The organism is Gilvimarinus agarilyticus (assembly GCF_000832015.1).
Lineage (GTDB): Bacteria > Pseudomonadota > Gammaproteobacteria > Pseudomonadales > Cellvibrionaceae > Gilvimarinus > Gilvimarinus agarilyticus.
On the sequence record NZ_JXCJ01000001.1, the window covers coordinates 1576584 to 1634254 of the forward strand.

The following is a 57671-nucleotide window of genomic DNA, read 5'->3' on the forward strand; positions in this document are numbered from 1 at the left end:
GCTCGGCAGGCAAACCGCGGGTTTCGGGGCCAAATAGCAGGTAGTCATTGGGTTTAAACCGGGCATCACTGTGGTGGCGTGTGCCCTTGGTGCTCAGGGCAAAAAGCCGCTCGGGCTGCGCCGTGGCTAAAAAGTCCTCCCAGTTGCGATAGGTGAGCAGGTCTTTCCACTCGCCGTAGTCTAACCCAGCGCGGCGCAGGCGCTTATCGTCGAGGACAAACCCCAGCGGCTCAATCAGGTGTAGCTGGCACCCGGTATTGGCCGCCAGGCGGATAATATTGCCGGTATTAGGCGGAATTTCCGGTTCGAATAAAACGATATTGAGCATGGCGTTGCAGGGTTCCAAAAAGCTGTTGTCAGAATGCGGGTTAATTATAAACTGGCTTCATAAAGAATACTGTTATTCCTTGGCGGCAACGACCGGAGCACCTACTGGCGTAAGGCGTTGGATTAGAGCTGGCCTATTGGCCTGGCTTTTGCTTTTTCTCTGTTAAATCTGTTTATTCCCCCTGTTTATGGATCAATCGGCACAAAAAAGGTGCGCTAGAGCCAATACTGCCTCACTTGCAGTGCATATTGCTCAAGTGGGTTTGCGCGGGATTGGTGCGGACGCGGGGTAGGGCTTGGTGCGTACAGCACCAAAAGGTGGCGAGTTTTGAGTAAAAGCAAACAAACACTACTGATTGTGGGCAATGGCATGGCCGCTGGCCGGTTGTTGGACGAGCTGATCAAACGTGATATCTCGGGCTTTGAGATCACAGTGATTGGTGATGAGCGCCAGGGCAGCTACAACCGTATTATGCTCTCGCCGGTTTTGGCGGGCGAAACCGATGTGCCAGCGATTATTGGCAAGCCATCGGCGTGGTATCGCGACCGCGGTATCCGCTTTGTCAGTGGCGTGCAGGTTAAGGCCATCGAGCGGGAACAAAAGTGCGTGTTAACCACCGAGGGCAATCGCCTGCGCTACGATCACCTGGTACTGGCCACGGGCTCGCGTCCGGCAAAAATCCCCGCTAAAAATCAACAGTTGGAGAATATTTACAGCTTTCGCACTTTACGCGATGTCGATCGACTGTTAAACGTGGCCCGCTTTCACGATAAGCACGGGCGCAAAACCGATACCGATGCATTGGTGATTGGCGGTGGCTTACTTGGGCTTGAAGCCGCTTACGGTTTGGCGCTAAAAGGCTTGCGGGTAACCTTGGTGCATCGCTCGGGCTGGCTGCTAAACCGCCAATTAGATAAAGCCGCCGGCACCTATTTACAGCGAGTTTTGGAAAGCAAAAACATCCACTTTATGCTGAGCGATGAGGTGGAGCGTTTTACCGGCTCCCACGAGTTAAAAGCGGCCGAGTTTAAATCTGGTCGGAGCGTTAGCTGCAAGCTTTGCGTTATTGCTACCGGTATTACCCCCAATAAAGAGTTGGGTTTAACGGCCGGCTTACAGGGCGATCGCGGTGTCTCGGTCGATGCCTATATGGCCACATCGGACACCAGCATTAGCGCTATAGGCGAATGTGTCGAATTTAAAGGCGCGACGTTTGGTTTGGTCGAGCCGATTTGGCATCAATGTACAACGCTAGCTGAGCGCTTGTGCAATAACATCAAACGGCCTTTTGAAAATAGCCCGGTACCCACCAAGCTTAAAGTATCCGGTGTTAATTTATTTTCGGCCGGCGAGTTTATAACCACCGATGAGCACCGAGAATTACTCTATTGCGACGATCAGGCGGGTATTTACCGAAAAATATTACTGCGTGACAACCGCATTGTTGGGGCCGTGTTATTTGGCGATGCCCGCGACGGTCAGGATTATTTTTCTATGCTGCAAGAAAAGCGTGATGTCTCGGACATTGCACAGTATTTATTAATGGGGCGGGCGTTTTACGCTGCCAGCTCTGACGAACCAGCGGCTGCGTAAACTCTATGACTTCTAGTGCACAACTTATTACTTCCGATCGGCCGCAAGAGGTCGGCACCACTATTCAGACGACCTGCTGTTATTGTGGGGTGGGCTGCGGTGTGGACGCCCAGGTGCAAGATAATCAGGTGGTCTCGGTGTCGGGAACCCAAGCGCACCCGGCCAACCTCGGACGCTTATGTGTAAAAGGCTCGTCGTTGCACGAAACCCAGCGCTCGCCCGATCGTTTGCTTACGCCTATGCTTCAGGGCGAGCCCACCAGCTGGGACACGGCGCTGGATTATGCCGCGCAAAAATTTCAGGCAATTATCGCCGAACATGGGCCGGATTCAGTCGCCTTTTATTTGTCCGGACAGCTCCTGACCGAAGACTATTACATTGCCAACAAACTTATGAAAGGGTTTGTGGGTACCGCCAATATCGACACTAACTCGCGCCTTTGTATGGCCTCAGCGGTGGTGGCTCACAAGCGCGCCTTTGGCGGCGACACTGTGCCCGGCTGCTACGAGGATTTAGAGCAAACCGACGTGTTAATCTTGGTAGGCTCGAACACCGCGTACGCCCATCCGGTGGTGTACCAGCGCATTGCCCGGGCCAAAGAGTTGCGCCCCGAGATGAAGATCGTGGTGATCGATCCAAGGCGCACCGCCACCTGTGAAATTGCGGACATTCATTTGCCCATTAAACCCGGCTCGGACGCCTTCTTTTTTAATGGTTTATTGCAGTACTTGGCTCAGCACGGTCATACCGATGTCGATTATATCGCCGCGCACTGTAATGGTTTTGATGAAGCCTTAGCGGTGGCAGCAGAGCAGGTGCCGACCCCTGAGGCAGCCGCCGAGGTGTGCGAAGTTCCAAGCGGGGATATCGAACACGTTTATCGATTATTTGCCGCTCACGAAAAAGTGGTAACGGTATTTTCTCAGGGAGTTAATCAGTCGTCCTCGGGTGTGGATAAAGGCAATGCGTTAATCAACTGCCACTTGGCTACCGGCAAAATCGGCAAGCCTGGGGCAACGCCGTTTTCGATTACCGGCCAACCCAACGCAATGGGCGGGCGCGAAGTGGGCGGCCTGGCCAATCAGCTGGCGGCGCACATGGGGTACGACAACCCCGCGAGCATCGAGCGCGTGGCGCAGTTTTGGCAAGCGCCCAACATGGCCCGCGACGAAGGCTTAAAAGCAGTGGATATGTTTGATGCGATTCACGAAGGCAAAATTAAAGCGGTTTGGGTTATGGCTACCAACCCGGCTGTTACCATGCCCGATGCCGGCAAGGTACGCGAGGCGTTGCAAAAATGTGATCTGGTGATAGTGAGCGACTGTATTGGCAATACCGATACCGCCAAACTGGCGGATGTCGTATTGCCGGCCTCCACCTGGAGTGAAAAGCACGGCACCGTGACCAACTCCGAGCGTTGTATCTCTCTTCAAAAAGGCTTTTTGTCGCCCCCTGGCGAAGCGCTGCACGACTGGCAAATTATTATGCGCTTTGCCGAGAAGCTCGGCTTTGGCGAACAGTTTAATTACCGACATCAGGTTGAGATATTCCGTGAGCACGCGGCGTTATCGGCGCTCGATAATAACGCCGAGGTGGCGCTACGCGGTTTTAATATTTCGGCGCTGGCCGATATTAGCGAGCAGGATTATGAAAACTTATCACCCATTCAGTGGCCGGTAACCCCTGAGTCGCCTGAAGGTACCCCACGCTTATTTGCCGATGGGCAGTTTTACACTGCCGATGGTCGTGCGCGGCTAGTGCCCATCACCGCACGGCTACCGGTAAAAACACCACTGCCCAATCAGGTGATTATGAATACCGGGCGTATTCGCGATCAGTGGCATACGATGTCGCGCACGGGCACAGCGTCCAAATTGCTCGGTCATGTGGACGAGCCTTATATCGACGTTCACCCGGATGATGTGGCCCGCTTTGGCTTGCTTGAAGGCGATTTGGCGATGCTGAAAAATCGCGGCAGCGTCTATTACGGTCGGGTAAAACCATCGGCATCGCAGCGCGTAGGTGAGGTGTTTGTGCCAATGCACTGGAACGGCAAATACGCTGCGTCCAGTTGTGCCGACGCGTTAGTAAATCCTTATGTCGACCCGATTTGTGGACAGCCGGAATTTAAACATTCACCGGTAATGATTAAACCCTTCCGACAAGCGTGGAATGGTTTTTTAATTTGCAGCCAAGATATCCGCCCCGAGTGTGAATACTGGGCAAAGATCACCCTGGATACGGGCTATAAGTTTCGCTTGGCCGGGGGCGAGTCGCTGCCCTGTTGGCGCACCTGGGCGCACGCGCAGTTTCCCGAAATTTCTGACTGGGTAACGGTAGAGGATTCTGATCATCAGTTTTTTCGCACCGCAGGTTTTGTCGGCGGCGTATTGCAGGTGATGTTTAGCGCGGCAACCGATAAAAAAAGCGCCCCCGAAATGCGCTGGTTAGAGCAGCAGTTGGGGCAGGCGACCGATGCCTCCGGACGCTTTGCTATACTGGCAGGTATACCCGATGCTGGCGTCGAAGACGAAGGTGCGATGGTGTGCTCATGCTTTCAGGTGGGCGAAAAAACCATTCGCAAAGCCATTAGTGACGGATGCGATAGCGTTGAGGCGCTGGGCAACAAAATTAAGTGTGGCACCAACTGCGGCTCCTGTATCCCCGAGCTCAAGGCGATGCTGCGATAAGCCCAGCGTAATTGCTCTAGGATTTTGGCTATGCCGTTCTCAATTACCCCCACCGAGCGCGAGCGGCTAATCGCTCGTCACGCGCCGGCCAAGATTGCTAAACGACTAGAGCAGGGGCCGGCGCAAAATTATTTACGCGATTTCATCTATGGCGCCATTGATGGCGCTATTACCACCTTTGCCATTGTTGCCGGGGTAGCCGGCGCTGGGCTGTCGGCTACTGTTGTTATCGTGTTGGGCCTGGCAAACCTGCTTGCCGATGGTTTTAGCATGGCGGTGAGCAACTACTTAGGGGTGCGTGCCGAAAATCAATTGCGCGAGCAAACTCGCCGCCAAGAGCAGCGTGAAATTGCCCTTTACCCAGAGGGGGAGCGCGAAGAAGTACGGCAGATATTTGCGGCCAAGGGTTTTTCCGGCGATGCTTTGGAGTCTATCGTCGACACCATTACCGGCGATGAGCGGCTTTGGATTGACACCATGCTGCAGGACGAGCACGGGCTAACGCTGGATTCAGCCAACCCGTACAAAGCGGCCTCGGTGACTTTTGTGGCGTTTATCAGTTTGGGGGCCATGCCGCTGCTGCCATTTTTTCTTAACGCCATTGGTGGTGGGGTTATTTCCCAGCCTTACTTGTACAGCAGCGTGTTAACCGCTGTTAGTTTTGTGTTGGTGGGGGCGGCCAAAGGTGCTCAGGTGGGCAGTTCACGCTGGGTCGCGGCGCTCGAGACGTTGCTAATGGGCGGCGCCGCTGCGCTTTTGGCCTACGGCGTTGGCTACGCGCTAAATGGTTTGATCGTGTAGCCTGTGGGTAGGTCTTGTCTCAGGTTAATGGGTTAATTCGGTCCCGGGCTCTGGTTGCTCTACCCGGATATCCACCGCTAGTTCATCGGCAATCACATCCAGCTGATCGTAGAGGTCATCCATATCTACCTCGGCGGGTACCCGGATAAACCCCGTGGCCTCAAACATGGGTTCGCCCGACCAGGGCATACTGGAGCAGTCGGTTTCCAGCTCTTCCACGCTGATACCGCGCCCGGCGAAGGCCTCGGCTATTTCGGCGACAATACCGGTGCGATCGGGCCCGACCACACTAAAGGAAAAGTGGTTGTCGCTACTTACGCTGTTGCTATCGGCAAGCTCGGCCACTACCTGTAAACCCTCGCTCGACAACGCTTTTAGCGCCGTCAGTAACTCTGAGTGATTTTCATCCGGTACGGCGACCTGTAGAATGCCGGCAAACTTGCCCGCCAAGTGCGCCATTCGGCTCTCGAGCCAGCTGCCGTGATGGGCGTGAATGGTTTTGGCCAACAGTTGCACAACCCCGGGGCGGTCGGCGCTGATTACAGTAAGTACAAGATGCTGGTTCACGTGATGTCCTTTATTTATTGTCATAACTCGGATATTGGTGGCGTAGCCACATTAGCCCTAAGATAACACAGGCAAACATGATTATTCCCCATCAGCAGCTAGCGCCCGAGACTCTCGATGCGCTGATCGAAGAGTTTGTGACCCGAGAGGGCACAGAATATGGCGAGACCGATGTCCCGCTGGCCACCAAGGTTGAGCAAGTGCGCCAACAATTGGCTAGGCGCACCGTGGTGATTGTGTTCGATCCAGCCATCGAGACGACCTCGCTGGTGCCGGCCGATCAGTTGCCGCCGGGTATCTAGCGCGTGGAGTTACTGATTAATCGGGCCGCTGCCGGTGCGCCCACCCTGGTGTTGGCCCACGGCGCCGGCGCCCCCATGGACAGCGACTTTTTGCAGCAATTAAGCGAGCTGTTGTGCGAGCGGGGCGTTAATGTCTGCCGCTTCGAGTTTCCCTATATGGCGGAGCGCCGCGACGGGGGCAAAAAGCGCCCACCCAATCGTCAGCCCGAGCTTATCGCCACTTGGCAAATGGCGCTCGAGCAGGCTCGACAGGCGTTTTCGGGCCCTGTGTTTATCGGTGGCAAATCAATGGGCGGGCGTATGGCGGCGGTATTAGCAGCAGCAAACCCTGTGCCGGGGGTGGTGTGCTTTGGTTATCCGTTTCATCCGCCAGCGAAACCCGAAAAGCTGCGCGTGGATACCCTCAAGCAGCTGCCGTGTGATGCATTGGTCGTGCAGGGGACGCGGGATAAGCTGGGCAATAAGCAAGAAGTATCAGGCTATAACCTGCCCGGGACTATTGCTCTGCACTGGTTGGAAGACGGCGATCACGATTTAAAGCCCCGGGTGCGCTCGGGGTATACTCACCAGCAACATATCGTCATGGCCGCACAGGCAGCGGCGGATTTTATGGCTCGGGTGAGCCCGCTTTAGGAGATTAACGTGAACCACCTGTATCTGCATTGTCGCAGTGGTTTTGAAAAAGAGTGCGCGGCCGAACTAAACGACTTGGCTGCGGGGCGGGGCATTTACGGTTACAGTAAAACCAACCCAGCTAGTGCGTTGGTGGAGTTTGTCACCCACGAGCTAGACGGGGCCGAGCGCTTAATTAAACAGCTGGAGTTTAAGCGTTTGATGTTTGTCCGGCAGTGGTTTGTGGGGGCTGAAATACTGCAAAATTTGCCGGTGGATGATCGCCTAACGCCGCTACTGGCGAGCGCTCAAGAGCTGCCGGTGGCTTGCGAGGTGTGGCCAGAAACCACTGACACCAACGATGGCAAGTCGCTCTCGGCACTGGCGCGCAAGTTTAGCAAGCCGTTTATTCAGGCGCTAAAGCGCCATCAACGCCTGGCCCCCTCGGCTAAATGGCGTTTGCATTTACTGTTTTTGTCTGGCAATAGCGCCGTGGTGGGTGTCGCTCCGGTCAATAATAGCGCCGCCTGCGTCATGGGCATTCCGCGTTTGCGTCAGCCCTCGGCCGCCCCCAGCCGTGCTACCTTAAAGCTCGAAGAGGCCTGGCATCATTTTGTGCCAGCTGAAGAGTGGGATGAGCGTTTGGCCGGTGGTATGCGTGGCGTCGATTTAGGGGCGGCGCCAGGTGGTTGGACTTGGCAGCTGGTTAATCGCGGTATGTTTGTAGATGCGGTAGACAACGGCCCCATGGCCGAGTCGCTCATGGAAACCGGTCAGGTAACGCATCACCAAATGGACGGTTTTGTCTATGAACCGAAAAAGCCGGTGGATTGGTTGGTGTGCGATATTGCCGATAAACCGTCCCGTACGGCGAGCTTAATGGGTCGCTGGGCCGAGCGACGCTTGTTTCGCGAGGCGGTGTTTAATTTAAAGCTGCCGATGAAGCAGCGCTACGCCGAGGTGACTAAGCTGGCTGACCGGCTGGCCGAAACGCTGGCGGATGCCGGTATTAATGCCGATATTGCTTTTAAACAGTTGTATCACGATCGCGAAGAGGTGACGGGACACATCCGTTTGCTCGGGCGCTAACGCTCAAGCAGGGTGATTTTTTCAAAATCGGCCAAGGTCGGGTTAAGCTGGTTCATAGCTTCGTGACGTTCATCACTGTAGTACCACTGTTTCCAGTCGTGCAGCGAGCGCCACTTAGACAGCAAGTAACGGTGGTTGTGACGTTGCAGATCGCTGAGAGTTTCACCCGAAATAAACCCCGGCGCACGGTGCGCCGCTTCGAGTGCTAACCTGGCCGCTACATCGTAAGTGCTTTCCATAGAGTCGGCGATGTGCCTTTCGACTAAAACGTAAATCATGGCGTACCTTTTAACGGTGTTGCTATTTTACGGCGTGGCTGTCGCTAACGGCGACCTTGTTTGTCACGGGCGACAGCGTTGCTATTGTTGGTGACGATCCAATATGGAGTCTTAATTTTATTGTAACGTAAAATGCAACTAATGTACGGCCGCGGTGCGAACGAGCCAGTCGCCCAGTTCGATCCACTCATCCAGCAGTTGTTTTAATGATGTGGCGCTGGCTTGCGATGGCGGTGGTTGCTTAAGCCATTGGCTGCCGAGCGCAGTAAGGTTGGCAATGATGCTGGAGACAGACTGCGCGCCCAGCTCATTAATTAACGGGTAAAATCCGATTTGGCAATGGTCGGGGGGTATTTCGGAGTTAATGTGTTGCTCGGTTTGGCGCAGTAGCTGATGTAGTTGGTTGGCCAGCGCAGGCTCTTGCTCACGCAATAAATCGTGCGTTAATTGCAAATTGCGACAGCTAAACATCGGGTGCGATTCGGGAATGAGGCCCTCGGTGTTGGGCTCACAACCGTACAAAAACGCCATAGCAACAAACTCCCGCGTCATGTGACGCACAGGGGGCGCAGGTAAAACACGCTTTGCGTAGTAGCCTGCAAGTTTCGGTACGATGTAGCTTTACTGTGGTTGCGCGACAACGGCCAAAAGCTACATACAAAGAGTTGGCTGGGTAGGTTTTTCGGGTACTGTTACTAGCGCCGCCAAAGCCACTGCTTACTAACGCTAAGTTTAGCAACAGCGCCAGCGGCTGCTGACGATTTTAAGATGATATGACGCTATGAATGAGCAAGTTGATAATGTTTTGGATACAAAGGGGCTGCTTTGCCCAGAACCGGTAATGATGTTGCATCAAGCGGTAAAGAAATACGCGGCAGGTGATGTTATTAAAGTCGAAGCAACTGACCCTTCGACTACGCGGGATATTCCAAAGTTCTGTTTGTTTTTAGGCCATGAGTTAGTGGCCGAAACGCAAACGGATGGTGTGTATTACTACACCATCCGTTTGGCAAATGGGTAACTCTAGGGGGTACGAGTTACGGGGTTTCTTCCACCAGCATTGAGATCGCCGCCAGTGCTTCTGGGTCCTCGGCTTTGATCTTGTTGGCAATTTGATGCTGAAAAAAGTAACGAAACTCAATGTGCTTTTGGGCCGGGTAAAGGCAGTCGTCCCCCGGCAGCACCGGTGTACTACTGACTTTGTCCGCATCGGTGAGCATGCCGTAAATACTGCCGTCGTGCAGCAGACGCCAGCTAACCACCTCCACCAGCGTTAACTGGTGGTTGGCCTGATTGGCCAATACCGCGTGAGTACCAATGGTGTCTGGTAGCTCTTGTACGACATCGTCATCGTTTTCGCACTCGAGCTCGTAGTACTCGGCGGCGGTTTCCAGCTCGATGATTTTGTGCATGGGCGCGTCAAAAAAGACCTCGTCAATGCCGGCATCATAGTAGCCTTCCCACTGCCCGTTGAGCGGGTCGATAACATCGGTACAGGCGACGATGTCATTGAGCCAGGGCACCAGGCCCACGACTTCGCCATTGGCCCTAAGGCCCCAACATAAAACCTTTAAGCTAAACAGTTTGTCTGGGTTGCTTTCGTTGGAGTAGAGCATTTCCAGTCCGTCGAGCTCGGCGGACAAGCGAATAAAGCGCTGATCGTGGAGTTCGCTGAAGGATTTGCCAGAAAAGAAATCAACGACATTATCTGAGTTGTCGCTTTTGACGGGGGTCTTCATAATACACACCTCCTGGATGAGGCCGGGGACCGGACGAGACTCTGAGTAGCTGTATAAACCACAGTAGGCTTGCGTCTTACTTCGGCGCAATAACAGGGCCATCACTACATAAGGTATATGCTTATTTGCGTTTGCACAATACCTTGCCCAGCAAAAATTAATGCGGGGTGTAGCCCCGCTGTTTGCCGGATTACCCGCAAACTAAGATGTTAAAAACGAGTTGACGACATTGACCGCAGTTGCCCCACATATCCCGCCAGATTGCCAGCATTTGGTGGCAATCTTTGACCGCTGTTTCCGCCGGTCTGAGCGCACTTGCCTAGTCGGTGGCGCCGACGAGCCGTTCTACCGGGCGGCAACTGGCGACAGCGGGTTTCATCAAATCGAGTTCAGTCACGATTATTTTGCCAGCGCACTGCACGAAATTGCTCACTGGAGCGTCGCGGGCCCAGCGCGGCGGCGGCAGGATGATTATGGCTATTGGTACGCCCCTGACGGGCGAACCGCCTCCCAGCAAGCGGAGTTTGAACGGGTTGAAGTGAAGCCCCAGGCTTTAGAGTGGCTGTTCTCGGAGGCTGCCGGTGTGCAGTTTAGGGTCAGTGCCGATAATCTGGCCCAGGGCCTCGGCCCCTCAGAGACCTTTAAAGATGCCATCCATAACGAGGTGATGCGCCTGTGCCGTGAAGGAGTGAGCGACCGGGTGGCGACCTTCTGCCGCGCGCTTTTGGCGTTTTATCGCCCTGGCACAGAGCTGGCGTCACTGCTGCAAAGCGAGCGATTTGCGAGGTCGTCTCTTTGAGCTCGCCCGCGGTTTGCCTGATCGACGCGTCTATCTATATATTTCGCTACTACTTCTCGCTGCCCGAGAGCCGCTTTAGTGTGCCCGAGCACTATGCGACGGATACCGTGTACGGTTTTACCGGGTTTTTGTTGCAGCTGCTCGAACGCCATAGCCCGGTGCAGGTGGCGGTGTGTTTTGATGGGAGCTTAACCACGGGCTTTCGCCACGAACTTTATCCGCTTTATAAAAGCTCTCGCGCACTGCCAGACGCAGCGCTGGCGTTTCAGCTTAACGCGTGCGCCGAGGCGGCGCGACTGCTGGGGTTAACCTGCTTTGCCAGTGAGCGATATGAGGCCGACGACTTAATTGGCAGCCTTTACGCTCAATGTAGCCGCCAGCCTGACTCCATTGGCATTGTCAGCCGCGATAAAGACCTGGCGCAGCTGTTAGCTCGCCCGCAGGATTGCTTATGGGATTACAGCGCCAGCGTGATGCTGGGGCAAGATGACATTGCGGTTAAATTCGGCGTCGCGCCGGAGCAAATAGTGGATTATCTCGCGCTGGTGGGTGATGCCGGGGACGATATTCCGGGCGTGCCCGGAGTGGGGGCAAAAACCGCTACGGCGCTTTTGCGGCATTTTGGCTCGTTGAGCGAGCTGCTCGGCCGGCTCGATGAGGTGGGTCAGGTGCCCGTGCGGGGCGCCCGGAGCCTGGCCGCCAAACTTGAGGCGGCGCGCGAGCAAATTGCACTGGCACAACAGCTCGCCACCATTGTGCGCGATATCCCGCTCATCGAGTCGCCCCTACAATTGCAACCGCAAGCCCCCGATATCAATGCTTTTACCGAGTTCAGCCGCGCTATGGGCTGGACCGACACGCTCGTTAACCGAGCGCGTAGACTAATACAGGATTAACTTCTATGAAGATTGTGATCGACGAAAACATCCCTCTGGCCGATGCTTTTTTTAGTGCCCACGGCGAGATTGTGCGCCTGCCCGGACGCAACATGAGTGCGGCTGATGTGGCGGATGCCGATGCGCTGTTGGTGCGCTCGGTCACCCAGGTGAACGAAACCCTGCTGGCTGGCAGCAAAGTTAAGTTCGTCGGCACTTGCACGATTGGCATGGATCACCTCGATCAGCGCTGGCTGGATCATCAGGGTATTGCCTATACCAATGCCCCCGGCTGCAACGCCAACTCGGTGGTGGAGTACGTTTATGCGGCGCTGGCTCACCTTAATATTGATTGGCGTGATAAAACAGTGGGCATTATTGGCTGTGGCAATGTGGGTGGTGCCTTACACAAGGCCTTGCTGGCGCAAGGGGTCACATGCCGCTGTTACGACCCGCTGTTGTCGATTGAACAAAACCCAGATCTCTGTGAGCTGGAGGATGTGCTGCAAAGCGATATCGTCAGTATGCATACTCCGCTCACCACCGAGGGGTCGCATCCCAGCCGCCACTTGTTGGCTAAAGAGCAATTATTGCAGTTGCCGCCACAGAGTATTTTGCTTAACTGCGGGCGCGGCGCGGTGATCGATAACAAGGCATTGTTACAGGTGATGCGCGCGCGCAATGACTTGCAGCTGGTGCTGGATGTGTGGGAGTGGGAGCCGGATATTGACCTGAACCTGCTGGAGCATGTCGAGCTGGGCTCGCCGCACATTGCCGGCTATAGCTTTGATGGCAAGCTTAAAGGCACAGCGATGATCTATGATGCTTTTTGCGAAGTATTTGAGCTTGCGCCAAGCACTGCGCTGGCCGATGTCGTGCCCGCCGTGGCGGATAACCTGTTGAACGCCGCCAGTATTCAGGGCGGTGATTGGGACGTCGTGCGCCAACTCATTGCTCAAGTATATGACATCGCCGCCGACGATAGCCGTTTGCGCGCGATGGCGGCTGAGGCTGGGGAGCAGGGAAGTGCGCTATCTAAAGGGTTTGATCAGCTGCGCAAGCACTATCCGGTGCGCCGTGAATTTAATAATTATCAGGTGACGGGAGTAGAAAAAAAGACGCCGCTGGCGAATACGCTAGCGGCGCTGGGTTTTACTGTTACGTAAATCCTAAAAGAACCAAAAGGTTTGACTGACAAAGACACGGGCACATAAGGCCCTGTGGTTGTCTGCCGCGCAGGTTAACAACCCCATATGACAATCTGGTGACAAATGCTCAGGCTTGGAATCATTATTAACCCCTTCGCTGGTATTGGTGGCAGTGTGGCGCTCAAGGGTAGCGACGGCGCTGCCACCCGCGAGCTCGCATTAAAGCGCGGCGCACCGCTGCGCGCTGCGGTGCGAATGCGCCGTGCGCTTAGCGTGCTTGAGCCCGCCGAGGCAATATTGTTCGGTTTTGATGGCGCCATGGGCGGCGAAACTGCGCAGCAATTGGGGTTAAGGTTTGAATCGGTTGGCGCAGCCGCCGCGGCGGTGAGTGAAGAGAGTGATACCCGGCGCGCCGCGCAGCAGCTGCTGAGTATCGGTGTGGATGTGATTGTGTTTGCCGGTGGCGATGGTACCGCGCGCAATATCGCCGACGTGGTGGGTGTCAGTGTGCCGGTTATCGGCGTGCCCGCGGGCGTTAAGATTCACTCCGGGGTGTACGCCAACTCGCCCGAAGCGGCCGGCTGCATCTTGCAGCGTTTGGCGCAGCGCCAGTGGGCGCCTCTGGTGGAGCGCGAGGTGCGAGATATCGACGAGCACGCGTTTCGCTCAGGGCAGGTGCGCGCCAGGCACTACAGCGAGTTATTGGTGCCCGAAGAGCCCCAGTGGCTGCAAGAGGTGAAAAACGCCGGCGCCGCGGTAGATGAACTGCTGCAACTGGATGTAGCGGCAAGCCTTGTTGAGCAGCTAGAGCCAGACGTGTTGTACCTGGTGGGGCCGGGCTCCACCACCAGGGTGTTGCTGGAGCAGTTGAGCTTAAGCGGTACGCTGCTGGGGGTGGATATGCTGCTGAACTGCGAGCTGCTTGCGGTGGATGTCGGTGCCCACGAGATTCGCCGTGCGCTCGATGCGCACGGTGGCGAGGCGCGTATTATCGTCACCGCCATCGGCGGGCAGGGGCATATTTTTGGCCGGGGTAATCAACAGTTGGCGCCGGATATTATTCGCCGGGTAGGGCGCGACAACATCATACTGATTGCCACCACCGAAAAGTTGCAAGCTCTTAATGGTCGGCCATTGCAATTGGATACGAACGATCCCGAGCTCGATCAGCAATTGGCTGGCGCCTGGCCGGTGATCACGGGCTACCAGCAACAAATACTCTATCCCGTGGGTAATACCCGCAAAAACGAAACGGACAGCCGATGAGCGAATTACCCCCCAAGATAGATTTGCAGCCGCTTCAGGCACTGGCACAGCAATGCGCCAGCCGGCCCCTCGAAGTACTTGATAGCCGGCGCCTGTTTCACGGTCGCGGCCAGTGTTATCCGGGCCTTGAATTTGTCTGCATCGACTTTTTTCAGCCGGCCTTGTTAGTTACCTTGTTTGACGCGCCGCCCCAACATTGGCTGGATGAACTATTGTCCGGGATTACACCGTTGGCGCTCAGCGCTAACTGGACGTTGGTCGTACAGCGGCGCTATCTGGAGGGGGCGCCCTCGGAGGTCGTGCTGGGCGAGATGCCCGAGCGTTGGTTCGCGGCCCGTGGCCCGCTGCGCTTTTTGCTTAACCCGCTAACTCAACAAAACGTCGGCTACTTTTTGGATATGGAGCCCGGGCGGCGGTGGTTGGAGGCGAATGCAGCGGGTAAGCGGGTGCTAAACCTGTTTGCCTATACCTGTGCGTTTTCGGTGGTGGCGGTGGCGGCCGGCGCGGCGCAGGTGGTAAATGTCGATATGAGTAAAACGGCGTTGTCCCGGGGGCGGGAAAACCACCAGCTGAATGGGCACGATAAGCAGCGCAGCGCGTTTTTACCTGAGCAGATTTTAAAATCCTGGAGCCGTATCCGGCGTCAGGGGCCATACGATATTGTCATTCTTGATCCGCCAAGCTTTCAGCGCGGTAGCTTTGTGGCCAGTAAAGATTACGCCAAGTTAGTGCGCCGTTTGCCCGAGTTGCTGCCCCAGGGCGGCCGCGTATTGGCCTGCCTTAACGCGCCAGAGCTGGCTACGGATTTTTTACATCAGTGCTTTACTGAATACTGCCCCAACGCAAGATTTGTGCGGCGGTTGGCAAATGCTCCGGAGTTTCCCGACGCCAATCCCGAGCAGTGTTTAAAACTGCTCGAGTTTGAGGTTGCCCCCGCTACTGATCCAGCAGGATCTGCATAATGCTGTCAACCGCGCTAGAGGCTCGGGTGCGCAGTGCAGCCCGCAGTAAATCGATGGCTGGCGAGAAGTCTCCCACCAGCTCACATTGAGTGGTTTGGTCAGAAAGCTGACGGTTGATGTGGGTGACTTTGTCGGCCGCAGCCGAGCGACAGCTAAGCTGCGCACTCAATAACGTAAAACCCTTGTGGGTAAGGGTAACCTGGTCTATCGCCTCTTGGCGGATGGTGTCTTGATAGCGGATGTAGCCCTCGGAGGCCAGCCACAATAACGTAGCAAAGCAGGCTTGGTGCCGAGGGCTGTGTAGGCCAAACTCATCGGGCGTGTCGGGGCCGCTAATGTCCTCGACAAACACTGTAATCAAGCGCGGAAAACTGCCGTAAATTTGGTTCAGCGCTTTTGCCGCGTCGCGGTAAAAGTCGGTAATGTGTATATCAGCCATAACGCGCTAAGGTTACTGTCGGTAGCGTTGGATAAAGTGACCAAAGCGCTCGATGGCACGGCTAAGCTCGTCTTCGCGGGGTAAAAATACAATCCGCAAATGGTCGCGCTCGGGCCAGTTAAACGCCGTACCTTGCACCAACAACACCTTTTCCTGAATCAAAAAGTCCAACACCATTTGCTGGTCGTCTTTGATTTTGTGCATGTCCAAATCGATTTTGGGGAAGAGATAAAGCGCGCCTTTTGGTTTGACGCAACTGATACCCGGTATATCCGCCAGTGCTTTTAATGCCGCGTCGCGCTGATCGCGCAATCGGCCACCGGGTAAAATCAGCTCGTTAATACTCTGATAGCCGCCCAGCGCTGTCTGCACCGCGTACATGGCCGGCACATTGGCACACAGGCGCATCGACGCAAGCATCTCAATGCCCTCTAGATAATTTTTGGCTTTGTGTTTGGCGCCGCTGACGATCATCCAGCCCGAGCGAAAACCCGCTAGCCGGTAAGACTTGGATAAGCCGTTAAAACTGATGCATAGAGTGTCTTGTACCAGTCGCCCGAGGGGTACAAATTCGGCGTCATCGTACAAAATCTTACTGTAAATTTCGTCGGCGTAGATAATCAGGCCTTTTTCCTCAGCCAGCTTGACGATTTTCTCCAGTATGTCTTGGTTGTAGACCGCACCGGTGGGGTTATTGGGGTTAATTACGACAATGCCCCGGGTTTTATCGGTAATCTTGCTGGCGATATCCTCAATGTCCGGAAACCAATCCGATTGTTCATCGCAGCGGTAGTGCACCGCTTTGCCGCCGGCCAGGTTCACAGCGGCCGTCCACAGCGGGTAGTCAGGCGCCGGGATCAGCATCTCATCGCCGTTATTGAGCAGCGCCTGCATCGACATCACAATGAGTTCGCTAACACCATTGCCCAGGTAGATATCGTCAATGTCGACGTTGGGAATGCGCAGCTTTTGGCACTCTTGCATAATGGCTTTGCGCGCGGCAAACAGACCGCGCGAGGCTACGTAACCCTCGGCATTGGGTAGGTTGTAAATCACATCCTGAATAATCTCATCGGGTGCGGCAAAACCAAACGGCGCCGGGTTGCCGATGTTAAGTTTCATAATGCGGTGGCCTTCTTCCTCAAGCCGGTAAGCGTGCTCAAGGACCGGGCCGCGAATGTCGTAGCAAACGCCATTTAGTTTGGCGGATTTTTGAATCGTATCCATTTGCGTTAAGATGCCTTAGGTCTTTTTGTGTGCCGATCAGCAATGATCCGGTCTCGCCACCCCAAGTGTCAAGGGTGCCGCTTAATAATACTGAATGTCTTGGTCGCACGTTTTCCGCGTCGGCTGCTGCTGTTTGCTACTAACGGCGTTCACAGGAGTTTTATATGTCTGACAAGCCTACCTTTACCGAGGAGCATTGGCGTGAGGTGCTCACCCCCGAGCAGTACTACGTGTGCCGCGAAAAAGGCACCGAGGCGCCGTTTACCGGCGAGTATTGGGATGTTTTTGCCGATGGCCGTTACCACTGCCGTGGTTGCGGGGCGCTATTGTTTGAATCGGAGACTAAATTTGATGCCGGCTGCGGCTGGCCGAGCTTTTCGACCCCGGCCGATGGCAGTGCGATTGACGAAGAGTTTGATGCAAGCCACGGCATGCGCCGCACAGAGGTGCTGTGTCATAACTGTGGTAGTCATCTGGGCCATGTGTTTCCCGATGGCCCGGCACCGACCGGGTTGCGCTACTGCATTAACTCGGCCTCGATAAAGCTGGACGAATCTTAGCGCGGGCCTCGTTTCCGTTAATTGCTCAGTCGTACAGCTGTTTCTTTTTCCAGTCGCCGTCTTCTTCAAACTCGTCCCACGCTTTATTGCTGTCGGCTTCTTCCGCGCTGACACTGGCGGGTTTGTTTAAGGTGGCATCTTCTTGCTCTAGCTTGGTAATAACCGCACTTAGTTGCGCTACCTGCTTAGTAACGTCTTGCTGCCCGGCCTCTTTTAACAAAAGTTTGCGCGCCGTGCTGTAGTGGTGAATAGCGAGACGCAGTTTTTTATCGCTGCGTGCTTGTTTGGCTTGACTAATATAGCCCTCGATAGTGCTCTGCAGTAATAGCCTGCGGCATTGCCCCAGCAGCTTACTGGCCTGCGCCTTGGAGAGCCGTCCGCTCTCGGTTTGGGCACCGATATAGCGGGCCAGCTCTTTCAGTAGCGGTTGTACCTGAGTGGCTTGCTCGGGGTTTAGACGGGTTCGCTCGGCGGCCTCTTTGCTAGCTTTAAATTGCTTTTGGTACTCGCTTGCCTCGGCGGCGTAATTTTCTTTAGGGGCAATTTTAGCCAATTGTTCTAGTGTATTAACAAGCACTTGATAAACCAGTGCGTTAAGCTCGCTGGGTAAGTAACCCGCTGGCATACCGCTGACGACTTGTTTAAATAGGTCGAGCCTTTGCTTCAGAGCGTTTAACAGGCGCAGGCGCTGCTTGCGTTTTTTGGCCAGCTGCTGGCTAATGAAGGCATAACAGACCAACGCTGTAACGAGCGCGACGATGGCGATTATTATATAGACGGACGACATAGGGGTACCTTTAGGTGCGCTGGTGTGTCCTTAGTTGATTTTGGGCCAAAGCTATTTGGGTGAATGTCGCTTAGTATAGCATTTTCTGTTCTCTGGCGGCCTGTTTGGTCGCTTTATAGGCAGCTTTTGCCTGGCGCTAAGTTGTTGTTTAGCTTCATTAAAAAAATCCTATATTAAGTGTTGACAGGTGGGCACGCTCTACTTAGAATGCGCCCCTCTTTTACGAGACGTGTGTCCCCTTCGTCTAGAGGCCTAGGACACCGCCCTTTCACGGCGGTAACAGGGGTTCGACTCCCCTAGGGGACGCCATGCGGGAATAGCTCAGTGGTAGAGCACAACCTTGCCAAGGTTGGGGTCGCGAGTTCGAGCCTCGTTTCCCGCTCCATTTCCCCCTTATTGGGGGTGGCGGATGCACGTAAAGTAAGAGAGATGTCCTGTCCCCTTCGTCTAGAGGCCTAGGACACCGCCCTTTCACGGCGGTAACAGGGGTTCGACTCCCCTAGGGGACGCCATGCGGGAATAGCTCAGTGGTAGAGCACAACCTTGCCAAGGTTGGGGTCGCGAGTTCGAGCCTCGTTTCCCGCTCCATATTCTACAAAAGAAGTCAGCTCCGGCTGGCTTTTTTTGTGCCTGAAAGTTTTGTGCCGTTAGATGGGCGGCAACCGAGGCTACGCCTCGTTACACTCAGGCCATCCGTGGCCTTCGCCCTGCGGGCAGCGCTCGCTGTGCAAATACGCTCCCGGCGTATTGGTCCCGCTCCATATTCTACAAAAGAAGTCAGCCCCGGCTGGCTTTTTTTGTGCCTGTAAGTTTTGTGCCGTTAGATGGGTGGCAACCGAGGCTACGCCTCGTTACACTCAGTCCATCCGTGGCCTTCGCCCTGCGGGCAGCGTTCGCTGTGCAAATACGCTCCCGGCGTATTGGTCCTGCTCCATATTCTACAAAAGAAGTCAGCTCCGGCTGGCTTTTTTGTTTCGGTTAGGTTTTGTGCCGTTAAGTGGGCGGGAGGGGAGGTTTTTCTGCAGGGCCTTGCTTGAGTCTCGTCACCCCCGCGAATGCGGGGGTCTAGTGTCTTCGGTTGCCAAGGCCTCTGCCTTTGCGGGATTGGCTGGCAACCTGGCCTTAGCGCTGCGTCGCAGGCGCTTCACGCGGTCTTTAAGGGGCGGGCGGTTACCTGGCTTAAGCTCGCTCTGTTACAATGCCGCTCGTTAATGGAGCCCGAGCGCTCTTGCTCGTTCGCGCTCGTAGTCGAAGTCTTGTCCCGTCTGCTCGGCCTCGTGGCGCTGCTCATCCAGTCGCTGAAAGCGATCGATCTCTTCATCGGGCATAAAGTGCAGGCAATCGCCGCCAAAGTGCCAAAGCAGATCGCGCGGCAGCAGCGGCGTTAAGTGCGGGTAGGCGGCAATGCTCTGGCACATGAGTGTTTGCCCCTCTTCGGCGTACTCGCTTCCGCGCTGTTGCGGCAGCGCCTCTAAACGTTGCAAAAACGCCAGATGCTGTTCGTCGCAGTCGTCTTCGATAAACGGCGGTTGCTGTTGCACGCTTTGAGTAAATTGGGTGACCAGTTTACGCATATACGCAAGGTACTGTGCTTCGGCGCCGGTTTGGCTCATGGCGTATTCCTCAATACATTGATCAGGCGGAGCAGGGCTCCGGTGATAAAAGTAGGCAATTATGACAGCTGCTCTTTCGATTAAAAATCTTCGCAAAGTATACGGCAACCAATTTGAGGCGCTCAAAGGCATCTCACTGGAGGTGCAGGCCGGTGATTTCTTTGCGGTACTTGGCCCCAATGGTGCGGGCAAATCGACCACCATTGGTATTATCAGCTCGCTGGTGCGCAAAAGCGCGGGCGAGGTGAGCGTGTTTGGCCACAATATCGATACCCATTTTTCTGAGGCCAAGCAGGAGTTGGGCATCGTACCCCAGGAATTTAATTTCAGCCAATTTGAAAAGGTGCGGGATATCGTCTTGCAGCAGGCGGGCTACTATGGCCTGCCTCGCGCTAAGGCCGAGGTCCAGGCCGATAAATACCTAGAGAAGCTGGGCCTGTGGGATAAGCGTCATACGCCGGCCCGGATGCTCTCCGGCGGCATGAAGCGCCGGTTAATGATTGCCCGGGCGCTGGTGCATGAGCCGCGTGTACTTATTTTGGATGAGCCTACCGCGGGGGTGGATATTGAGCTGCGCCGCTCCATGTGGGAGTTTTTGCGCGAGATAAACGCCCAGGGCACCACCATTATTTTAACTACCCACTATTTGGAAGAGGCCGAAAGCCTGTGCCGCAATGTGGCGATTATCGACCGCGGCGAGATTGTGCAAAACACCAGCATGCGCTCGCTGCTTCAGCGGTTAAACAAAGAGGTGTTTGTGTTTGACTGCTCGGGTGCGTTAACGGCTGCTCCGGTTATTGCCGGCCATGGCGTGGAGTTGGTAGACGAGCACTGCTTTGAGGTGGAGGTTGAGAAAGGGCAGTCGCTCAATCAGTTGTTTGATCAGCTCTCGGCGCAGGGGGTTCAGGTGGTAAGTATGCGCAACAAAGCCAACCGTTTAGAGGAGTTGTTTGTTTCATTAATTAACGGTCAGTTGGACGAGCAGGGGGCAGAATAATGCAGTTGGCACAGCAGTGGGTGGCTCTGTCCACCATCGTCCGCAAAGAGGTTAAGCGCTTTTCCCGTATCTGGGTGCAGACTTTGCTGCCACCGGTTATCACCATGTCACTGTATTTTGTGATTTTTGGTAAGTTGATTGGCAGCCGTATTGGTACCATGGATGGCATCCCTTATATGCAGTTTGTGGTGCCGGGTTTAATAATGATGGCGGTGCTGACGAATTCTTACTCCAATGTTACCTCTTCATTTTTTAGTGCTAAGTTTCAGCGCTCGATAGAAGAGATTTTGGTCAGCCCGACCCCCAATGTGATTATTTTATTGGGTTATTGTATGGGCGGCATGGCGCGCGGCTTGAGCGTTGGTGTCTTGGTGACAGTAGTGTCTTTGTTGTTCACTGATATTCAGGTACACAGCTGGCCACTGACGATTACGATTGTGGTGTTAACGTCTTTGTTTTTCTCGCTGGCGGGGTTTATTAATGCCGTTTACGCCAACACGTTTGACGATATCTCCATTGTGCCCACCTTTGTCTTAACACCGCTTACCTATTTGGGTGGTGTTTTTTATTCGGTGAGTGTCTTGCCCGAGTTTTGGCAATGGGTGTCGCAGCTTAATCCGATCTTACACATGGTGGGTGCCTTTCGTTACGGCTTGCTCGGCACCGGCGGCGAGAATATCGGCTACGCCTTTGCCGGATTGTTGCTGTTTACCGCAGTGTTGTTTGCGGTGAGCTTGTACCTGTTAAAGAACGGCTCGCGCCTGCGCGCTTAAGGCTTAGGAGTTGATTATGAGTCACACCATAGGTGATAGCCCGCTGGGTAAAACATCGGCCTACATAAGCCAGTACGATCCGAGCTTGTTGTATCCTATTGCGCGGGCCGAGTCGCGTCGAGCGCTGGGTGTCGTGGATAGTGCGCTACCGTTTCACGGGGTAGATGTGTGGACCGGGTATGAGCTGTCCTGGCTTAACGATAAGGGCCTGCCGCAAGTGGCGCTGATCGAGTTCACCTTGCCTTGCGATAGCCCCAATATTGTCGAATCAAAGTCCATTAAGCTTTACCTTAACTCGTTTAACCAAACATCCGTGGCTAATGTAGGGCAGCTGCAGAACCAAATTGCGCAAGACCTAACCGCGGCTGCGGGCGCTGAGGTAAAAGTTACCGTGGCGCCTCTGGCCGCTGGTGGTAACGTGCAAGCTGATTTTTCGGTGGCGCCTTTTAACGCTCAGTGCCTTGATCAGCAGGATATCGCCATCGAGCACTATCACCCGCACCCGGATTATTTGTGTGCCTCGGGCGATGCGCTTGTATCGCGCGCCTGGTACAGCGATTTGCTAAAAACTAACTGTCCGGTGACCGGTCAGCCCGATTGGGCCAGTGTGTGGATTGCGTACGAGGGTGACGAGATAGATCCGGCTGGGTTGCTGCGTTATATCGTCTCGTTTCGTGAGCATCAGGATTTTCATGAGCACTGCGTCGAGCGGATGTTTTGCGATATCACCGAGCGTTGTGCACCGCGTAAACTTGAGGTGTACGCGCGATATACCCGCCGCGGTGGCTTGGATATTAATCCGTTTCGCAGCAGCGAGCCGGGTACGGCGCCGGGTGCGATACGCTTAATACGGCAGTAGCTGAAGCTTAAACAATCACCTTGTCTTTGAGTTTTTCGGCGGCTTTTTTCAGCGCCGTTAACACTTGCTCTTTATCGTAATTGCGCACCTTCTCGAGATCGAGGTACATCGAGAAGCCCTCGGCGCGATCTTCAAAGTAGGTTTGGTTTCGGCCCATATCTTTGCGCAGTCCTGCTACCTGATACACCTTAACCGGGGCGCTAAAGCCTTTAACGGTGATGTCGCCTTTGTCGCGGCACAAAACGGAATCTTTAACCAGAGACCAGGTTTCGTGAGAGATTAAAATTTCGTCCGGCTCGGCGGCCGACTCCAGGCGGCTGGCCAGGTTCACATGGGTGCCGAGTACAGTGTAATCAAGGTGGCTTGAGGTGCCAAAGGTGCCCACGGTGCAGTAACCGGTGTTGATGCCCATACGAATTTGCAAGGGTTTTTTAATGCCTTGGTTGTGCCATTCCTGCTGTAGAGATTTCATGCGTTTTTTCATGGCAATGGCCATGCTTACGCAGCGGAGGCAGTCATCTTTTACGCCTTTACTGCCGCTGTCACCGTACAGCACCATCACCGCGTCACCCATAAACTTATCGATGGTACCGCCAAAGTGGGTCACGATTTTGGTCATTTCGGTGAGGTACTGGTTAAGTAACTCTGTGAGCGCCTCGGCTTCCATCTCTTCTGACAACTGACTAAAGTTTTTAATGTCAGAAAAGAAAACAGTGACCTTTTTGCGCTCTGCTTGCAGTGTTTCGTCTCGCCCTTGGTTCACTGCCTGCCATACCGCGGGGGCCAGATAACGCGATAATTTGTACGCGCGGATTTTGTGCCACTTTTGTTCGTTTAGTAGCTTGGTATTACTGAGTTTTAGTTTGTGAAATTTTTGGTGCATATAAAGCGCGTAGGCGAGAAAGTAGGTAATGATACCGATAAGGCTCACGGCGCTGATTTGAATGTTGCTGTGAAAAATCCACTGAGGACGGTGTATCAACATGCTGATCACCACGCCGGTTGCCATGGCGGCGTTATCCTCTAACCAGCGTCGCAGGCCGCCAGTCAGCAAGGCATTAAATTGAATCATTGCCAAAAATAAAATACACGGCAGCAACGAAAAATTAATAAGATTGAGTACAACCCCAATCAGAGCGGCATCTGCGTAAGAGAGGATACGGGTCGCTTTGGGGACCGCCTCGGGGGGGAGCTGCTTTGTATAAGTAAAGCTGGCGTAGGCATAAATCAGCATATAAATAATAGCGCCGACGTACACCCAGTTAATATTGTTCCAGTCCATCATGGCGGCTAACGTACCGCCAGCGGCAAAACAGATGAGGGTGCGAAAGTAATACTGTTGCAGTATCGATTCTGAGTTTTCAGCGTCCGGTAGTGCAGCTTTTGTCATTGTATTGTTTGCCTAGCTAGCATGCTTATGGAGTAAAGCGACGGCCAACATCTTATACGCGAAGCCTTGTGGTCGTCTATGGCTGCAGCGGGTTGGCACATTTTGCTAAGTATAGTTGATATGCGACAGGCGCGGAGTGGGTAGGTTTATAAGGTGGTCTGGTTGATTTTGGCGACAATCCTAAGCAGCGCTTTTTTTGCATCGTGCTACAATACCGCCCCTTTTAACAGTAAGAGCGAAGCAAATATGGATGCGATAGCCGCCCTGACTCAGCGCGCCTCGGTTGCCAAGCTGGATGCCCCGGCCCCTACCGCCGGGCAGCTTGATACTTTGCTGCAGTGCGCCGCCCGCGCTGCCGATCATGGGCTATTGCGCCCCTGGCGATTTTTGACGATTGAGGGTGAGGCTCGCGAGGCGCTGGGCGAGTTATTTTGCCGCTCGGCGCTGCGTGAAGAGCCCAGCTTAAGCGAAACCCTGCAAACCAAGCTGCGTAATATGCCATTGCGGGCACCGCTGTTGTTGGTTGTCATTGCGCAACTGCAAGATCACCCCAAGGTCCCCGAAGTAGAGCAGTTACTGTGCGCCGGCGCTGCTGCGCAGAATATCGTCAATGGCGCTTACGCTCAGGGGTTAGGGGTTATCTGGCGCACTGGCGATATGGCCTATAATGAGCATGTACTATCTGGGCTGGGTCTACAGGCTAATGAACGGCTGATCGGTTATATGTATCTGGGCACACCGGTTAAAGCATTGCCCCAGGCTGCTACCCCCGATTTATCGGGCCGCTGCCAGAGCTGGCCGCAATCCTAGACTTGCCGTTGCGTTTAGCGTGCGATTTGTGTAGGATTCGCGCCTCGCAAAAAGGTCTCTTTGAGAGCTGTTTGCAGTTGTATGGTGAGGTGGCCGAGTGGCTGAAGGCGCACGCCTGGAAAGCGTGTAACGGGCAACCGTTCGAGGGTTCGAATCCCTCCCTCACCGCCATATAAAAAAGCCGCGCCGAGACGAGGCTTTGCTTATAAAGGTGCGGGAGGGTGAGAGCCCTCGCCGGGTTCGACAAACCGCCGGGAGCGGTTTGAACCGACCGAAGGGAGCCCCTAGGGCAAAACACATGACGTGTTTTGGTTAATCCCTCCCTCACCGCCATATAAAAAGCCGCGCTCAGGCGGGGCTTTTTATAAATATGTAGGAGGGTGAGACTTTTCTGCATGTTAGCCTGCGATGGTCAAAGGGATTAAGGTCAGGTGTTCGCAAGCGATTGATCGGTTTTTTGTGTTGCCGTTGAGTTTGCCGCTTAGCTGTAGAGAATTTCATCAGGTTGGCTGCACAACAATCAATAACGGATTAAATCGCAAAAAACACAAAAAATACAGCGCGTATCGCTTGACGATGACAAGTTGAATCACTAATATACGCGCCTCTTAACAACGCACTCGTAGCTCAGCTGGATAGAGTACTCGGCTACGAACCGAGCGGTCGGAGGTTCGAATCCTCCCGAGTGCGCCATATTGAAGTCTGATTCAGTCCTGAATCGTCCAAAAGCCCGCAGCAATGCGGGCTTTTTCGTTTATACTATATCCCTTAAAGTCCAACCAAGTACCCCCTTATCCAGAGTGTCCTGGGGGTATTTCTGGGGGTATGTCATATCACCTCCGGATTCTTGTACCCCCAAACGGGGTGGAGGCGATACTGTATGGCACTGACGGACAAAAAGATCAAAGCGGCGGCGCCACAATCCAAAGCCTACAAGCTCTCAGATGCGGGCGGTTTATATCTGGATATTCGCCCGAACGGTTCAAAGTACTGGCGACTCAAATACCGCTTTTCGGGAAAGGAGAAGCTCTTGGCATTGGGCGTGTACCCGAAAGTCACACTCAAGGACGCCCGTGAGAAAGCCCAGGACGCCAAGTCGATCCTTGCTGCGGGAAGCGACCCCATCGAGCAGAGAAAGGCCGCCAAAACGCACCAGAGAGCCAATCTGGATGCCACCTTCGAATCGCTGGCTTGGGCGTGGTTTGAGGTGGCTCGGCTCGATTGGTCTGAATCTCACACAGAGCGCACACAAAACCTGTTGAAGAATCACCTCTTCCCGTGGCTGGCGCAGCGCCCGGTTGGCGATATAACTCCGCCGGAGTTATTGCAGGTACTCTACCGCGCCCAGGATCGGGGGTTGCTAGAAACTGCCAAGCGCGCCAAACAAACCGCCAGCCAAGTATTCCGTTACGCGATTCGCCACGGCAAATTGCTCAGCGATCCAAGCCGGGACCTCGCCGGTGCGCTTAGGGCACCTAAAGCCAAGCACTTTGCCTCGATTACAGACCCGAAAGGTGTCCGTCAGCTGTTACAGGCTATTGATGTCTATCAAGGCACTCCGGCGGTTAAGGCCGCTTTGCAGCTCTCGGCTTTGCTATTTCAGCGTCCAGGCGAGATGCGGCAAATGAAATGGGAACAGGTCGACTGGGAAGCCAGTGAGTGGCGCTATACAGTCACCAAAACCAATGTGGAGCATATTGTTCCACTCCCTGCCCAGGCAGTCGACATCCTCCGGTCGCTGGAGCCCTATACCCAGCGCAGCCCTTATGTTTTCCCGTCAGCCAGAACCGCAGCCAGGCCAATGTCTGAGAATGCTGTGCGGGTGGCTCTCAGAAGCATGGGGTACACCAATGACCAAATGACTGCCCATGGATTCCGGGCTATGGCCAGGACTTTGCTGGATGAGGCGCTGGGGTTTCCGCCGGAGTGGATAGAGCACCAGCTAGCCCATGCGGTAAAGGATCCTTTGGGCCGTGCATACAACCGAACCAAACATTTGCCGCAGAGAAAGGAGATGATGCAAAAGTGGGCTGGCTATCTGGATGAATTGAGGGAGTGCTCATGAAAAATCCCATCTATGCTAGTTTCACGAACTTTGACATCGAACAATCCTTCTCATCAGACGGTATCGGTTTTCGATCCAGAAAGTTGGTGAATCGGGATGGAATTTTTCTTGCCAATAGTGAAAACGCTTGGCTTATTGGTATGACCGCCTACTCGGCCAACGAAATTCCCTCAGAAATAAAGGAGACATGCGATTCAGGTTTGAATTCTTCGGCTGTTCACGACGTGACTCTTTCTGTTGCTTTGGGTTATATCGAGGAGCTGATTACTATCACAGGTATAATTGCAGAGCTGCTTCAAAAGAAATCGTCAACTGAAGGTATTGAGGATATTAGAGGTAACATTCTTGATTATGACCAAGTAAGGGACTTAGTGGGGGTGGAAAAGGTGCTTTTTGCTGAGTCGCTAATTATTCGACGAGGAATGCTCGATGAAGCCTATCTTCCAAAGTTTATCCGGACATACAGCCTTTTTTGGTCAATCAACTCATATATTGAAATGCGAATGACAGATGAAATATTGGCAAGGAATCATTTAGAAAACGCTGATTTTTTACGGATGTCTATTAACAGGTTGGCTGCTTTTGAAAAGCATGCAAAAAAATCTGCAAAAAATGCTGCAAAAGCCAGGCATAAAGAGAATGCTGCTATAAAAGCAGACTTTCTGGCTTGGTATGAGGCGAATCACACAACCTTTTCAAGCTATCAAAGTGCCGCCAAGGCTGGAACAAAAATAGTCAACATGACCCAGAGGACGCTTGCTGATTGGATCAGCAAATACGAAAAATCTCGAACACAGGAATAGAAACGTACAGTCTGCGCGTAGACTGTACACTACGCTAGCAAGAGGAATTCCGCTCCTCCTGTTTTTGTTGATAATGGGTATCTCTTATCAAGTGTGAGGAGATACCAAAATGTCTAATGCAACAAACGCATTTCCATCGATCAGCTTTTATCGCCTTCCCCAAGTGCTCGAAATTATCCCTGTAGGCAAGTCCACGTGGTGGGCTGGAGTCAAATCCGGCAGGTTTCCAAAGCCAGTTAAACTTGGTCCGCGTACAACGGCATGGAAAGCAACGGATATTGCTGCTCTAGCCCAGAGCTTTTCATATCACAACGAAAACTGAACGGTTTTTCCACAATGGTAGCCTTTCAGTCCGTTCTGCAGCGAGCAGACCATGTAGAGATTAGGGATGGAAAGTTATCTATCACACCACGAAATGGGGCCATAGTGCCGCCGGATTGGTTCAAAAAACATGTTGATAGCCTTGTGCTGCAAATAGCCAATAGGCTCAACTTGGAGCCAATGAAGTATGTGGATTACTCCACTGGCATTTATGGCAAACGATTCTCGGGGTTGACGTTGCAGTTCGAGTTGCTGGAGGGCATTGAACAACGCTATGTTATTTTTAACGTCGAGCTAAATCGCCAGCGGAAGGGACCAAATGGAACAGGGGGAGAGAGGTATCCGGGCAAGCAATTTGCGGTTGGAAGAAGAAGCCTGTTTTATCGGTTCTGGAGTCATACCAAACTGAAACATCCCCAAAGCGTAACTGTTTACCACGATTATATGGGGAATCTGAAAAAGCTGTATTTTGTTGCCGAAAATCGTAGTGATGGCCGACTCGAGGCTGGTACTCTGCGCCCGCTCAATGCTTCATTTAATACGATTCTGCGAGCGTTTTACCCAGATAACATACGGACATTACCCGAATTACACCCGGATAAGTCCCAGATAAGTAATCCGGACAAGAGTTTCCCGCAAGCCCAGGTGTCACAAGGCGCAGAGCCACAATCAACTACGTGTAAATATAACTACGAAACAAGTAATCAAGGAAGCGCGGGTACAAGGGGAATGAATACATCCCCTATTGCTACCCATTGCCCTCAGAATCAACAGGTGGAGGAATGGCTAGAAAATTATGAAGGTTAGTGTTGACGACATGTCTGTTGGCATTCAGAGATGTAATCGCAAAAAAACATTTTTCCCTAATGATTTCGATAGTGCGGAGGATGCTATGAGCAGAGGACATACTTTGAATGGACGCAACAGTATTGATATTCGCTATCTGAGACGTGAAGGCTTATTGCGACCGGGGGCTGTTGGCACACTACGCTGGAGTATTGGTGGTCGAGAGTGTGGCTCAGTTAGCTACAAAATAGATGACAAACAGATATTGGTATCTTATCGGTATAACCATCCTGATAAAGGTTGGGTGGCTAGAATCCTTCCTATTATGTTTGAGGCCACTTCCTGTCACTATGGAGGCGAAAGGCTGTGGTTTAGCTGCCCAAGCTGTAACCGTCGAGTGGGTATTCTGTTTGATTGCGGCTCCCTGTTTATATGTAGGCATTGTTGTCGACTTCCTTATGTCACACAAAACGAAAATCAGGCATATCGGCTAATACGAAAAAAGCACAAATTAGGGCAACGGATATTCGCCGATTATCATCGAGGAAGTGGCTCTATTAAAACCAAAGGCATGCACTGGAAAACTTTTGAGCGCCTACATCGACAATATCAGAATTTGGAACAGTGTTGGCTGCAGAGCTTAGATGACTTTCTACAAAAGCATAAGTGGCTTGATTAAACGTTTATCTAAACCGGACAAATCAGGACATTTTGGAGCAATAGAATCAGTAATGATGGTTGAGATTTCGGGAGCAGTATTATTGAGTCCGTATGAGTTGTTGATTTTCAATACCGATAATGTATCAAAGGGGGCCATGATAATACTTTATGACGCTTCCCTCAGGAACTACTTCTGGCGTTGGTAGGCGGGGGTTCTTTCCTGTACGCGACTACTCTCTAAGGCGATCCGGGTTCGCTCTATGTGCCGGCCTCCGAGCGCTCTCCTTGCTCTGCCGCCAGGCTCGGTCAATATAAATATTCCAGCCCTCAATATGCTCATGGTCTACAAACGTCATGCCTGACCAATCTCTTTCGCTGACCAATATCTTGGCTAGATATGGTAGGCGCTGCTCTTTTTCGCAAGCGTCGGCGCAAAGGGTTTTCCATGCTGGGATTACCATCAGCTCAGTTTGCACGCCGTTATTGATTTCCCCGCCCACATGACTGGCATTGTAAGGCGGCTTTGGTGAATCACACCCGCAGCGCAACTCCATATTGGGAGCGCCTACCGCAAGCTGGCGCTTGAGCATTTCATACCAAAATACATAACCGCCCTCTTCAGCGCAGACTGATCTAACCTGGTAAGTATCAACAAGGGCAACCAATCTCTCGACAAGCACAGGTGGCATTTTTATATAGGGTTTTGGCGCATGTAAGTAGACCCTGCGTTCAATATGCCGTTCAAGTTGTTGGGGGTGCCGGTTTTCATTCATCAACCTGATAGCAGCCTGAATCAAAGGGTCGGGGTTTTGTAGTGTTCGGTTTTGTACGGATTTCAACCGAGTAAATAAGCCATTCAGGTATTCCATCCAAAAAGAAGAATAATCGCGAGAAAGCTGCCACGACCCGTGCAGGTTGGTATCAGGGCTGGGCTCCAGTGGATACATTCGCTCGAAACTTGAAAAAACGATTCTTTTTATTGGCTTTTTATCGGCTATCCCTAATTCCCAGCGACGACTCCCGAAACGATCCAATCTACTCTGCAGCTCTTGCTGAAGCGCAGTATCTGCAGGGTCAAATTCAAGGTAGACATACGCCAACAGCTCGCCGGGCCGGGTAATGGACAACAACTCATACACACGCATTCCCAAGGACACATCGTTTACTAGTCGCGCAAGCGCATCAGCCTGAACTTCAATTTTCCAAGGCATTAGCGCACTGCCCGAGGTATGGCTGAAAGTAGATACCCAATGCCGCCGGGCAAATACCTCATAGTCCTCTCTTTCTAACAGCTTGTTCTCGTTCATGCTTGGCCCTGCAGTTGGTCTGTATTAATTTCAGGGCTCGAAGTTGCGTCACCCATCTCCAATAGATCAATTGCCTTTTCAAGCGCAAGTAGCCCTCTCAGGGCAGTCATAGGCAAACCGATATGAGGCGGCGTTATAGCGTGATCCTGCGGGTTAATACGCACAATCGGAAGCTCCAGGCTTGCGGCATAGCGGCGCACACTGGGGATGGTAATACCTGCCCCTAGCTCAATCACTACCGGATTGCTTACACCAGTCAACCAGCTTTCAAACGCTTCGTACTTCTTCTCGGTCCGATCGTTAATACAACCCCAGTCGTTAAACATCAACACATTGGGCCGAGCCAATTCGCCACAATGCGGGCATAGCGGTGTGGCGAATTGATCAAGTGCGCCTTCCAGCGGCCATACAGCCTGCTGGCAGGGCACAACGCACTGCAAGTAGGAGAGCGAGCCATGGCACTCGTTAATGCGCTCCTCGGCGAAGCCAGCGCGCTGGAAGTGACTATCGACATTGCTGGTGTACACAAAGCACCCATGCGCTTTGCTTTCGCACCATCGCTTAAGGATGTTAAAGCCAGCATGGGGTTTGGTTTGACGGTAGAGACTGATGCGATGGCTGTAAAACTGCCATGCCAAGGCCGGGCTCTCCATAAAAGCAGATGGATTGGCAATATCCTCAAACCGGATGCCCTCGGATCGTAAGGCAGGGTAAGCCTTCCAAAAGCCGGCAGCACCACGGAAATCCGGCAGGCCTGAGTCAACACCCATCCCTGCACCAGCACAGATCACCAGGCTGTCTGCATCTACGATGCGCTGGGCCGCTAGGGTGATTAGCCGATCAGACATGGTCGGATGCCTCTACTGGTTGGCGTTTTATCCTACATCAGCTTCGGAAATCCACCAAGGCCATATCAGGATTTGGCTAAAACTTAAACGACAATTGCAAGTGGGCAGTAGGTTTTAGCAAATCAATACAATGAATATCCAGTTTTGCGCTATGACTACCCAATAGCTGTAACGCATAAATTTCACTGAGACCTGCTTGACTGGGATAGGCGAGTGCTACCTGATGGATATGGTAGCGATTCGCGTAGGAGGAAAGCTGATACAAGTCTGCCTGGCTGACACCCAGTTTGGCATCTGGGCCATTCAGTAATTTCCATTTGGCATCAATAATCAGGTGGACCTTGCCATTACGGTCGATGAGGCTGATGTCTGGCCTTGTCTGGAATACCTTGCGGTCTACGTCTTCCCGATATGCCAGATAGCGCCTGGGGGCTTGCTCCCTCAAGGACAGTCCCGCTTTTCGAGCCAATGGGCGCAAGCTGGCCGCCAGCCAGCGCTCAAATAACAGGTTCATGTCAAATAGTATAGATAGCAGGCTATGCTTCCCCGCCGTTACATCCGGGTTTTCGGCATCAATAAACAATCTGCACCAAGCCAGAATATCGGCATAGCGTTGGTTGGCTCGATCGAGTGTTAGGCGATCCAATGACTGGCGGTCTATGCGCTGATCACTGATGTCATCATGCTGCATTAGTAACTCAGTCACGGCCTTTTTACTGCGATCCGAACGGCATTTGGGGAGCAAAAGGCGCAGCGTGAACTTGACCGCTTGATTAAGTAAAATATCGTCGGTTAGTTCATCAAACTGGCAATAAAGTCGCTCTTGGTGATTGAGGTTTTGGCGCAATTGCTGGTTAATTAGCAGCTTGCCCTTGATCACACCCAGGTTCTCTTCCCGCTGTTGGTAGTCTCTAGGTTTGCCCATCAGTACTTGCTCGCGCACTAGTAGGCAGAATTCCTGAATAAAAATATCCAATAAGGTGTGCTTCTGGGTCTGGATTCCGGCACCGGCGCCTCGGTGAACTTTCATCAGGCCGGCTTTGCGCAGCATTTTTACCAGCACTTCTCGACAGGCCCCGGGATCAGACTCTTTGCCATGAATTTTGGGTAGAATCTCCAAGGTCAAGCCGCCAAGCTGAACGACGCCACAGAACTGTCGCCACCTGACACATTGATGCCCCCAGCGAAAAGCATCAGCGGGAACTCCATCGGCTGCATCGAGCAATTTAGCTTGAGCATGTGTTAGCGCAAATTCACCCGGCGCGCGTGTAGCACGAACGGGAATACGTTGATGTTCAATACAAGTGAGCACTTCCATGAGTTGACCTAATCCAGACTTTCGTAAATTTTTCGGATCGCTTCAGGAGTAATGCTCGCAGGTTCCGCTACGCGATAATCAATCAAATCCTCAAAATCGTCATGCTCAAAGCCCAGCACCTCAGCCCCGCTGATGATGGTGTGCTCAATAATTTGGGGTTCCACCGGCTCGTTGCCCTGATCCACATCGCGTAATACCAACTGAATCCGGTGCCAGTCGTTGTAAAAGTACTCCTGTAACAGGGGGATAAACTGATTCAGCATGACATCACGCAGGCTGCGGAAGTCATTGACTTTGCTCAGGTAGGCATGGCCCAGCATAAGATCCCGATTCAGCAAAAAGCGAATACGTTGGTTCATGGCAACTAGCAGGGCGCGAAGATCAATTAACCCACCTTCACCGTCTTCGATGTAGCCATCCCCGCGAGAGCCAGTGATTACTTTGGCGTTGGGCATCAGCTCTTCAAACAGAAAGCGCCGACGTAAAGCGGTGTCCAGCAGGGCAATCGAGCGGTCAGCGGTATTCATGGTGCCATAGATGTCCAGGTTTTTAGGCACACCAAAACGCTCGCGGGAGTAGGGCAGGGTCAGCTCCATACCGGCGGTCAATCGGCCGTCTGGGTCATAGACGGCACGTTTATCGGTTTCGATCAGGGTTATCAGCTCACCAAAAATTTTGGCAATATTGCCTCGGTTGATTTCGTCGATAAACAGCGCAAAACGGGTGTCAGGCGCAATCTGGGCATCTTGGCAAATCTGTCGAAACACTCCCGGCTCTACCCGGTACACCAATTGATCGGTTTCCGTGTCTTGCACCGGACGTATGCCCTCCACAAAATCCTCATAGCTGTAGGCCTGGTGAAAGGTGACAAAGGCATAGTGGAGCTGGTCGGCTTGAGAAGGCGCCCCAGCTTTTAGGGTTTTGGTTTGGGCAATCAGGTCTTCGCCATCCTCCTGCCAGTTGCCCACCAGCTGCCAGCGACTATCAGCGTCCTTGTCAAAGACCAGGGGTGCCACCCGGTTTTTGTACTTCACAGTGGTTGACGATTCTACCGTATGGGTTTGCAAGGTGGCCCATATCTGCGCCTTAAGGTGTTGGCGGCGACCGACCGATTTGGCTTTTTGGATGAAAAACGCATGGGATTCAATCTCTTTGACTTTGGCAGTGCCGCCCAAGTCATACAGGCACATAAATACCACGTCGAACCAGTTGATGCCCTTCAAATGCTCGGAAAGCCACTGTTCGTAAGAGATCGACGCCTGTTTCACCACATAGTGCTGTTTAAGCTTATTGAGTTTATAGGTTTTACCGGTGCCGGGCGGCCCATACAAAATTTTGTTGATGGGTTCGGCAATCAGTAGTGTCTTCTCCTTGGGTTTGGGCGCATCGGAGGGCGCGGCTAACTTGGCCCAGAGTTTGTCGAGTAGCGCTGCGCTGCGGGGTTTGATTTCAATGCCGGAACTCTGGGGCGACCAGTTTTGGTTGTCGATGGTAATCCGCCCCAAGTCCGTCATGCTGATTAGCGAATCTTTGAACACATCCCGAATTTCGGTGAATTCAATGTCCACCTTCATCATGGTTTTCCCCTCCGCGGCAGCTTCCGTGTCGTAATGCTCGGCTTCGTAGGGCTCGGATACGACGTTGCCACTGGCCATAATGCCTTTGGGTTCCTGCCCCAGGCGAATCAACCAGGCCCGGTCACCAGGGGATGCGTCCTGATTGGCACAGCGCCAACTGAGAATAACGGGTTTGCCAGCCTTGGTTTGCGCAATATGCGCGGGCAAGTCCTTCCACGCCCAATTGGCGGGGTTCCAGGAAAACAGCCAACTGCAGGAAGATTGCGCCTTCCACAGCTCCCGCAGTGGTGTCACGTAAAAGCACAGGTCTTTAGTGCCGAACACCTCTTCCTGTGCCTTGCGGATACTGAGCAGCAGTTGATCCATCTCTGCCGAGGTCAGTTTTTTCAAGGCTTTTTGGGGCTTGCCAGTAAATTTTAGCGCGATTTTCATACGGTCTCCGTTGCTGAAAATCCGCTCGGCAGAATCAGGGTGGAGCATGTAAAGCAGCATGTGCCGAAATTGTCGCCGCTCATTGTCAGGCACTTTGGTGAGGTACTCGCCCAGAGCCGTAAAATCAGAAAAAATGGCCTTGCGTTCTGCCAGCGGCATTGCCAGTGCCTGTTTGGCTGCCTCTACGCAATAAGCCAGCTCGCGCCAGCGGTTGGTATTAAAACTGGTACCACCACTGCCGACCCCGGCCAGGGTGTCATCGGACAGCAGGGGGTGGTCCTCGGGCAGTACTTCGCCTGACCAAGCCCATACCCGCAGCACCGATTCGCGTTTTTTGGCAGCCCCTATATTGCTGACGCACAAGAGCATTAACCATAGCATTTCTGCCGCCAGTTGCTTGACGGCCGGGCCGCAGGGCTCCAGCTGGGTTTCCAGCTTGTCAAAAAAATCGCCGGTGCCAGTATCCGGGTTGTTGGAGAAGTAAGTTTCCAAGTCTGTAACATGTTCCAGCGTCCACAGAGTCTTATCTGAAAAAACCGAATTTTGGTGATAGAGTGCTTTATCCAGCCAAATAGCGCCGGTATCAATAAGTGGCTTAGAATTACGTTCGTTGCAAAAACGAGACATCAGAGATTCCTTTATATTATTTAGCACCAATCATCCACAAACTCTTCCCGCATCTGGCTGAGCGGTGAGGGCAACTTCCCATCACTGGTTAAGCCTAGGTAAGTCGCAGCTCGAGTAAAGCCCACATACAAGAATTTGTGAAATAGCTCGGGCATGGTTTCGGCTAACTTATCCACTCCCACAAAGAACACGGCCTCAAACTCTAGCCCTTTAATATGCTCAACCGAAAATATTCTCACGTTATTACCTTCACCTAGAGTGCGGCCGCCTTCGCAGGGATCGGCGCGCAGGTTATAGGGTTCCAGTTCTTCATTGAGTGCGTCCGCAAGGGGTTTGATCTGACTGTCATCCTGCACGAGCACGGCGGTGGTGGGCAGAGGTGAAGTCATGCTTTCAATTTCTACGATGCGAGTCGCGAGCCATTGGCTGATTGCGCGAGTATCCTGGCATTCCTCGATGAAAACCGGTTTGAGGCCTTCATGAGCGCTGCTGTCGGGCAATTCGCCTTTAGCGCTTAGGTCGCCATTGCTGGCTTGCAGCAGCTTCACGGCTAGTTCATTTAAAATCCGGCTTTGTCGATAAACAGCGGTAATGTGCTGCGTACGCAGGTCGTTTGCTATCCAGGCAAGTTGCTTTGGGTCACGTATGCCAACGCCCGTAATTCTCTGGTTAAAGTCACCGCACGCAAAAAAAGACTCGCTTGATAGTGTCGAAAGGTTCTTCATGGCCGCAAGCTGTATTACGGAAAAATCAGTCGCTTCATCGACCAGTACTTGATTATAAAAATGACTGGATACAGTTTTCAGTAGTGATGGCAGGCCGCCGTTGTTAGCCCGGCTAATAGCTCGGTTGGACATCATGGCCCGAGCGGCCTCAAGTCCCATTAGCAAGATGGTATCCAGCTCGTAAGAAGAGACGTGAATCGTTTTTTCGGGGAGCTTCTCATAATAAAGGCGCTCGCCGAAAGCCTTCGTTCGGAACGCTTTGTAGCTTGCTGGAATGTCAGAAACGTAGCGTCGGTATGTGTTCCTAAAGCGATTAAGGGCATTCCTTACGGACGCCAATTTTCCGAGGGTTAGCAATTCATCTTTGTCGGGGACCCGGTTTTCTCCAAGCCACTGTATAACGGCATAGCTCACGCCCTTTTTAGGCAGAGATCGCTTATTGTAGCGGTATCGTGCGAGTGATCGTATGGCCTTTTTGTACTGGATAAACGCTTCATTGTTAGTCGTTTTTCGAGAGGTCGCTGTTACCTGATCCTCGGCTTCATCATCACCGTCGAACGTCGACTCGTCATCGTCATCGTCTTCTAGTTCCAGTAGATCAATGTGCGCTGCCAAATCGGGGAAAAGTGTACGATTGTTCTTGAATTCTCGGTTAGCAAAGGTTTTTAACAGTTCTTCGATGTCTCTGTTTAGCTGTTCAAGGGATTTCTTAATATCGTTCTCTATCAATGTGATGCGCCCGACAACATCAATTATGTTCGCGGGTTTAGTGTTCGTCAGAATTTCGGACAGGTGTTCAGCTAAACTTTTCTCGATCTGGGAATCCAGCCGGGAAATTACGTCCTTTCCCTGCATCAACTGATTGAAAAATCGCTCTTGGTGATGATGTTTGATGGCCTCATACCAGGATATTGGGTCAATAATAGCCGATTGACTGATGAAATCCGCTTTCTGTTTGAGTATAAATTTACCTTTGTTGTTGGCCCTCTGTAGGTAGCCGAAAACATTGCGCGCTAAACGGAGCTGCTCTGAATTCCAGGTGGATATGTCTTCGTTCCGAGCGGGCACATCTTCTCGGGCAAAGGCTTCGCTTAGATAGTGTTTTAGCAACTCGGTGGGTGTGAACATCTTCCAGCTTCTGGCATGCTCGCGCCCAGCCGTGTCTGAAGTGGCGTAACGTTTTTCTTCAGCTGCCAGATTTTGTGTGTCAATCTTCTGGCTTAGACGTTTGATCAAGGTCGTCGTTTTACCGGTGCCCGGAGGCCCCATCATTATCAGCTTGCTGTTGATAGGGAGCCGGAATATCTCATCCTGGAATTTGTCCAGTATGGGCTGATCGCGCAAGCTCATGGTGCGCCGGATTTCGTGTATCAAGCCTTGGCGGATGACATCGTCTGGCTCAGCCCCAGTTAGCATAGCGTCAAAGCTAGAAGCCGCGTCGACATCGACTAGGCTTAGAAGCTGGCGGAGCGAGCTGATGCTCTGGCTACCCAATTCTTCGTTATCGAATCGATTGTCTTTAGAATCCCAAAGCTTGTCTGAGGATTGTGTCGGCTTGAGTAAACATTTTTCAATAACAGTAAATTCTGTATTGTTAATCGTGTCAGCATCGCCGGTTGGCAGTGATGCTAAACGCCCCATAGAGGACTGGTAACTTGCTAATGTGACCTCATCAACGGCTACTTGATACTTCCTGGCTACATACAGGACTTTTTGGTTTCCTTCTGGGTCTTCAATGACAAGACGTGCGATAGCGGGTTCTCGAGCAAGTTGGGAATAACCTTCCTGTGTTTCTCGATTGATTCGATGAAGGTTTCTTTCTGCTTCAACCCCAGTGAAGGTATTGCCTTGTGCAAAGCCTTGGGCGCTTACACCGTGCACGGATGTCAGCGTTTCCTGTGCGGTCGATGCGATAGCAGAAAAAGTGGATAGCGTATCTTCGGCCAGATCAATAATGTGCTTGTTCAGATCGGTCATATTAAGTTCCAGTACTTCTACGTTTGATTATTTTGAGATAGATAGCCCAATGGATGGCTTCAACCCGTTGTAGTTCTCTGCTCTTCTACCACTAGCTTTTGACGGAAAAGGAGCTCTTTATCCACTTCTGGGTGGAGTTTTAGTACAACCTTTTCGCTGTCGGATAAGGCTTCTGGTGGAGGTGTTGTTGTAGTGATAATGTACTGAAACGGCACCTCGTTCCCCAATTTTTCGCAGTGGCGTTCAGCGGCGGCGACAAGGGTTACATATTCCTCGTAAAGCTTCGGTCCCATATCGGCCTCCCTTGGGCAGTCATGAATCAGGATGCCGGGGAATGCCGATGTATTACCCACTGAATAGAATAGACAGGATAAATCCCCCAGAAGTATTTCCAACACACGGTAGGCTTCACCCCCGTGTGCAGATATACCGAAGGGGCGCTCATCTGACTGAGGCTCCAGACTCCCAAAAAAATCATCGCCAAGCAGACACTCGGTTAAGCATTGCATGATGCTTTCCAGTTTTTTTTCATGACTGTTCAGCGATTGCCTTATTTTCTGGAGTGGGAGTTCGAGACGGGCTATGTCGTTTCTATGCTGTTGTTCATGTTGAGCAGCAGTTTGGACTAACTGTCGACGATACTCCGAACCTTGGGTAGATTCCCAGCGTTCCAGTTCGGCCCGTAAATTCATAAACCGAGCAGCGCGTTCAATAATAGTGTCTCGAATGCGCAGTTGCTGGTTCTGTTTACTATCCAACGCTTTGTTTTTTTGCTTATAAAGGTTGATGTCATCGTGCTTGCTGGCTAGTGCTCGCTGATAGCGGTCTACGTATTGCCCTACTTCCTCCATCTGGGCTTGTAGTGCACGTTTTTTCAGGGAGTCCTGAATGTTTGGCAATTCCAGTTTCTGAATGCGATCCTGAACATGAGTGCACTCCTTAAAGGGAATACAGGCCTCCTGGCAGTCACTGCCCAGCGCCTTCAAACGATCAAGTTCACTGGTTAACCGAGAAAATTCCTTTTCGTTTCTGGCTCGCGCTGCCTCAGCGCGCTTCAGCCGCTGATCAATACGGTGATATTCCTCTTCCAATGGGTGCAGGCTTCTAAAAATTTCCTGCCGCTCTTCCTCCTGAGTGCGGTAACGGTTTTGCCATTCTTCAAGGCTGGCATTGAGCTCTGCGTCTTTCTCGCCAAGCGCAGCCATCAGAGATGGCGAAAAAAGATCTGGCGCGTGCAAAGGCAGGTCTACCAGCTGCGGATCAAGGTCGCGCAGCTCTGCTTCGATTCTGGCTTTGATGAGATCGGATTCTCGCAGCAAGGTTTGTGTGTCTTGGGTAGTTGCTTCAAGCGCCTGCTTTGCAGAGGCTAATTGCCTGAGTAATTTGCCTTCTTCAGAGCTCATTAGCCCCAACACGGAGCGCAAGAGGATGGGTGGGTCCTGGCGGCTTCGGGACAGTCCTATGCCTTCTCCTTCTCGCCAGGCGTAGAAGGACTTGAAACGCGCCTCTTGATCTCGTGCCAGCCAGGCCAGCAAATGACGCCACTCCAGCGGTTGATCGGTCTCTGGAACCCTCGCGCAGCTAGCGTTGTGCAGAAGGGTGGGGGTTAAGGAGTCGAAGAAGTCCGTAGCGTCAATGGCGGGTTCATGACTCCAAAGTTCGGTGAGCGTTTCACCGTGAACCACCCTGTCGCTGTTGCGGTATTTAAAGCTCCGATAAACGATGTGACTTTGGCCCTGTATATCAACGATCAGCGCCACGCCGCCCTTGGGGAAGTTACTCGCCAGCTCCTTGCGCAGCTTCGTGGTATTGGGAGATTCGTCCCCCAGGCAATATCGCAATAACAGGCAGAGCGAGGTTTTTCCTACACCGTGGCCCGCCGCACGCCAGCCCTGTGCCTGTGCGTGGGTGGGCTCTATCGCCCAGACGATATTTAACCCGCGCCGAAAGGGTACCTCTCTGAAGGGTACCTTTTTCGGGTCGTCGTATATCGCCAGCCGCTTGAGGTAGAGCGCTGGCTCATGAGTCGGCTGTTCCAACCACGCGAAATTGTCATCCATTGGTGCATCCTTGGCCTTTATGCCTGCTTGTTTTCGCCCCGTTCATTAAGGGAGCCGGTTCTCTCTTCGCTGCTCTGCTCGGACCATGAAGTCACTATCCTTTGTAGGCGCATAGCCAAATCCTGGAGCTCGTCGATAACCACAACATCTTGGGGCAGTTCGTTACCGGCCAGGGATCGATAGCCCTCTGCTTCGGCGCGTATCAAAGAGTGGCGCTGGAGATAATCCAGTACCAGGCTCCAGCGATGTTCAGACTCCATAAGGTGGGCGGCCTGAATCAATTCGGGCGCGGCAGTCTTTAAACTCTCGCTGTCATCGGAAATATCGGTGCCGATAAGACTGAAAAAGTCATTGAGTTTCGTGCGGGGTATAAATTGATACTGGCGAATAACCAATAACAGCAGACCAGCGATTTGGGCCTCCTGTTCATTGCGGATAACTCCTTGTGGCGAGTAGGCAGCACCTCGGTAAGGGGCGTATTGTTGATTGGCGTCTTCCTTGTGCAGTTCTTCCCACGCGGCCAGAACCCGCTCTTGAGTTAGATATTTTCCGTAGGCTTTTATATCTTTGTTTTTTAACCCGCGAAAGGTTTCGGATGGGTAGTCGTCGCCCATAACCTCGGTGGGATCGAGGATGTAGCGCAGCTCCTCTTCGTTCAGGCCGTAGAGTTTGGCGTAGTAGGCATCCAGCTCGCATTTGAGTTGGTGACGGCGATCGGGGTCAAATGCGAACGGCTCGCCGTGATAGCCTAGGTCTTCGGCGAAGGATTTGAGGCGCTCTTCGGTATACGTGAGTTCCAGCACACGAGGAATGATAAAGGCTTCGTCATTCTCGTCGAATGCGGAGGGTGGGAGCACTGGCAGTTGTTTGATGATGAAGAAGTTAAGATGCGTGCCGCCTACCTTGTGTCGAGCAATGAAGTCGAAAGGCAAGCTCGTTAAGTTGGCTTGAAGTAAAGCTGCATTGATAGCATTAAACTTATTGAAGAGTATAAGCGGCATATTGTTTCCCACACCACTTAACGGAATCACCCCAGCAATAACCGTACGCTCATCCGTTGATCGGCAAATATCCCGCCATCCCAGCAAGTACTTGGGTCGCCTTGCCTCCAGCAGTGGCCATACCTGTTGCCACAGCTCTTGTTGCTGCTCCAGCGCCGCTTTGAGGCGGGTTTGTTCCTCGGCGGTGAGCGGAAAGTCTTCCTGCATCGCCACGGCAGCTTGGGCGGTGGCGGTTAGGCCGCTGTCGAACAGGTCTTTGCCCTCGCTGCGCAGGGGTTCGCCGAACAGGGCTTCGGCGGTGGCTGTCTGGTTTTGTTGCAGGAAGGCACCGGCGCACCAGCTGCTGAGGGCTGCGTACAGTAGTTCGTTATCTGCTTTTTTGCAGGCGTCCAGCACCGCTTTGGGGGCTTGGGCAGTGCGCAGGGTGACTTCGTTTTCCGGCACCCAGTAGCGGGGGCGGCTTTGGTAGTGGGGGTTCTGCTTTTCGGCCAAGGTGCAGTCGCGGCTTGTTTCGCCGTCGGTTTCGTAGGTTGCCCAGCGGTGGTCGTAGTGGTGCACCATTTTGGCTTCGTATAGGGGTAAATAGCCCTGCTGGTCTGGCTCTAAATCCGATAAGCCCTTGAAAAGGCGGCTGTCGTTGGACATATGAAACATTGCCTGAAATCTGATACCCCAAGGGTTAATCTCCGGGTGGTGCTCATCGGCTTCACGAATCAGCACCGGCGCGGCGCGATAGATTTTTTTGGTGATCTCCGCATCCTTTTGCGCCCGGAATACCGGGCAGGTTTTGGTATTGGGGTTGATCAATGAGAACTCTTCGGCACTCAGGGTAAAGTGCCGACGTTTGTCCGCCAGTTGGCTGGGTTGGGTTGAGAAAAAGGATAGGTCTGCGGCGCTAATGTTGTTGCCGGTGGTTAATAAGCAAAATTTATAACTGCGGTGTACGCTTTTAAAAATACCTTCTCTATTTTCAAAATCGTAAAGACTGGCCAAACGCTTGCCTTCCGCCAACCAACCAAAAAAGTATTTGGTGGAATCGTCGGTGGCTATGCCAGTGGGGACGATCACCCCCGACCGCCCCTCACTATTGATACCCTTGGCAAAATGCTCGGCAAACAGGGCATAGAGGTTGACGTCGCCGCGCCCCGTCAAGGGGAAACGACCAGACAAGCGGGCAAAGGCACTGCTGCCTTCCGCCCCTTGTTTGGCTTGCATAAAGCGGCGGTACAGGTTTTTTTGATTAGGGTTAGAGCTTTCGGCCAGCGCCTGAATCATACGGCCACGAACAGCGGCATTTTGCGCGGTGGCAATGTCTGGCGCGCGGGAGGCAAAAAACTCTTGTTCCTGCAGTTTAATGCGCTCCCACGGTGGGTTACCCAGCATCACATCAAAACCACCCGGCGCACCCTCGCCAAATACCTGAGGGAAGGCCAGTGGCCAGTGAAAAAAGCGGTGGGTGTTGGCCAGTTCACGCGTAAGGTCACGCACGCCCCCCGGTAATGAGTGGCCTTCGGCGGCCAGTTTCAGGTGGTTATTGGTGGGCACCTGCTTTGCGGTTTCGGCGGTTTTGGGCGCAAAAAAGGCGGCGGTAAACAGGTCTTCTTTCAAGCGGTCGTTTTGATAGTCCTGCCCGGCTCGGGCCTCGGTAAAGGCGCGGCGCTTGGCTTCAATTTGCGAAACGGTGTCTTCCGGCATGGCCTCCAGCTGCTTAAAGGTTTGCGGAATAACGCGCAGGCTGACGGCGAGTTTTTCACCGTGTTTGCTCTTTTTAATAGCCTGGGCGTTTTGTTTTTTCAGCTCGCTACAGAGGCTTTTATCATCGCCCGACAGGGGTTTATAGGCATCGGCAGGAATGCCCTTTTCCAGTTGCTCGGGGTTGAGTATGCCCACCAAGGCGTTACCACACTGCACATGGGCATCCAAAAAGCTCAGGGGTTTACCGGGCTCGATGGATTCCAGCCAGAGGCCTGTTTTACACAGCTCTACGGCCATGGGGTTGAGGTCTACCCCGTAAATGCAGTGGCGCACCACGTCGCGCAGGGCGTGGCGGTAGTGGTGTTCGGTGGCCTGGTCGCTGCCGGCGTCGATTTGGGCCAGCTCGGTGGCTAGGCGGCGGGCGGCGGCCAGCAAAAAGTGGCCGCTGCCACAGGCCGGGTCGCACACGCTGATGCCGAGCAAGGCTTGCCGGGGCTGCTGGGGGTTTGCTTTGAGGCGATTGGCGATGACCGGTTCCAGGGCCGATTTAATCAGCTCCTGCACCAGTGAGTCGGGCGTGTAGTAGGAGCCGGTAAGCTTACGGCTGTGACCGGAGGCGGCGCTTTCGTCGTCGGCGTCGCCAATAAAGCTGAAGCCCCATTGGCCATCCGGGTGGATTTGTGGGATCAGTTCCAGCAGGGATTCATATACCGAGCCAAACTCTTCGGTGTCCATATCCCGGTAATTGATGCGGGCCAGTATGCCCTGGTGCTCAAAGTAGCAGAGGTTGAACAGGGCACTGTACAGGTAACGGTTTGCCAACTGACTGCTTGCCAGATCCGGGCATTGGTCGTGAGCAAACAGGCCGCCCAGGGCGGGCTGGGCCAGCAGGGGTTGGCCACTGGCAAAGCCGGTAAAGGTGACGCACAGTTGCTGCCAGGCGTCGCCGTGGTGGTCGTAGTGGCGGCGCTGGCGAGCACGCTCCCGCAGGCGGGTGATTGAGTAGCCTGCCTGATAGAGGTCGCGGGCGACTTGGTGATCCTCGCCGTCGTAGTCTCTGGGCAGTAGCACTACGTCCCGATCTTCGGCGGTGAGCAAAAACAGGAACCGGTAAACCAAGCGCAGCACTTGCTGAAAATAGGCATCGGTACTCAGTTCGTCACTGGCGAGCTTTTGGCGCAGGCCAGTATTGGCCGGGTGGGCCAAAAAGCCGGTCCCCAACTGGCGCAGGGCATCGGCCACGCCATAGCGCAGCTTGTCCAATGCACGCTCGCCTTCGTCGTGGCCGCGTTCACGCCACTGTTCTAGCCAGCAGTGTTCCGGCTGCCCTTTGTGGGGCTCTACCCGGCTGGCGTGTAGCAGCAGCCACAGGGCGGCAAAGTCGGCGTAGTTGTCTTCGTCGAACAGACGGGTGAAGTCTACCTCCACATAGGCAGGGCGAGTCATGGCCGGGTTGTCGCGCAGCAGGCGCAATACCAGGCCGTTACTGACTAGTGACCAGAGGCACTGGGATTCAGCGTTCAGGTATTCCTGGGCCAGTCCCATGGGGGAGCGCTTGCGGCCCTCTTGCCCATAGCGGTTATCACTTTTATCCAAATCCTGATCCGCGCTGCACAATACCAGGGGCAGGCTTCGCCCCCATGCTTGGTGGGTGATGGGAAATTCTCGCTCGCCCAGGGTTTGTTTGTGTTGGCAGGGTGTGACGGAATAACCTAGTACCCGTTCGAGCAGTGGCAGTAGCCAGTCGTTGACGGTAATCGCGTGCAGATTGACGTCTTCCCGTTGGCGCTGTTGCTGGAATTCCCGCCAGCGACCTTGGGCAATGCGCCAGTAGCGACCAATTTCGTCGTTAAAGGTGAGGCCGCGCTCAATGCTGTAGTCCTGCTGGCTTTGGCCGGGCAGGCTGTAGAGGCGGGCATCTTGCAGAATTTTGCTGCCCAGTAGACCGCCTACAACGCGGATGGCATCGAAATTCTGCTGGGTGGTGTTTGCCATAGTTCTATTCCTGAATGTTCTTGCGCTGCAAAGAGTTATAGCAAGCCGGCGTCGGGGACCAAGACGTAAATGCCCATGACATCCACGGGCAATTGCGGCTGCACGCTGTAACTGCCGCGTGCTTCGGCGGCTTCGCGGGTGCGGCGGTGGTCGGCCAGTACGGCGTCGGCGCGCTCCTGGGCCAGAGTCTCGAAGGTTTGCGTGAGCTGTGGCAGGGCCTCGATGGCACGGTTGAGCTCGCGCGTGCGCGCCTCCGGCGTCATGTTTTTGCTCACCGGTAGTTGCATCAGGCGTAGTATTTCTGCTTTGTCGAGTAGTTGGGGTTCACCTCGACGGTTGACGGCCAATGCCAGGGCTTCTTCGGCCAGCAGTTCTTGGGTTTGCTGTTGATCGTGCTGGGTGCGCTTGATGCTCAGCCGGCTGCGCAGGCGTAACAGGTAAATGGTGGTGTGGGTGTCTATGCCTCGTGAATATATTGCTCCAGCGCGCGCCACTAACTTTGGGTCATCGCCACTCATAGCCATCTCAGTGAGGTAGTCTGCCAAGTGGCTGACAAGTGGATGAGTACGGTGGATAAATTCGGCCCGGTCTTTAGTGGGGTAGTTAAAATCCAGGGTTTTTATATGCATAAGACCTGCTACATCCAGCCTTTCTTTCAGCGTAAGGGGTAGATGTTGTAATGGTGCCCTCCAGGTGCCATTGGGCTGTTTATGTAGTGTGGCGTCCAGTCGATCCAATGCCTGGGTGACAAAGCGTTGCACATCATCACGCGTACCGAGTACCGCAAAGGCCTTTTCCCATTCGGGCATGACCGCTTCGGGTTTGAGGCGATTTTGGGCAAAGATAGTACGGTTTTTTCGAGTTCTGTCGCGTGCAGATTCCCAGTCTGTGTTGAATTTCTGCAGCATGGGATCGTCGGCAAATAAGTCCATACTCTGCTGCAGTTGGTCGCTGCGTAGGAGTACAGTGTTCATAATGGCCTGCATATAGCGGCCTTCGTTCTCCGGCGCGGGTACCGATACTCCCAGGGCTTTTTTAATGTTGTCTGCTTTACGGATAATCACTTGCAATACTGCACCATCTATAGGGTTATCCTCCCCGTAGAGCATCAAAGTTTTGACTTCGGTGGCCTGTTGACCAAAGCGGTCTACCCGCCCTTCCCGCTGTTCGTGGCGGGTGGGATTCCAAGTGAGGTCGTAATGTACGACGGCGGTAAATTGATCTTGCAGGTTAATGCCCTCTGATAAGCAATCAGTGGCCACCAATAACGGCGGCTTATCAGACTCTTTTAAATCATCGATACGCTTCTGACGTTCGCTAGAGTTGAAGTCACCGGTAACATATATGACTTCACGCTCTTTATAGGTTTTTTTCAGCTCATCAGCCAGGTATTCGGCGGTAGCGATGTAGCGGCAAAAAATCACCGGGTTGTGCCCTTCTTTTAGCATGGGGGTTAGGTGTTTTTTTAATGCTTGTAGTTTGGGGTCGTTACTTGACTTGAGATTGCGAGCGCGAACTATCAGTTTTTGTAAGCGTTCCAGATCTTCTATTTGGGCGCCGCCGGGTTCTATGTCATCGGAATTACTGAGCTCTTCGCCACCATCGAGTACTGTACTAATGCCTTGGGCTTCCAGTGCTTCGGCCGACTCGGCATCTTCCTGATCGCCAAAGGCGGAATCGATTCGTGTGTTGAGGGCTCTAATGGCGGCTTGCGGTGAGGAAGAGATGCAGCGCAAGAGCGCAAGTGCTGCCCACCAGTTCATACGTGCCTTGAAGGTACCTTGTTCTTCTCGTTCCACGAGTTCTCTAGCGTAAGCGACGACCTCCTGAAAAATCTGGTTCCATTCGCCTGTGAGTTTGTAGGTGGCTTCCGCGGTATAGCGTTCTGGGAAGAGTTTTCCTTCCTGCCACTCTTTGATGTCCTCGCGCCGGCGCTGAATGAAATGCGTGGCTAACTTTCGGCGCAAGGGATGGTCTGCCTCCTCGTTGCCTTTAAGTTGTAAAAAGTCGCGGTGCAGTAGCCCCAAAAGGTTGTAAAAAGCTTCTTCGTCACCGCTGTGCGGAGTGGCTGTGAGTAATAACAGGTGACGTTGTTCGTTGTCGGCTAAGTCGCGCAATAGCTCGTAACGCTGTTGACGGCCCTGCCCAGTGCGTGAGCAGGTATGCGCTTCGTCGACAATGACGAACTCCGGGCATTGCTCGGCAAAGGCGTCGCGTCGGTTTTTGCTTTTAATGTAATCCAGCGAAACTACGGTAAAGGGGTATTCGGTAAAAATTGAAGTGCCAGCGGGTAAACCTCGCTCTAGCCGAGAAGCTGTACTTGAGCGAACAACGACAGATTGAATATGGAAACGGTTATTAAGTTCCTGTTGCCATTGCTCGCACAAATGCGGGGGGCAGAGCACTGTTAGTCGACTGATTTCGCCCCGGTCCAGCAGTTCGCGCGCAATGAGTCCGGCTTCAATCGTTTTACCAATGCCGACGTCATCGGCAATGAGCAGGCGCAAGGTTGGCTGCTTTAGAGCCATCATTAATGGTACGAGTTGATATGCGCGCGGTTCAATGGCGATATTGCCAAAGCTGCGAAATGGCCCGGCGCCAGCACGGAGTTTGAGCATTAGGGCATCGCGTAGTAGCAAGCCTGCTGATTGTAGACCCGAATGCTCCGGGTTGGGGTAGGGGAAGGTGGCTGGCTCAACGGGAAGCTGCTCCAACACAGGTAAAATAACGGTAGGCTGTTCCTCGCCCCCGCCGAGGGGTCGTAGGTGTAAGATTTCGGTTTTGCTTTGGGGTAAAACCACCCATTCACGGCCGCGAGCACGCACGATGGAGCCAGGGCTAAAGGTAACAGCGTTCATAATTGTGATGCTCCAAAAATATCGGGATATTGCGCTATGCGCGCGGGCCAACTGCTTTGTTCTTTGCTGAAGCGGATAACGGTTAAGCCGCTGTCTTCCAGTTGGGCGCTGAGCGCAGCATCTACTTTTTGCCGCTGAGGGAACTCGTGATGCGGGCCGTCGATGTAAATCACAGCATTGTGATTACGGTAGATAAAATCCGGCCGTGTCTGGAATTTTTCGATGGTTATCTGTGCGTCATCGGGCAGGTGGTGGCCGTATTGTTTCAAGTGTTGCAGAAAGGCTTGTTCTAGGCTTGAACCACTGAGCGTATGCAGGTGCTCGTAATGTTCGCCGTGGTTGCGACTCTCGGTTGAGGGCACTTTATGTGCCCCGGTGAGTGCTTGAAGAAGTTCGAGCAACTCCGGGGAACCGCGATCAATGAGCGTATGATCCATTTGGTTGTAGTAGCTGAGCAGGCACCGGTAGCAGCCTGCTTCGCAGTCTTGGTTGGCATTCTGATAGTTGCCTTGCTTTTCCAGCTGGTAATGACAAATGGCCAGGGCCCGCTCTGCTACGCGCGCCAGAGCTTTGCTGTCACTTAACAGGCGGGTAAGTACCCCCGCGCCGCCTTCGGCGGATTCATAAAAGAGGATGGCTTTGCGCTCGTTACGGTTGGGCAGCGGTTCTGCCATTAGTTCGGATTCTTCAATTTGAAATTCTTCTTCGATGCCACGTTTGAGTGCGTATTGCAAGCTGGTTATCAAGGAGTCATCCATGTAACCGCTGGGCCGAATAATCAAGACATTGCGGCGATCTTCAACATAAGGAGTAATGCGCTCCACATAGCGGTCACTTTTGGAGGCTTCATCGTTTTGGTCTTGCGAGGCCTGTTCGTCTTTGCTCCACATGCCTGAGGTGGTATCGATATTGAATCCGTATATGGATTCTTCCTTGCGGCGACGCCAGCCCAAGTTGATGCGCCACACCGTTGCGGCAGGTGCGTATTGGATGTGTAACAGGATATTTTCGTCCTTATCGTTAACATCGCCACTGATGACGCGAAGTCGGCCCTCACAGGATGCAAACTGCAAGGTGGTTTGCATGTCGTAGCCCTGGCGCTGGCGCTCCTCTTCGTCACATGTGATACGCAAGACACGCTGGGTGCTCACATTTTCGATACGATAGAGATTACTGATGCGTTTGCCACCGTCTATGGGGGTTCCGCAGGCTATACAGAGTTCATTTTCCAACTGCTGCTTGAAGTGGCCATAGCCGCACTCTGGGCAGAGTCGCGCCTCTTCTTTGGCGAGCCCGGGTTGCTCCATATCTTGCTCTTGGCGAATGCCCAGCATGACCTGTTTGACGCGATACTGGGAGCCTTCATGATAAATCAAGCTGAGTGGACCAAATTCGGAAATTGCCAGAAAACGCGGGCGTGCTAAGAAACTATCGCGACCGATACTGCCCCGTCTCCCCTGTATATAGGCCAGTAGTGGCAGACGCGGAAAATTGTAACCTGGTAAGAAGCCTTGACTGGCCAAGTAACGATAGGTTGAGAAATCCGAGTTTTGTCCGGCGCCGGTATTGAGGAGTAAGCCAATTTGAGTGCGTGCTTCGTTGTAGCGTCGGTCCGCGGCTTTTTTATCTCGCTCCGCGAACGCGGGGTTAGAGATAATCGCGTGTGCTTTTTGCAGTTGCTCCTGAGTCGAGGCGTAGAGTTCTCTCCAACGTTCCAGTGCGTCATTGAACTGGCGGAAGGCCCCTTTGATTCGGATCTCCAACCAGGTTGAGCATGCTTCATCGATACTGACTTCGGAGTTTAACCAAACGCCCTGGGCGTCCACCAGCTCTGTTTTTAGCATGCGCAGTAAATTAAGGCCCCGTTGCGCCGCTTGCTGGCGCACTTTGTCATTGTCCATTTGTATGGCGAATTCATCCAGTAATGACATTGTATCCGGGTTGGACATATCGAGCATGTCATTGACGGTTTTGGGTAGCGCTTTTTGGGTTTCGTTCAGCCATACTGCGTTCAGGTGACTGGTCACTAATTCTTCATTGGCAAGATCAAGTGTTGGTGGGCTTACATGACCGTGCACCATGCGTACTGGGTCGGTGAAAAAATACTGATCATGTGGGCTAAGCGCTGCACAATAGGTGAGTACCAGAGCTGGTTGACCGGAACGGCCGGCTCGACCGGAACGCTGGGCATAGTTTGCAGGAGTCGGTGGCACATTTCGCATGTACACGCTATTGAGTGAAGCAATATCGACACCCAGTTCCATGGTTGGAGAACAAAACAAGGTTTTTAACTCTGCCTTGCGGAACAGTTTTTCACGCTCCTCTCGCTGGCTGGCGTCCACTTGTGCTGTGTGCTCACGCGCTTCTAAATCAAATAGTGTGCGATTGCCGCCACGTAACAATTCTGCAATGGTTGTGTACAAATTGCGGAAGTATTCGTTATCTGAGCGATAGGGATCGGCTGTTTCAAGTTGGTCTTCCTTGGTGGTCGGTTGCCATTGTAAGAACTCACCTAAAAGCTGGTAACCACTTTGGTCTTTTTCGTATTCCTCAGCTTCTACCATGTTATAGGCGTATAGCGCTTCGATCAGGCTTTGAATCAGATCAGGGTAGGTCTTGTCATTAATTCTGGGTAGTGTTGCCAAGTCATTGCCCCAAACGCTACTACTTTTTAGCTGTTGTGCCAAAGCTGAGCGACTGGAGCCACTGACGAAGTTGGGGTTGTTTTTGTGCTGCTTGGGTTTTCCCGTCAGCAGTAAATAACAGCTTGCTTGAAGTTGCTCTTCTTCGCTGAATCCCCACGGCTCCTTAAGGTACTGGAAGCTTTGCGAGCGCATTTGCTCTTGCTGTATCGAATCAAGAAACCGACTTTTAATGCACAGGCCTCGACGCATGGTATCGAGTATGGCTTTGAGTGCTTTTTTCCTATTTTCTGGTTTAACAGATCCCAGCTCACGACAAGGTAGGTCTTGCCAGATACTTTCATCTTGACAGAGTTCATCCAGGCCTTCGTAGTTGATACTCAACAGCCCAAGCTGTTCCAAGTTGGGATTATTGTAGCGCCAGCCCCGGCGTAGATCGAAATACAACCGGTAGGCTAGCACGTTGCGAGCGGTTTCTTCTGCTCTGCGCCTACCGGGACCCTTGGCAAACGCGTTTTCAAGATAATCCGATCCGTCTTTGTTAAACCCCAGTGCTTCAAAGACCGCTTGCGGTAAATTGCTGTCGGTTAAATAGCCGTCTGGGGCTTGTTGAGTGGCCGCCAAAAGACTCGCGCGCAGTAACAGTATCTGTACAAAATCGTTGTAATGCCCGGCTTGCAGAGAGGCATCTTGTCGGTTATCGGTAAAGCCGAGCAGTTTTTTGGCGTCATCTGCCAATTGGGTGTCGCGCTCCAGCATATAGCGTAAAGCGGAAATGGCCAGTACGGTGGTGGCGGATGATCGTCCCTCGCCACTGAGCGAGGTGAGGCGGTTGGAGTCTTTCCCTTGGGCTTGGTGGACAACACCACAGCTTAAGCAAAAGCGGAAGCTGCCGGGAATGTACCAGCCGGGTTCGCCTTCATGACTTACACGACCGCTGGTTTCAACATAGTATTGCCGGGGTTTGAACTTTTTGTAGTTGCTCTTCAGACGCAAGTCACCATTTTTTTCTTCAAACCAATTTTCGGGGAATCTATCGGGGTCTTCGTCGTCCCATGAGCGTGCGGAATCGAACATAAAGAAGCCCCAGCGCTGCTCATCGCTGTCGGTGTCTTTTTCGTTAATATCGCGCGGTGCAAGAAAGAAGTCGTCATACTCCTGATCGTGCCATACGGGCAGATACTCCTGCCCACACTGGCGACAGAAATGCAGGCTGTAAAATTTTTGGTGGCGGTCGCCGGGCAAGAATTGTTGGCCACTGAGGTCAATCGTCCGCTTGCCTTCTGGGGCAAGTGTCGAGAATACATTACTAGCGCCTGATAAAAATTGATGTAGACGAAAGGCAAAAAGGGGTTTGCCTTGTTCGTCAACAACGCGATAGGCGAGTAACAGGAATTCTCGTAGGTAGGCTTTACATTGTTCTACAGAGCAGCTTGAGTCTTGGGCTAGCTGCTCTGAAGCCCAATCAAGATTTTGCGGTTGGGCCCTAACCCACTTTCCCTCTTCGCGTCTGAGACCTAGGGTGAGCTCAATCCAACCCGATATGGGGTGTTCGCGCAGAGCTTTGAAATCAGCATCCGTTGGTACCGGTTTATTAAGGGCTTCGGCCAGCTGCTTCTTGCCAGGTTGGGTTTCATAAGGTGTCAGGTGCTGAAGCGTTTCGGTAATAATATTATCCGGCTTGACCTCATCCCCAAAAAGCTTGGTGGCGACTTTGGCAACGGTTGCCTTACGTGCGGCCAGAGTGCCTTCGCTTGCCATGGTGGCAGATGTACCGATACACAAGACATTATCATTCAGGGATTCGCGGACACGACGCACGAGCATGGCGACATCGGCACCTTGTCGGCCCCGATAGGTGTGCAATTCATCGAGCACCAGAAATTTTAAGCCCTTTGCTGCCTGCATGATTGTGCGATCAAGATCACCCTGACGAGTCATGAGCAGTTCGAGCATCATAAAGTTTGTCAGGATAATATCGGGTGGTGCTGCGGCCATTGCTTGACGTTCATCATCCGACTCTTGCCCAGTGTAGCGCCCATAGGTAACAGGTGCATTCATGCCCGAGTGTTTAAAAAATTTGTCCAACTCTTCCAGTTGCGAGTTCACCAATGCATTCATTGGATAAATAATGATCGCTTTGATGCCTGGTTTGGGGTTTTTGGTCCGATCTTTGAGTACGGCATCCACAATTGGCAAAATATAAGAAAGTGACTTACCGGAGCCTGTACCAGTGGTGAGTACGTAGCTTTCTTCTCGTTGAGCTACATAAATGGCGTCCTGCTGGTGTTTATGCAAACGAGCGGAAATGCCGACGCCTCCAGTATCATCCCGCCCAAAACGGAAAATGTCCGCGCAGTGGGGGTGAAGTGTCCCCTCGTTGCACAATTGTTCTACGGTGCCACCAGGTACAAAGGAGGGGTTGAGCTGAATAAGAGGTGCAGGCCAATAGTGGCCATCGTCATACCTGGCTTGGACGAAAGCTTTAATATCCTGTGACTTGATCTTGGTGAAGCTCGTGGTGAAAGCTTTGTAATCGGAGATGACCGAGTCTCTGTACTGGAATACGTCCATTCTTTATATTGTCCCCTCGATCTATTTATGATTTCCAGAATGTCGTCATACTCGCTTATCATACCCGATGTGACAACCTGCGCCACTGCGAGATCGGGCATGAAAGATCGTGTTCTTAAGGCGCCCGGGCAATTTTATTAGTGAATAGATTTCACGTATGGGGGTATATTTGGGGGTACTTATATTTATCGAACAGGGATATATTTATATATATCAAATAGATGTGGCGCCTATTCGCATCATCCCGAGGCGCCATATACAAAAGCCTACCTCGAAAGAGGTGGGCTTTTTTTATACCCGCTCAAAAGCAATGATGTTGTTTTGAGCCCGCGCTGCTGGCGCGGTTTAGGGTGCAAAAAAGCGGTGCAATTTTGCAGGGAGCGGCTGATAATAGCGCAATTGCTCGTTGGGCTTGTGCCTGACGCTTCGATCCGCCACATGAGAGCTACCTTTGTTAAGTTATCGCCACTCCTACCATGCTGGTAATTACGCCGATGTGGTTAAGCACATTGTGCTCATCGAAATTCTAGCGTACATGGTTAAGAAGCCGGCTCCGTTTGAGTACATCGACACGCACTCGGGGGCGGGCTTGTACAACTTGCGCTCGGAGCACGCGGTTAAGCTCGGGGAGTATCGCACCGGTGTGGGCAAGTTGATGGCCAAACCTTGGCCGCTGCTAGAGCCTTATTTGACACAAGTGCGCGAGGTGAATCGTACGGACAAGCTGTACTACTACCCCGGCTCGCCCATGATCGCGCAGCAGTTTTTGCGGTCGCAAGATCGTGCCTGGTTGTATGAGTTGCACCCCAGCGATGTGAAAAAGCTGGAGGACAATACCAGGGCCTATAACAATATTCGCGTTGAGTGCAGTGATGGTTTGCGCGGTTTGCTTGCGCGCGTGCCGCCCAAGGCTCGCCGCGGAGTCGTGTTGATTGACCCCTCCTATGAGGTGAAGGCCGATTACGCTCAGGTGGTTGAGACGGTTATAAAAGCCCACAAAAAGTTTACTTCAGGCGTCTACGTTATTTGGTATCCGGTGGTTGAGCGGCAACAGATTGACGCGATGGAGAAAAAACTGGTGCGCAGTGGTATCCGCAATATTCAGCGCTATGAGTTGGGGCTGGAGGCCGATGCTGAGGCTAAGGCTAAAGGAGCGGGTATGACGTCGTCGGGGTTGTTTGTAATTAATCCGCCCTGGACTTTGTTTGCCACGATGCAGGAGCTGCTGCCACAGTTGCAGGCAGCACTGGCCGAGGATGATGGCTTTGTTAAATGCGAGGTGTTGGTCGAGCAGTAATTGCCAGGGGTGTTACGCCTTGTGGAGGCAGGTAGTTGGCGGCAGCCTCTGTGTTACTCCACAGGGCTGCCGCTGACAACTTAATACTGCAGAGCCTGAGTGTTGTCTACCAGCCAGGCGGCGGCGCCAATTAAGGCGGCTTTATCGTTGGTGACCATATGCACCGGAATATCTTCTACGTAGCCGCGCATAATGCCCTTGTGTACGTAACGCTTCACAAAGTCGGTTTGCGGTAAGTAGTTGGCAATTTTAGGCACAATACCGCCGCCCAAATAAATCCCCCCCAGGGCACCCCAGCTAAGGGCTTTGTCGCCGGCTACGCTGCCCAGAATATTGCAAAAAGTCTCTAGCGCTTCTTCACATTGCGGGTCTTCGTGGGCGAGGGCGCGCTTACTGACCTCGGCGGGTTTTAAATCTTCAGACTCTTTACCGTCAATGGCGGCCAGCGCTTTGTAAATGCGCACCAATCCAATACCCGACAACAAATGCTCCACCGACACGTGATCAAACTCGCGGCGCATGTGCTGCAAAATGGCAATTTCTTTACCGGTGGTGGGGGCAAAGCTGCAGTGGCCCCCCTCGGTGGGTAAGATTTTCCAGCCGCTGCGTACTGGCGCGAGCATGGCGGCACCAAAACCGGTACCGGGGCCCATGACGCCGATGGGGGCGTGAGGGTTGCCTTTAACGTTATACAGGGTGGTTTTGTCTTGTGCTTGCAAGTGCGGTGCGGCGTAAGCCAGTGCCGAGAAATCGTTGAGCACATCCAGCGCTTGCATGTTTAGCTCGTCGCGCAGGCGGCCAATCGAGAACTCCCAGTTCAGGTTGGTGACTTTTACATGGCCATCCTGAATGGGGCCGGCAATGGCGAGGCAGGCAAACTTAGGCATGTTGATGCCTGTTTGATCGCAGTAAGCACGGATCATATCCGCCAGAGAGTCGTGCTCGGCACTGGGTAGGCTAAGCTGCTGCACAGCATTGTAGCCGGTGTCGTGCTCACAGGCATCTACCAGGCCAAAGCGGCCATTGGTTCCACCAATATCGGCGACTAGAATTTTACTCATGCGGTTGTGCTCCTCGCTGTTCTGTCTTACGGCGGCCGTTTGTAACTGCTCGTTAATGTTAGTTGCTTGCGCTTACGCTGCCTAGCTCGATGGTTGGGCGGCGGCGTTTAATACTCAAAGTGACGCGGGCGGGGCAAGTGCCAAACTCGGGTGCCGAGCGCCCTGACGTTAAGTCTTGCATAAAAAATGCCCATGTTATCGATAAAGCTGGTGGAGGAGTGTAGGTTTCATTGACAGCGCTGTCAATAGTGGTGTAGTTTTGCCCGCGTTCCGTTAAGCTAACGGGGCTTTTAGCCGCACGTGTTTGCCCGCACAAGACGGTAATACAAGATTAAAAGAGCGCTAAGCGCCGCCCCAAACATGAAGAGATACACCTGACACCGTTGGAGGTTACCCGTGCCTTGGCCCCGTTTGACGTCGGCGTTTGCCGCTGATGCTGCACTTGAAGCAAAAATTGATGAGATCCTCGCGCAAATGAGCGTCGAGGAGAAAGTCGGGCAAATGATTCAGCCCGAAATCAAGCAAGTCACTCCGCAGGATATTAAAGACTACCACCTGGGTTCTGTGCTCAACGGGGGCGGCTCGGTACCCAATAATGACCGCTACGCAAAAGCTTCAGAGTGGGTGGCATTGGCCGATAGCTTTTTTGACGCTGCGGCCGACTGCAGCGATGGCAAAGTGTACGTGCCTATTATGTGGGGCACCGATGCCGTACACGGTGTCGGGAATGTGGTGGGAGCAACGTTATTCCCCCACAACATCGCCTTAGGTGCGGCCCACAACCCCGAGTTAATACGCGAGATTGGCGAGGTAACGGCGCGCGAGATTGCCGCCATTGGTATCGACTGGGACTTCTCGCCTACCGTGGCCGTGGCCCGCGATGACCGTTGGGGACGCACCTATGAAGCCTACTCAGAAGACCCGGAAATCGTGCGCGCCTACGCCGGTCAAATGGTTGAGGGCTTGCAGGGCACGGCGAGCTCCGGTGAATTTTTAAACGAGCAGCATGTGATTGCCACCGCCAAGCACTTTATTGGCGACGGCGGTACCGTAAATGGTATTGACCGCGGTGATTGCCAGGACGACGAACAAACACTGTGCGATATACACGGCGCAGGCTACTTCAGTGCGATCGAGGCGGGCGTGCAAAGCGTGATGGCCTCGTTTAATAGCTGGCACGGCGAAAAGCTACACGGCCACAAGCATCTGCTAACCACCGTGTTAAAAGATACGCTGGGTTTTGATGGCCTTGTGGTGGGGGACTGGAACGGCCACGGGTTTATCGAAGGCGCCGAGGTGTTAAATTGCCCGCAGGCTATTAACGCCGGCCTGGATATCTTTATGGTGCCGGACCCGGATTGGAAGGTGCTGTTTAATAACACGGTGGAGCAAATTAAATCGGGGGTGATCGACCCTGCGCGCGCTGATGATGCCGTGCGTCGTATTTTACGGGTTAAATTGCGCGCCGGTTTGTTCGAGCGGGGCAAGCCGTCGACTCGCCCACTGGCCGGTCGCGATGAACTTATTGGTGCCGGCGCGCACCGCGACGTAGCGCGCCGTGCGGTACGCGAATCGCTGGTTATGTTGAAAAACAAAAACAATCTGCTGCCTTTGTCGCCCAAGCAGCGGGTGCTGGTGGCGGGTGATGGCGCCGACAATTTATCTAAGCAGGCCGGCGGTTGGTCCGTTACCTGGCAGGGCACAGGTACCGATCGCCGCGATTTCCCCGGCGCCACTTCTGTGTATGACGGTTTAGCGGCCAGCGTTAATGCGGCTGGTGGCGAGATCGAGCTGAGTGAGACGGGTGATTACAGCGTTAAGCCCGATGTGGCTATCGTGGTGTGGGGCGAGGCGGCCTACGCAGAGATGCAGGGCGATATTCAAAACCTGCTGTTTAAAGAAGGGGCCGGGCGCGATTGGGCGCTACTTCAGAAATTACAGGCCGAGGGTATCCCGGTGGTGTCGTTGTTTATGACCGGGCGGCCCATGTGGGTGAACCGCGAGATTAACGCCTCGGATGCGTTTGTGGCGATTTGGCAGCCGGGCACCGAGGGTGTCGGTGTGGCCGATGTGCTCTTCACCCGCGCCGATGGGGCGGTGAATTATCCCATGAAAGGCAAGTTGACTTTCTCTTGGCCGCGCGAGCCAGATCAAGTTCCGCTAAACCGTGGCGACGACAATTACGACCCGCTGTTTGCCTACGGTTACGGTCTGAGCTACGGCGATGCCGATACCTTGGGCGATAATTTGCCCGAAGAGTACGATGCCGGCGGCGAAACCCTCGATGAGCTGCTAGTGTTTAATCGTCGCCCTATGGAGCCTTACAGCATTATGGTGCAAGGGCGTCAAAACGATAAACAGCTGATGCAGGGCAACCGCGTCGAGGTGTCCAGTATTTGTGTCAGTGCAGTGGATCGCGAAGTGCAAGAGGATACCCGTCGCGCCCAGTGGAACGGCACCGGTGTTGGCTTGGTGGCCCTTACCACTCGTGACCGGCAGGTAATGGTGGATTACCTCGACAGCGATGGCGCCTTGATT

At 53.2% G+C, this 57671-nt stretch carries 45 protein-coding genes and 6 tRNA genes (2 of these 51 cut by a window edge); 30 read left to right on the forward strand and 21 right to left on the reverse strand.

Annotated features, from left to right (window positions below):
- Positions 1-328, reverse strand: partial view of a tRNA (uridine(34)/cytosine(34)/5-carboxymethylaminomethyluridine(34)-2'-O)-methyltransferase TrmL gene (trmL, locus tag SD69_RS06850; RefSeq protein ID WP_041522617.1) — the 5' portion only. Its footprint begins 137 nt before the window's first position; only the first 328 of its 465 coding nucleotides appear in the window; it begins with the start codon at positions 326-328; its stop codon lies beyond the left edge, outside the window.
- Positions 329-655: 327 nt separating this feature from the next.
- Here trmL and SD69_RS06855 point away from each other — a divergent pair, with 327 nt between their 5' ends.
- Genes SD69_RS06855 through SD69_RS06865 form a run of 3 tightly spaced genes read left to right on the forward strand, consistent with a single transcriptional unit; the run spans position 656 to position 5412 of the window.
- A complete protein-coding gene (locus tag SD69_RS06855; protein ID WP_041522618.1) occupies positions 656-1921 on the forward strand; it encodes an NAD(P)/FAD-dependent oxidoreductase in 1266 nt (421 codons plus the stop codon).
- Between the two features lie 5 nt (positions 1922-1926).
- Positions 1927-4611, forward strand: a complete 2685-nt coding sequence (locus tag SD69_RS06860; protein ID WP_052480956.1) for a nitrate reductase — start codon at positions 1927-1929, stop codon at positions 4609-4611.
- A 30-nt stretch (positions 4612-4641) separates the two neighbouring features.
- Positions 4642-5412, forward strand: coding sequence for a VIT1/CCC1 transporter family protein (locus SD69_RS06865; protein WP_052480957.1), 771 nt, complete (start codon positions 4642-4644; stop codon positions 5410-5412).
- 24 nt (positions 5413-5436) lie between these two features.
- Here SD69_RS06865 and SD69_RS06870 read toward each other — a convergent pair whose 3' ends face one another.
- Complete coding sequence (locus SD69_RS06870; RefSeq protein ID WP_052480958.1) at positions 5437-5979, reverse strand: glycine cleavage system protein R; 543 nt, start codon at positions 5977-5979, stop codon at positions 5437-5439.
- 77 nt (positions 5980-6056) lie between these two features.
- Between SD69_RS06870 and SD69_RS06875 the strand changes: the two genes are divergently transcribed.
- The 3 genes from SD69_RS06875 to rlmM are packed head-to-tail and all read left to right on the forward strand — an operon-like array spanning position 6057 to position 7982.
- Complete coding sequence (locus tag SD69_RS06875) at positions 6057-6281, forward strand: YheU family protein (protein WP_041522620.1); 225 nt, start codon at positions 6057-6059, stop codon at positions 6279-6281.
- 3 nt (positions 6282-6284) lie between these two features.
- Positions 6285-6914: an alpha/beta family hydrolase gene (locus SD69_RS06880; RefSeq protein ID WP_041522621.1), complete on the forward strand. Its 630-nt coding sequence runs from the start codon at positions 6285-6287 to the stop codon at positions 6912-6914.
- Positions 6915-6923: 9 nt separating this feature from the next.
- Complete coding sequence (gene rlmM, locus SD69_RS06885; RefSeq protein ID WP_041522622.1) at positions 6924-7982, forward strand: 23S rRNA (cytidine(2498)-2'-O)-methyltransferase RlmM; 1059 nt, start codon at positions 6924-6926, stop codon at positions 7980-7982.
- Here rlmM and SD69_RS06890 read toward each other — a convergent pair.
- Positions 7979-8260, reverse strand: a complete 282-nt coding sequence (locus SD69_RS06890) for an antibiotic biosynthesis monooxygenase family protein (protein WP_041522623.1) — start codon at positions 8258-8260, stop codon at positions 7979-7981. The genes rlmM and SD69_RS06890 overlap by 4 nt on opposite strands.
- 138 nt (positions 8261-8398) lie before the next feature.
- A complete protein-coding gene (locus tag SD69_RS06895) occupies positions 8399-8791 on the reverse strand; it encodes a hypothetical protein (RefSeq protein WP_041522624.1) in 393 nt (130 codons plus the stop codon).
- 250 nt (positions 8792-9041) lie between these two features.
- Here SD69_RS06895 and tusA point away from each other — a divergent pair, with 250 nt between their 5' ends.
- Positions 9042-9281: a sulfurtransferase TusA gene (gene tusA / locus SD69_RS06900; protein ID WP_041522625.1), complete on the forward strand. Its 240-nt coding sequence runs from the start codon at positions 9042-9044 to the stop codon at positions 9279-9281.
- Positions 9282-9297: 16 nt separating this feature from the next.
- Here tusA and SD69_RS06905 read toward each other — a convergent pair whose 3' ends face one another.
- Positions 9298-9999: a hypothetical protein gene (locus SD69_RS06905; RefSeq protein WP_041522626.1), complete on the reverse strand. Its 702-nt coding sequence runs from the start codon at positions 9997-9999 to the stop codon at positions 9298-9300.
- A 229-nt stretch (positions 10000-10228) separates the two neighbouring features.
- Here SD69_RS06905 and SD69_RS06910 point away from each other — a divergent pair, with 229 nt between their 5' ends.
- The 5 genes from SD69_RS06910 to SD69_RS06930 all read left to right on the forward strand — a co-directional run bounded on the left by SD69_RS06910 (position 10229) and on the right by SD69_RS06930 (position 15049).
- On the forward strand, positions 10229-10798 hold the full coding sequence (locus tag SD69_RS06910; RefSeq protein WP_052480959.1) for an elongation factor P hydroxylase: 570 nt from the start codon (positions 10229-10231) through the stop codon (positions 10796-10798).
- Positions 10795-11694, forward strand: a complete 900-nt coding sequence (locus SD69_RS06915) for a 5'-3' exonuclease (protein ID WP_052480960.1) — start codon at positions 10795-10797, stop codon at positions 11692-11694. Before SD69_RS06910 ends, SD69_RS06915 begins: the two co-directional genes overlap by 4 nt.
- A gap of 5 nt (positions 11695-11699) precedes the next feature.
- Positions 11700-12839: a 4-phosphoerythronate dehydrogenase gene (locus SD69_RS06920; RefSeq protein ID WP_041522627.1), complete on the forward strand. Its 1140-nt coding sequence runs from the start codon at positions 11700-11702 to the stop codon at positions 12837-12839.
- 105 nt (positions 12840-12944) lie between these two features.
- Positions 12945-14087, forward strand: a complete 1143-nt coding sequence (locus SD69_RS06925) for an ATP-NAD kinase family protein (RefSeq protein WP_041522628.1) — start codon at positions 12945-12947, stop codon at positions 14085-14087.
- Positions 14084-15049 carry a class I SAM-dependent methyltransferase gene (locus SD69_RS06930; protein WP_052480961.1) on the forward strand — a complete coding sequence of 322 codons (966 nt, stop codon included), beginning with the start codon at positions 14084-14086 and terminating at the stop codon, positions 15047-15049. Before SD69_RS06925 ends, SD69_RS06930 begins: the two co-directional genes overlap by 4 nt.
- Here the strand turns inward: SD69_RS06930 and SD69_RS06935 are convergent.
- Together SD69_RS06935 and SD69_RS06940 are read right to left on the reverse strand one after the other, a co-directional pair.
- Complete coding sequence (locus tag SD69_RS06935; RefSeq protein WP_041522629.1) at positions 15024-15488, reverse strand: hypothetical protein; 465 nt, start codon at positions 15486-15488, stop codon at positions 15024-15026. The genes SD69_RS06930 and SD69_RS06935 overlap by 26 nt on opposite strands.
- Positions 15489-15500: 12 nt before the next feature.
- A complete protein-coding gene (locus tag SD69_RS06940) occupies positions 15501-16715 on the reverse strand; it encodes a pyridoxal phosphate-dependent aminotransferase (protein ID WP_041522630.1) in 1215 nt (404 codons plus the stop codon).
- Positions 16716-16879: 164 nt separating this feature from the next.
- Between SD69_RS06940 and msrB the strand changes: the two genes are divergently transcribed.
- Complete coding sequence (gene msrB / locus SD69_RS06945; protein WP_041522631.1) at positions 16880-17275, forward strand: peptide-methionine (R)-S-oxide reductase MsrB; 396 nt, start codon at positions 16880-16882, stop codon at positions 17273-17275.
- A 25-nt stretch (positions 17276-17300) separates the two neighbouring features.
- On the opposite strand, the gene SD69_RS06950 is transcribed toward msrB, so the two are convergent.
- Positions 17301-18062: a hypothetical protein gene (locus tag SD69_RS06950; RefSeq protein WP_041522632.1), complete on the reverse strand. Its 762-nt coding sequence runs from the start codon at positions 18060-18062 to the stop codon at positions 17301-17303.
- A 233-nt stretch (positions 18063-18295) separates the two neighbouring features.
- On the opposite strand from SD69_RS06950, the gene SD69_RS06955 reads away from it, so the two are divergent.
- From SD69_RS06955 to SD69_RS06970, 4 genes are all read left to right on the forward strand, one after another.
- Positions 18296-18371, forward strand: a tRNA-Glu gene (locus SD69_RS06955).
- Between the two features lies 1 nt (position 18372).
- A tRNA-Gly gene (locus tag SD69_RS06960) sits at positions 18373-18447 on the forward strand.
- Between the two features lie 51 nt (positions 18448-18498).
- Positions 18499-18574, forward strand: a tRNA-Glu gene (locus SD69_RS06965).
- Between the two features lies 1 nt (position 18575).
- Positions 18576-18650: transfer RNA gene (locus SD69_RS06970), tRNA-Gly, on the forward strand.
- A 620-nt stretch (positions 18651-19270) separates the two neighbouring features.
- Here the strand turns inward: SD69_RS06970 and SD69_RS06975 are convergent.
- A complete protein-coding gene (locus tag SD69_RS06975) occupies positions 19271-19675 on the reverse strand; it encodes a PA2817 family protein (protein ID WP_041522633.1) in 405 nt (134 codons plus the stop codon).
- Between the two features lie 61 nt (positions 19676-19736).
- On the opposite strand from SD69_RS06975, the gene SD69_RS06980 reads away from it, so the two are divergent.
- The 3 genes from SD69_RS06980 to queF are packed head-to-tail and all read left to right on the forward strand — an operon-like array spanning position 19737 to position 22304.
- Complete coding sequence (locus SD69_RS06980) at positions 19737-20672, forward strand: ABC transporter ATP-binding protein (RefSeq protein WP_041522634.1); 936 nt, start codon at positions 19737-19739, stop codon at positions 20670-20672.
- Positions 20672-21445, forward strand: coding sequence for an ABC transporter permease (locus SD69_RS06985; RefSeq protein ID WP_041522635.1), 774 nt, complete (start codon positions 20672-20674; stop codon positions 21443-21445). The genes SD69_RS06980 and SD69_RS06985 overlap by 1 nt, the downstream gene beginning before the upstream one ends.
- 16 nt (positions 21446-21461) lie before the next feature.
- The gene (gene queF / locus SD69_RS06990; RefSeq protein WP_041522636.1) at positions 21462-22304 is read left to right on the forward strand and encodes an NADPH-dependent 7-cyano-7-deazaguanine reductase QueF; all 843 of its coding nucleotides are present in this window, start codon (positions 21462-21464) and stop codon (positions 22302-22304) included.
- A 7-nt stretch (positions 22305-22311) separates the two neighbouring features.
- On the opposite strand, the gene SD69_RS06995 is transcribed toward queF, so the two are convergent.
- The gene (locus SD69_RS06995) at positions 22312-23694 is read right to left on the reverse strand and encodes an adenylate/guanylate cyclase domain-containing protein (RefSeq protein ID WP_041522637.1); all 1383 of its coding nucleotides are present in this window, start codon (positions 23692-23694) and stop codon (positions 22312-22314) included.
- A 246-nt stretch (positions 23695-23940) separates the two neighbouring features.
- Here SD69_RS06995 and SD69_RS07000 point away from each other — a divergent pair, with 246 nt between their 5' ends.
- The 8 genes from SD69_RS07000 to SD69_RS18730 all read left to right on the forward strand — a co-directional run bounded on the left by SD69_RS07000 (position 23941) and on the right by SD69_RS18730 (position 29158).
- Complete coding sequence (locus tag SD69_RS07000) at positions 23941-24504, forward strand: nitroreductase family protein (RefSeq protein WP_041524541.1); 564 nt, start codon at positions 23941-23943, stop codon at positions 24502-24504.
- Between the two features lie 83 nt (positions 24505-24587).
- Positions 24588-24675 (forward strand) — tRNA-Ser (locus SD69_RS07005).
- A gap of 445 nt (positions 24676-25120) precedes the next feature.
- Positions 25121-25197, forward strand: a tRNA-Arg gene (locus tag SD69_RS07010).
- A 187-nt stretch (positions 25198-25384) separates the two neighbouring features.
- Entirely contained in the window at positions 25385-26569 is a 1185-nt protein-coding gene (locus SD69_RS07015; protein WP_041522638.1) for a tyrosine-type recombinase/integrase, read from the forward strand.
- Positions 26566-27372, forward strand: coding sequence for a hypothetical protein (locus SD69_RS07020; protein ID WP_041522639.1), 807 nt, complete (start codon positions 26566-26568; stop codon positions 27370-27372). The genes SD69_RS07015 and SD69_RS07020 overlap by 4 nt, the downstream gene beginning before the upstream one ends.
- 109 nt (positions 27373-27481) lie before the next feature.
- Positions 27482-27694 (forward strand): helix-turn-helix transcriptional regulator, encoded by a 213-nt coding sequence (locus tag SD69_RS19190; protein WP_041522640.1) that lies wholly within the window; start codon positions 27482-27484, stop codon positions 27692-27694.
- Positions 27634-28500 (forward strand): hypothetical protein, encoded by an 867-nt coding sequence (locus tag SD69_RS07030; protein WP_198144160.1) that lies wholly within the window; start codon positions 27634-27636, stop codon positions 28498-28500. The genes SD69_RS19190 and SD69_RS07030 overlap by 61 nt, the downstream gene beginning before the upstream one ends.
- Positions 28490-29158, forward strand: a complete 669-nt coding sequence (locus tag SD69_RS18730) for a hypothetical protein (RefSeq protein WP_157471628.1) — start codon at positions 28490-28492, stop codon at positions 29156-29158. Before SD69_RS07030 ends, SD69_RS18730 begins: the two co-directional genes overlap by 11 nt.
- A 211-nt stretch (positions 29159-29369) precedes the next feature.
- On the opposite strand, the gene SD69_RS07040 is transcribed toward SD69_RS18730, so the two are convergent.
- From SD69_RS07040 to SD69_RS07080, 9 genes are all read right to left on the reverse strand, one after another.
- Positions 29370-30446, reverse strand: a complete 1077-nt coding sequence (locus tag SD69_RS07040) for a hypothetical protein (RefSeq protein WP_041522643.1) — start codon at positions 30444-30446, stop codon at positions 29370-29372.
- The gene (locus tag SD69_RS07045) at positions 30443-31294 is read right to left on the reverse strand and encodes an SIR2 family NAD-dependent protein deacylase (protein WP_052480962.1); all 852 of its coding nucleotides are present in this window, start codon (positions 31292-31294) and stop codon (positions 30443-30445) included. Before SD69_RS07045 ends, SD69_RS07040 begins: the two co-directional genes overlap by 4 nt.
- 76 nt (positions 31295-31370) lie before the next feature.
- A complete protein-coding gene (locus SD69_RS07050; protein ID WP_052480963.1) occupies positions 31371-32612 on the reverse strand; it encodes an McrC family protein in 1242 nt (413 codons plus the stop codon).
- A gap of 8 nt (positions 32613-32620) precedes the next feature.
- A complete protein-coding gene (locus SD69_RS18915) occupies positions 32621-35248 on the reverse strand; it encodes an McrB family protein (protein WP_041522644.1) in 2628 nt (875 codons plus the stop codon).
- Between the two features lie 20 nt (positions 35249-35268).
- A complete protein-coding gene (locus SD69_RS07060) occupies positions 35269-37950 on the reverse strand; it encodes an ATP-binding domain-containing protein (RefSeq protein WP_041522645.1) in 2682 nt (893 codons plus the stop codon).
- A 59-nt stretch (positions 37951-38009) separates the two neighbouring features.
- The gene (locus SD69_RS07065; protein WP_041522646.1) at positions 38010-40010 is read right to left on the reverse strand and encodes a coiled-coil domain-containing protein; all 2001 of its coding nucleotides are present in this window, start codon (positions 40008-40010) and stop codon (positions 38010-38012) included.
- 17 nt (positions 40011-40027) lie between these two features.
- On the reverse strand, positions 40028-44701 hold the full coding sequence (locus SD69_RS07070; protein WP_052480964.1) for an Eco57I restriction-modification methylase domain-containing protein: 4674 nt from the start codon (positions 44699-44701) through the stop codon (positions 40028-40030).
- A gap of 35 nt (positions 44702-44736) precedes the next feature.
- Positions 44737-47559 (reverse strand): helicase-related protein, encoded by a 2823-nt coding sequence (locus SD69_RS07075; protein ID WP_041522647.1) that lies wholly within the window; start codon positions 47557-47559, stop codon positions 44737-44739.
- On the reverse strand, positions 47556-52775 hold the full coding sequence (locus tag SD69_RS07080; protein WP_041522648.1) for a DEAD/DEAH box helicase: 5220 nt from the start codon (positions 52773-52775) through the stop codon (positions 47556-47558). The genes SD69_RS07075 and SD69_RS07080 overlap by 4 nt, the downstream gene beginning before the upstream one ends.
- Before the next feature lie 451 nt (positions 52776-53226).
- On the opposite strand from SD69_RS07080, the gene SD69_RS07085 reads away from it, so the two are divergent.
- Positions 53227-54072, forward strand: coding sequence for a 23S rRNA (adenine(2030)-N(6))-methyltransferase RlmJ (locus tag SD69_RS07085; protein ID WP_041522649.1), 846 nt, complete (start codon positions 53227-53229; stop codon positions 54070-54072).
- Positions 54073-54152: 80 nt separating this feature from the next.
- Here SD69_RS07085 and glk read toward each other — a convergent pair whose 3' ends face one another.
- Both glk and SD69_RS19140 read right to left on the reverse strand, forming a co-directional pair.
- Positions 54153-55190, reverse strand: coding sequence for a glucokinase (gene glk / locus SD69_RS07090; protein ID WP_269745032.1), 1038 nt, complete (start codon positions 55188-55190; stop codon positions 54153-54155).
- Position 55191: 1 nt separating this feature from the next.
- Entirely contained in the window at positions 55192-55314 is a 123-nt protein-coding gene (locus tag SD69_RS19140; protein WP_269745017.1) for a hypothetical protein, read from the reverse strand.
- 215 nt (positions 55315-55529) lie between these two features.
- Here SD69_RS19140 and SD69_RS07100 point away from each other — a divergent pair, with 215 nt between their 5' ends.
- On the forward strand, positions 55530-57671 hold the 5' portion of the coding sequence (locus tag SD69_RS07100) for a glycoside hydrolase family 3 protein (protein WP_041522652.1). 327 nt of this gene lie beyond the right edge of the window; 2142 of the gene's 2469 nt are visible here — the first part of the coding sequence; the start codon lies at positions 55530-55532; its stop codon lies beyond the right edge, outside the window.

Coding starts and splice junctions, on each gene's coding strand:
- msrB (WP_041522631.1), top strand. CDS start 16,880: ATGTCTGACAAGCCTACCTTTACCGAGGAGCATTGGCGTGAGGTGCTC.
- SD69_RS07060 (WP_041522645.1), bottom strand. CDS start 37,950: ATGACCGATCTGAACAAGCACATTATTGATCTGGCCGAAGATACGCTA.
- SD69_RS06995 (WP_041522637.1), bottom strand. CDS start 23,694: ATGACAAAAGCTGCACTACCGGACGCTGAAAACTCAGAATCGATACTG.
- SD69_RS06975 (WP_041522633.1), bottom strand. CDS start 19,675: ATGAGCCAAACCGGCGCCGAAGCACAGTACCTTGCGTATATGCGTAAA.
- SD69_RS18730 (WP_157471628.1), top strand. CDS start 28,490: ATGAAGGTTAGTGTTGACGACATGTCTGTTGGCATTCAGAGATGTAAT.
- SD69_RS06860 (WP_052480956.1), top strand. CDS start 1,927: ATGACTTCTAGTGCACAACTTATTACTTCCGATCGGCCGCAAGAGGTC.
- SD69_RS07020 (WP_041522639.1), top strand. CDS start 26,566: ATGAAAAATCCCATCTATGCTAGTTTCACGAACTTTGACATCGAACAA.
- SD69_RS06940 (WP_041522630.1), bottom strand. CDS start 16,715: ATGGATACGATTCAAAAATCCGCCAAACTAAATGGCGTTTGCTACGAC.
- SD69_RS06905 (WP_041522626.1), bottom strand. CDS start 9,999: ATGAAGACCCCCGTCAAAAGCGACAACTCAGATAATGTCGTTGATTTC.
- SD69_RS06950 (WP_041522632.1), bottom strand. CDS start 18,062: ATGTCGTCCGTCTATATAATAATCGCCATCGTCGCGCTCGTTACAGCG.
- SD69_RS06925 (WP_041522628.1), top strand. CDS start 12,945: ATGCTCAGGCTTGGAATCATTATTAACCCCTTCGCTGGTATTGGTGGC.
- SD69_RS18915 (WP_041522644.1), bottom strand. CDS start 35,248: ATGTCTCGTTTTTGCAACGAACGTAATTCTAAGCCACTTATTGATACC.
- queF (WP_041522636.1), top strand. CDS start 21,462: ATGAGTCACACCATAGGTGATAGCCCGCTGGGTAAAACATCGGCCTAC.
- SD69_RS07040 (WP_041522643.1), bottom strand. CDS start 30,446: ATGAACGAGAACAAGCTGTTAGAAAGAGAGGACTATGAGGTATTTGCC.
- SD69_RS06895 (WP_041522624.1), bottom strand. CDS start 8,791: ATGGCGTTTTTGTACGGTTGTGAGCCCAACACCGAGGGCCTCATTCCC.
- SD69_RS07030 (WP_198144160.1), top strand. CDS start 27,634: ATGGAAAGCAACGGATATTGCTGCTCTAGCCCAGAGCTTTTCATATCA.
- SD69_RS07050 (WP_052480963.1), bottom strand. CDS start 32,612: ATGGAAGTGCTCACTTGTATTGAACATCAACGTATTCCCGTTCGTGCT.
- SD69_RS07045 (WP_052480962.1), bottom strand. CDS start 31,294: ATGTCTGATCGGCTAATCACCCTAGCGGCCCAGCGCATCGTAGATGCA.
- SD69_RS07080 (WP_041522648.1), bottom strand. CDS start 52,775: ATGGACGTATTCCAGTACAGAGACTCGGTCATCTCCGATTACAAAGCT.
- SD69_RS07015 (WP_041522638.1), top strand. CDS start 25,385: ATGGCACTGACGGACAAAAAGATCAAAGCGGCGGCGCCACAATCCAAA.
- SD69_RS07070 (WP_052480964.1), bottom strand. CDS start 44,701: ATGGCAAACACCACCCAGCAGAATTTCGATGCCATCCGCGTTGTAGGC.
- SD69_RS07000 (WP_041524541.1), top strand. CDS start 23,941: ATGGATGCGATAGCCGCCCTGACTCAGCGCGCCTCGGTTGCCAAGCTG.
- SD69_RS07065 (WP_041522646.1), bottom strand. CDS start 40,010: ATGGATGACAATTTCGCGTGGTTGGAACAGCCGACTCATGAGCCAGCG.
- SD69_RS19190 (WP_041522640.1), top strand. CDS start 27,482: ATGTCTAATGCAACAAACGCATTTCCATCGATCAGCTTTTATCGCCTT.
- SD69_RS07075 (WP_041522647.1), bottom strand. CDS start 47,559: ATGAACGCTGTTACCTTTAGCCCTGGCTCCATCGTGCGTGCTCGCGGC.
- SD69_RS19140 (WP_269745017.1), bottom strand. CDS start 55,314: ATGCAAGACTTAACGTCAGGGCGCTCGGCACCCGAGTTTGGCACTTGC.
- SD69_RS06935 (WP_041522629.1), bottom strand. CDS start 15,488: ATGGCTGATATACACATTACCGACTTTTACCGCGACGCGGCAAAAGCG.
- SD69_RS06865 (WP_052480957.1), top strand. CDS start 4,642: ATGCCGTTCTCAATTACCCCCACCGAGCGCGAGCGGCTAATCGCTCGT.
- tusA (WP_041522625.1), top strand. CDS start 9,042: ATGAATGAGCAAGTTGATAATGTTTTGGATACAAAGGGGCTGCTTTGC.
- SD69_RS06890 (WP_041522623.1), bottom strand. CDS start 8,260: ATGATTTACGTTTTAGTCGAAAGGCACATCGCCGACTCTATGGAAAGC.
- SD69_RS06875 (WP_041522620.1), top strand. CDS start 6,057: ATGATTATTCCCCATCAGCAGCTAGCGCCCGAGACTCTCGATGCGCTG.
- SD69_RS06985 (WP_041522635.1), top strand. CDS start 20,672: ATGCAGTTGGCACAGCAGTGGGTGGCTCTGTCCACCATCGTCCGCAAA.
- SD69_RS06920 (WP_041522627.1), top strand. CDS start 11,700: ATGAAGATTGTGATCGACGAAAACATCCCTCTGGCCGATGCTTTTTTT.
- SD69_RS06980 (WP_041522634.1), top strand. CDS start 19,737: ATGACAGCTGCTCTTTCGATTAAAAATCTTCGCAAAGTATACGGCAAC.
- SD69_RS06930 (WP_052480961.1), top strand. CDS start 14,084: ATGAGCGAATTACCCCCCAAGATAGATTTGCAGCCGCTTCAGGCACTG.